Source organism: Dysgonomonas sp. UBA7710 (assembly GCF_002482385.1).
Lineage (GTDB): Bacteria > Bacteroidota > Bacteroidia > Bacteroidales > Dysgonomonadaceae > Dysgonomonas.
This window is the reverse complement of record NZ_DLFW01000002.1, coordinates 230,687-281,364: the sequence shown is the minus strand read 5'-3', so window position 1 is coordinate 281,364 and position 50,678 is coordinate 230,687. Positions and strand designations below refer to the sequence as shown.

At 39.7% G+C, this 50,678-nt stretch carries 40 protein-coding genes (1 of these 40 cut by a window edge); 17 read left to right on the top strand and 23 right to left on the bottom strand.

Translation table 11 applies throughout. The features are described from left to right. Positions 1-247 precede the first annotated feature (247 nt). The 5 genes from B3317_RS01520 to B3317_RS01500 all read left to right on the top strand — a co-directional run bounded on the left by B3317_RS01520 (position 248) and on the right by B3317_RS01500 (position 6,921). Positions 248-802 carry a nucleotide exchange factor GrpE gene (locus B3317_RS01520; RefSeq protein ID WP_291107827.1) on the top strand — a complete coding sequence of 185 codons (555 nt, stop codon included), beginning with the start codon at positions 248-250 and terminating at the stop codon, positions 800-802. A 16-nt stretch (positions 803-818) separates the two neighbouring features. Further along, entirely contained in the window at positions 819-1,964 is a 1,146-nt protein-coding gene (dnaJ, locus tag B3317_RS01515) for a molecular chaperone DnaJ (RefSeq protein ID WP_291107824.1), read from the top strand. 91 nt (positions 1,965-2,055) lie between these two features. Beyond that, positions 2,056-3,150 carry a Nif3-like dinuclear metal center hexameric protein gene (locus tag B3317_RS01510; protein ID WP_414647411.1) on the top strand — a complete coding sequence of 365 codons (1,095 nt, stop codon included), beginning with the start codon at positions 2,056-2,058 and terminating at the stop codon, positions 3,148-3,150. A 124-nt stretch (positions 3,151-3,274) separates the two neighbouring features. Next, positions 3,275-4,030, top strand: coding sequence for a zinc ribbon domain-containing protein (locus tag B3317_RS01505; protein ID WP_291107821.1), 756 nt, complete (start codon positions 3,275-3,277; stop codon positions 4,028-4,030). A gap of 344 nt (positions 4,031-4,374) precedes the next feature. Next, positions 4,375-6,921 (top strand): adenosylcobalamin-dependent ribonucleoside-diphosphate reductase, encoded by a 2,547-nt coding sequence (locus B3317_RS01500; RefSeq protein ID WP_291107817.1) that lies wholly within the window; start codon positions 4,375-4,377, stop codon positions 6,919-6,921. A 91-nt stretch (positions 6,922-7,012) separates the two neighbouring features. On the opposite strand, the gene B3317_RS01495 is transcribed toward B3317_RS01500, so the two are convergent. Then, the gene (locus B3317_RS01495; protein ID WP_291107815.1) at positions 7,013-8,260 is read right to left on the bottom strand and encodes an ABC transporter permease; all 1,248 of its coding nucleotides are present in this window, start codon (positions 8,258-8,260) and stop codon (positions 7,013-7,015) included. A 71-nt stretch (positions 8,261-8,331) separates the two neighbouring features. Next, positions 8,332-9,354 (bottom strand): Holliday junction branch migration DNA helicase RuvB, encoded by a 1,023-nt coding sequence (gene ruvB / locus B3317_RS01490; RefSeq protein WP_006798653.1) that lies wholly within the window; start codon positions 9,352-9,354, stop codon positions 8,332-8,334. Positions 9,355-9,809: 455 nt separating this feature from the next. Between ruvB and B3317_RS01485 the strand changes: the two genes are divergently transcribed. After that, positions 9,810-10,379, top strand: coding sequence for a phosphatase PAP2 family protein (locus B3317_RS01485; protein ID WP_291107810.1), 570 nt, complete (start codon positions 9,810-9,812; stop codon positions 10,377-10,379). Here B3317_RS01485 and B3317_RS01480 read toward each other — a convergent pair. The 4 genes from B3317_RS01480 to B3317_RS01465 all read right to left on the bottom strand — a co-directional run bounded on the left by B3317_RS01480 (position 10,368) and on the right by B3317_RS01465 (position 17,062). After that, positions 10,368-11,141 carry an SDR family NAD(P)-dependent oxidoreductase gene (locus B3317_RS01480; RefSeq protein ID WP_291107807.1) on the bottom strand — a complete coding sequence of 258 codons (774 nt, stop codon included), beginning with the start codon at positions 11,139-11,141 and terminating at the stop codon, positions 10,368-10,370. The two genes, B3317_RS01485 and B3317_RS01480, sit on opposite strands and share 12 nt — an antisense overlap. Before the next feature lie 4 nt (positions 11,142-11,145). After that, a complete protein-coding gene (locus B3317_RS01475; RefSeq protein WP_291107804.1) occupies positions 11,146-12,012 on the bottom strand; it encodes a YitT family protein in 867 nt (288 codons plus the stop codon). Between the two features lie 124 nt (positions 12,013-12,136). Beyond that, on the bottom strand, positions 12,137-15,349 hold the full coding sequence (locus B3317_RS01470) for a leucine--tRNA ligase (protein ID WP_291107802.1): 3,213 nt from the start codon (positions 15,347-15,349) through the stop codon (positions 12,137-12,139). Between the two features lie 453 nt (positions 15,350-15,802). After that, positions 15,803-17,062 (bottom strand): DNA recombination protein RmuC, encoded by a 1,260-nt coding sequence (locus B3317_RS01465; RefSeq protein WP_291107800.1) that lies wholly within the window; start codon positions 17,060-17,062, stop codon positions 15,803-15,805. 115 nt (positions 17,063-17,177) lie between these two features. Here B3317_RS01465 and B3317_RS01460 point away from each other — a divergent pair, with 115 nt between their 5' ends. The 3 genes from B3317_RS01460 (at position 17,178) to B3317_RS01450 (ending at position 19,033) form a co-directional block, all read left to right on the top strand. Beyond that, positions 17,178-17,516: a hypothetical protein gene (locus B3317_RS01460; protein WP_291107797.1), complete on the top strand. Its 339-nt coding sequence runs from the start codon at positions 17,178-17,180 to the stop codon at positions 17,514-17,516. A gap of 2 nt (positions 17,517-17,518) precedes the next feature. Then, a complete protein-coding gene (locus B3317_RS01455; RefSeq protein ID WP_291107794.1) occupies positions 17,519-18,451 on the top strand; it encodes a bifunctional methionine sulfoxide reductase B/A protein in 933 nt (310 codons plus the stop codon). A 144-nt stretch (positions 18,452-18,595) separates the two neighbouring features. Further along, positions 18,596-19,033: a DUF5606 domain-containing protein gene (locus tag B3317_RS01450; protein ID WP_291107792.1), complete on the top strand. Its 438-nt coding sequence runs from the start codon at positions 18,596-18,598 to the stop codon at positions 19,031-19,033. A 236-nt stretch (positions 19,034-19,269) separates the two neighbouring features. Here B3317_RS01450 and B3317_RS01445 read toward each other — a convergent pair whose 3' ends face one another. The 8 genes from B3317_RS01445 to pyrH all read right to left on the bottom strand — a co-directional run bounded on the left by B3317_RS01445 (position 19,270) and on the right by pyrH (position 28,100). Beyond that, positions 19,270-20,424, bottom strand: coding sequence for an OmpA family protein (locus B3317_RS01445; protein WP_291107789.1), 1,155 nt, complete (start codon positions 20,422-20,424; stop codon positions 19,270-19,272). Positions 20,425-20,459: 35 nt separating this feature from the next. Continuing rightward, positions 20,460-21,560: a GDP-L-fucose synthase family protein gene (locus B3317_RS01440; protein ID WP_291107787.1), complete on the bottom strand. Its 1,101-nt coding sequence runs from the start codon at positions 21,558-21,560 to the stop codon at positions 20,460-20,462. Between the two features lie 20 nt (positions 21,561-21,580). Next, complete coding sequence (gene gmd, locus B3317_RS01435; RefSeq protein WP_291107785.1) at positions 21,581-22,735, bottom strand: GDP-mannose 4,6-dehydratase; 1,155 nt, start codon at positions 22,733-22,735, stop codon at positions 21,581-21,583. A gap of 161 nt (positions 22,736-22,896) precedes the next feature. Beyond that, the gene (locus B3317_RS01430) at positions 22,897-23,940 is read right to left on the bottom strand and encodes a peroxiredoxin family protein (protein ID WP_291107782.1); all 1,044 of its coding nucleotides are present in this window, start codon (positions 23,938-23,940) and stop codon (positions 22,897-22,899) included. Between the two features lie 200 nt (positions 23,941-24,140). Beyond that, on the bottom strand, positions 24,141-25,574 hold the full coding sequence (gene cls / locus B3317_RS01425) for a cardiolipin synthase (RefSeq protein ID WP_291108474.1): 1,434 nt from the start codon (positions 25,572-25,574) through the stop codon (positions 24,141-24,143). A gap of 111 nt (positions 25,575-25,685) precedes the next feature. After that, positions 25,686-26,612: a ribosome small subunit-dependent GTPase A gene (gene rsgA, locus B3317_RS01420; protein WP_291107779.1), complete on the bottom strand. Its 927-nt coding sequence runs from the start codon at positions 26,610-26,612 to the stop codon at positions 25,686-25,688. Between the two features lie 101 nt (positions 26,613-26,713). Continuing rightward, a complete protein-coding gene (gene frr, locus B3317_RS01415) occupies positions 26,714-27,274 on the bottom strand; it encodes a ribosome recycling factor (protein ID WP_291107776.1) in 561 nt (186 codons plus the stop codon). 115 nt (positions 27,275-27,389) lie between these two features. Next, positions 27,390-28,100: a UMP kinase gene (pyrH, locus tag B3317_RS01410; protein WP_291107772.1), complete on the bottom strand. Its 711-nt coding sequence runs from the start codon at positions 28,098-28,100 to the stop codon at positions 27,390-27,392. Between the two features lie 709 nt (positions 28,101-28,809). On the opposite strand from pyrH, the gene B3317_RS01405 reads away from it, so the two are divergent. The 8 genes from B3317_RS01405 to B3317_RS01370 all read left to right on the top strand — a co-directional run bounded on the left by B3317_RS01405 (position 28,810) and on the right by B3317_RS01370 (position 39,011). Further along, positions 28,810-29,538, top strand: a complete 729-nt coding sequence (locus B3317_RS01405; protein WP_291107769.1) for a phBC6A51 family helix-turn-helix protein — start codon at positions 28,810-28,812, stop codon at positions 29,536-29,538. 488 nt (positions 29,539-30,026) lie between these two features. Then, positions 30,027-30,731 carry a hypothetical protein gene (locus B3317_RS01400; protein ID WP_291107767.1) on the top strand — a complete coding sequence of 235 codons (705 nt, stop codon included), beginning with the start codon at positions 30,027-30,029 and terminating at the stop codon, positions 30,729-30,731. A gap of 37 nt (positions 30,732-30,768) precedes the next feature. Then, positions 30,769-31,587, top strand: coding sequence for a peptidylprolyl isomerase (locus tag B3317_RS01395; protein WP_414647409.1), 819 nt, complete (start codon positions 30,769-30,771; stop codon positions 31,585-31,587). A 62-nt stretch (positions 31,588-31,649) separates the two neighbouring features. Continuing rightward, positions 31,650-31,985 carry a cupin domain-containing protein gene (locus B3317_RS01390; protein WP_291107764.1) on the top strand — a complete coding sequence of 112 codons (336 nt, stop codon included), beginning with the start codon at positions 31,650-31,652 and terminating at the stop codon, positions 31,983-31,985. A 21-nt stretch (positions 31,986-32,006) separates the two neighbouring features. After that, positions 32,007-32,570: an NUDIX hydrolase gene (locus B3317_RS01385; protein WP_291107762.1), complete on the top strand. Its 564-nt coding sequence runs from the start codon at positions 32,007-32,009 to the stop codon at positions 32,568-32,570. Between the two features lie 506 nt (positions 32,571-33,076). Next, entirely contained in the window at positions 33,077-36,178 is a 3,102-nt protein-coding gene (locus B3317_RS01380) for a SusC/RagA family TonB-linked outer membrane protein (RefSeq protein WP_291107760.1), read from the top strand. Between the two features lie 12 nt (positions 36,179-36,190). Then, a complete protein-coding gene (locus B3317_RS01375) occupies positions 36,191-37,720 on the top strand; it encodes a SusD/RagB family nutrient-binding outer membrane lipoprotein (RefSeq protein ID WP_291107757.1) in 1,530 nt (509 codons plus the stop codon). 397 nt (positions 37,721-38,117) lie between these two features. Continuing rightward, positions 38,118-39,011 (top strand): alkaline phosphatase, encoded by an 894-nt coding sequence (locus B3317_RS01370; protein ID WP_291107754.1) that lies wholly within the window; start codon positions 38,118-38,120, stop codon positions 39,009-39,011. A 429-nt stretch (positions 39,012-39,440) separates the two neighbouring features. On the opposite strand, the gene B3317_RS01365 is transcribed toward B3317_RS01370, so the two are convergent. From B3317_RS01365 to B3317_RS01325, 9 genes are all read right to left on the bottom strand, one after another. Next, entirely contained in the window at positions 39,441-39,944 is a 504-nt protein-coding gene (locus tag B3317_RS01365; protein ID WP_291107751.1) for a pyridoxamine 5'-phosphate oxidase family protein, read from the bottom strand. 66 nt (positions 39,945-40,010) lie between these two features. Beyond that, a complete protein-coding gene (locus B3317_RS01360; protein ID WP_291107748.1) occupies positions 40,011-42,302 on the bottom strand; it encodes an alpha-L-rhamnosidase C-terminal domain-containing protein in 2,292 nt (763 codons plus the stop codon). 668 nt (positions 42,303-42,970) lie between these two features. Beyond that, positions 42,971-44,776 carry a translational GTPase TypA gene (gene typA, locus B3317_RS01355; protein ID WP_291107745.1) on the bottom strand — a complete coding sequence of 602 codons (1,806 nt, stop codon included), beginning with the start codon at positions 44,774-44,776 and terminating at the stop codon, positions 42,971-42,973. Positions 44,777-44,888: 112 nt separating this feature from the next. Next, on the bottom strand, positions 44,889-45,581 hold the full coding sequence (locus tag B3317_RS01350; RefSeq protein ID WP_291108470.1) for an FkbM family methyltransferase: 693 nt from the start codon (positions 45,579-45,581) through the stop codon (positions 44,889-44,891). A 152-nt stretch (positions 45,582-45,733) separates the two neighbouring features. Continuing rightward, entirely contained in the window at positions 45,734-46,519 is a 786-nt protein-coding gene (gene lpxA / locus B3317_RS01345; protein ID WP_291107742.1) for an acyl-ACP--UDP-N-acetylglucosamine O-acyltransferase, read from the bottom strand. A 103-nt stretch (positions 46,520-46,622) separates the two neighbouring features. Continuing rightward, positions 46,623-48,008: a bifunctional UDP-3-O-[3-hydroxymyristoyl] N-acetylglucosamine deacetylase/3-hydroxyacyl-ACP dehydratase gene (locus tag B3317_RS01340; protein ID WP_291107739.1), complete on the bottom strand. Its 1,386-nt coding sequence runs from the start codon at positions 48,006-48,008 to the stop codon at positions 46,623-46,625. Between the two features lie 20 nt (positions 48,009-48,028). Further along, on the bottom strand, positions 48,029-49,069 hold the full coding sequence (gene lpxD, locus B3317_RS01335; protein WP_291108469.1) for a UDP-3-O-(3-hydroxymyristoyl)glucosamine N-acyltransferase: 1,041 nt from the start codon (positions 49,067-49,069) through the stop codon (positions 48,029-48,031). Between the two features lie 124 nt (positions 49,070-49,193). Continuing rightward, a complete protein-coding gene (locus B3317_RS01330) occupies positions 49,194-49,664 on the bottom strand; it encodes a DUF4251 domain-containing protein (protein ID WP_291107736.1) in 471 nt (156 codons plus the stop codon). A gap of 88 nt (positions 49,665-49,752) precedes the next feature. Continuing rightward, positions 49,753-50,678: the 3' portion of a hypothetical protein gene (locus tag B3317_RS01325; protein ID WP_291107733.1), read on the bottom strand. 82 nt of this gene lie beyond the right edge of the window; only the last 926 of its 1,008 coding nucleotides appear in the window; its start codon lies off the right edge, out of view; the stop codon is at positions 49,753-49,755.

The following is a 50,678-nucleotide window of genomic DNA, read 5'->3' as shown; positions in this document are numbered from 1 at the left end:
TGTTAACTGATGACTGTTAACTGTTAACTGATATTTCTGTTACCTTTGTTACTTTTTTATTTAATCCTAATGCATGAAGGAATCGCACGGAGTTTTATAACCCTACATCATCAGTACATTAACTCCTGCAACTTTGGCAAGCCTTTTGCTGTAAATAAAATACATAATTAGACAAAGGCAGATCAAGCGATAAGGATTTGCCGTATATCTTTTTATAATAAACTGTGAATAAAATAGATACTAAAATATGAAAGAGGAATTTACCGAAAAGGAGTTTGATAACGGACAGTCTGCAGAGGCTGATAATATGACAAATAATCAGCCTGAAGAAACGGCAGAAGCAGAAACAAGTGACAATCTGACTGACTGGGAGGCCAAATATAATGAATTGAACGATTCATATTTGCGCCTGAATGCAGAATTCGATAATTACCGTAAACGTACCTTGAAGGAAAAGGCTGAATTATTGAAATCAGGCAGTGAACGCGTATTAATTGACATAATATCCGTTGTGGATGACTTTGAGCGTGCTTTGGAAAATGTATCCAAAACAGAAGATATAGAAGCAGTGAAAGAAGGAGTAGATCTGATTTACAGTAAATTTATCACCTTCCTGACAAGACACGGTGTAAAAGAAATAGAAACAATCGGGCACACTTTCGATACCGACAAACATGAAGCTATTACAACCGTTCCTGCACAGTCGGAAGATGATAAGGACAAGATTGTAGACAGTGTTCAGAGAGGATACACGCTGGATGATAAAGTTATCCGTTATCCGAAAGTAATCGTTGCAAAATAAAAAAGAAGGCATTCCAATGGCAACCACAACAAAAAGAGACTATTACGAAGTACTGGAAGTTACCAAGACCGCAACTTTCGAAGAGATAAAAAAAGCTTACCGCAAAAAAGCAATTCAGTTCCATCCCGATAAAAATCCGGGCAACAGCGAGGCTGAAGAAAAGTTTAAGGAAGCGGCAGAAGCGTATGAGATACTAAGCGACGAGCAAAAACGTGCCAAATACGACAGATACGGGCATGAAGCTCCGGGCGGATTCGGCGGACATTCGGGCGGATTCTCCATGGACGACATTTTCTCTCAGTTCGGCGATATCTTCGGAGGTCATTTTGGTGGAGGTTTTGGAGGCTTTGGAGGACAACGAGGTCCAAGGCAAAACCGTGGTTCGGATTTGCGCGTAAAAGTTAAACTGACATTAAAAGATATAGCCCAGGGGGTTGAGAAAAAAATAAAGGTAAACAAATTCGTTGCCTGCTCACATTGTAGAGGCACAGGTGCGGATGGTGGCACAGCATACGAAACCTGCCCTACCTGTAAAGGTTCGGGAGTAGTAACCCGTGTAATGAACACCATTCTGGGACAGATGCAAACACAAACGACTTGCCCTACCTGTAACGGAGAGGGTAAAAGTATTACCAAAAAGTGTAATCATTGCGCAGGAGAAGGTATTGTTCGCGAAGAAGAAGTAATCTCCATCAATATACCTGCCGGAGTTGCCGAAGGAATGCAACTCTCGATGAGTGGCAAAGGAAACGCAGCACGTCACGGTGGTATAAACGGTGACTTACTGATCCTTGTAGAAGAAGAGCAACATCCGGAACTGTTCCGAGACGACAACGATGTTGTTTATAACCTATTGCTATCCGTGTCTACTGCCGCATTAGGAGGTAATGTAGTAGTACCGACAATAGACGGAAAAGTAAAAGTGACGATAGAGCCGGGAACACAGCCCGGTAAAGTGCTTCGCCTGAAAAATAAAGGATTACCGAGCATCAACAGGTATGGCACAGGAGACCTGCTTATAAACATAAGCATATATATCCCTGAAAACCTTAGTGATAGTGAGAAATCGACATTAAGCGGACTCGAAAACTCTCCAAATTTTCAGCCTAGCAAATCAGTAAAAGAGAAGATATTCAATCATTTCAGAAAGATGTTCGATTGATAAAAAATCTGAAAGCAGTCGATAAGAGACTGCTTTTTTGTTGATAATATCCTGTAAAACTATAACTTTGAGAATCTAAATACGGGAGATCATGAAAATAAAGGAAATCTTACATACCATAGAACAACTCGCCCCGATACCATTGCAAGAAAGCTTTGATAACAGCGGTATCCAAATCGGAGATGTAAATCAGGAGGCCAAAGGTGCCGTAGTATGCATTGATGTAACTGAAGCTGTAATGGATGAAGCCATCGCTCTAGGCTGTAATCTTATTATCTCACACCACCCCCTCGCCTTCCGCAGTTTCAAATCGCTGACAGGAAAAAATTATGTAGAACGTTGTATGATAAAAGCCTGCAAGCACGATATCGTAGTCTACGCGGCACATACCAATCTGGACAATGCTGCACAGGGGATCAACCATTATCTGGCAGAAATGCTTAACCTGCAACACGTGCGGATTCTCGACCCACAAAAAGGCAAGTTACTCAAACTGGTGACTTTCGTACCTCATTCGCATGCCGAACTGGTACGCAATACTTTATTTAATGTAGGGGCAGGAAATATAGGGAATTACGATTCATGCAGTTATAATGTATCAGGAGAAGGAACTTTCAAAGCCGGAGAGAACACCAATCCCTTCACAGGAGAGATAGGAGAACTGCATACCGAGCCGGAAGTAAGAATTGAAATAATCCTTCCCATATATAAGCAATCGGAAGTAAAACGCGCACTGATAGCAGTGCACCCGTATGAAGAGCCTGCATATGATTTCTATTTATTAGAGAATACATGGTCGCAGGCAGGAAGCGGGATAGTAGGCACATTGCCCGAAGAGACAGAAGAGGAAGATTTCCTTTACCTGTTGAAAGATACATTCCACCTGAAGACAATACAGCATTCCGCCTTAAGGGGGAAGCCTGTAAGAGATATAGCCATCTGTAGCGGAAGCGGATCGTTCCTGATACCGAAAGCGATATCGTATAGTGCCGATGTATTTATTACAGGTGAGGCTAAGTATAACGATTATTATGATGTGGAAGATAAGATTCTGCTGGCAACAGTAGGACACTACGAATCCGAAATTTTCACAAAGAATATATTTTTCGATATTATCTCAAAAAAATATCCTACCTTTGCGGTATATATGTCAGGATTTGATGTAAATCCTGTGAACTATTTGTAAATGAGCGGTGATATACTCCTGCTATTTACGGATGATGTAGTAAGAGAATAGCCGGATGCTGTTTGATTACTGCATTTTTTTATGATAATCATCATCAATTATAACTTATATATTATATAAACCTATGGCTAAAAAGCAAGAAAAAGAGATCACTGTAGAGGAAAAGCTAAAGACGCTTTATGCCCTGCAACAGAAATTATCCGAAATAGATAATATAAAGATCCTTCGCGGTGAACTTCCGTTGGAAGTAGCAGACCTCGAAGATGAAATCATCGGTCTGGAAACCCGTATCAAAAAATACGAGACTGAATTGAAAGAAGCAGAGACCGCAGTTTCTTTTCAAAAGCAAAAAGCAAAAGACAGCACACTGAAGATTGAAAAATACAAAGAGCAATTGGACAATGTGCGTAATAACCGCGAATTTGACCACCTGAGCAAAGAAATCGAATTTGAAACACTGGAAATCGAATTATCAGAAAAACGCATTCGTGAATTTACTCAGGATTCCAAGAATCTGACAGAGCAGGTAGAAAAGAGCAAAACTTTCCTACAGGAGCGCTCTGCCGATCTGGGACAGAAGAAAGAAGAACTTGACAATATCGTATCCGAGACTAAACAACAGGAAGAACAACTCCGTGAAGAGGTTAAGGAAATAGAGACAGAAGTTGAACCTCGCCTGTTGCAAGCATTCAAGCGTATTCGTAAAAGTGCACGCAACGGTCTGGCTGTAGTATGTATCGAGCGTGGTGCTTGCGGAGGTTGTTTCAATAAAATACCACCTCAAAAACAAATGGATATTAAGATAGGTAAGAAAATCATCGTATGCGAATATTGCGGACGTATTATGATTGACCCTGAACTAATTGGAGCTGCGGAATAAATACAGGCTATTAAAAATAACTGATATAAACAAAAAATCGGAAAGGTTAAATGTAACTTTTCCGATTTTTTTTATCTATATATTGTGAACTTTGCTTTTTATATCGTGTTATATATTTTATAGTTCAAATTTTAAAACGGAAAACTTTTTCTCAAAACAAAAATATTATATCATTAATAATCAATATATTGAATTTAATTTTGGAAAACTTTTATTTTTGTTTAAAAAATATTGTTACAAAATTTGTTTCATCTTTCTGAATTGAGTAATATTGTACTGTGAAAAATATCGCAGACTTTTCGTCATAAAACAAGGACTGAAATAATCTAAAAAATATAAGACAAATGGCACAAAAGGTTTATACTTTTGATGAGGCATACAACGCCGCATTAAATTATTTTAATGGTGATGAACTCGCTGCAAAAGTATGGGTAAATAAGTATGCATTAAAAGATGCTGCAGGTAATATCTATGAGCAATCGCCTGAAGACATGCACTGGCGCTTGGCGAATGAGATTGGACGCATAGAGGCTAAATATGAAAAGGGTTTGACAAATAAAGAATTGTATGATCTCTTCGATCATTTCAAATACATCGTACCTCAGGGCAGCCCTATGACCGGTATCGGGAATGACTTTCAGATAGCTTCTTTATCAAACTGCTTTGTCATAGGCTTGAACGGCCCTTCGGACTCTTACGGAGCTATTATCCGTATCGATGAAGAGCAGGTGCAACTGATGAAACGCCGTGGAGGTGTAGGCCATGACTTGTCACATATCCGCCCAAAAGGTTCTCCTGTAAAAAACTCGGCTTTGACCTCTACCGGACTAGTGCCATTTATGGAAAGGTATTCAAACTCGACCCGTGAAGTTGCTCAGGATGGACGCCGTGGTGCCCTTATGTTGAGCGTATCAATCAAGCACCCCGATTCGGAATCGTTTATAGATGCCAAAATGACCGAAGGAAAGGTTACAGGAGCAAACGTTTCGGTAAGGATAGATGATGCTTTCATGCAGGCCGTTGTAGACGGATCTAAATATACACAGCAATATCCTATCGACTCATCGAATCCGACTACAGTAAAAGATATTCAGGCTACGGAACTTTGGAGAAAAATAGTACATAATGCATGGAAATCAGCCGAGCCGGGAGTTCTTTTCTGGGATACTATTATTAAAGAGTCTGTCCCTGACTGTTATGCAGACCTCGGATTCAAAACTATTTCGACTAATCCTTGCGGCGAAATACCTCTTTGTCCGTACGACAGTTGCCGCCTCTTAGCTATCAATCTATATTCATATGTGGTGAACCCGTTCAAAGACAATGCCTACTTCGACTTCGAACTATTTTCGAAACACGTTGGACTGGCTCAACGTATTATGGATGATATCATTGACCTCGAAACCGAAAAGATCGACAAAATATTACAGAAAATAGATGACGATCCGGAAACAGACGAAGTAAGATGGCCTGAAAGACATCTTTGGGAGAAAATCCGCACAAAAACCCTTCAGGGACGTCGTACCGGAGTAGGTATCACAGCCGAAGGTGATATGATTGCTGCTATGGGACTCCGCTATGGCACAGAAGAAGCGACTGCTTTTGCTGAAGAAGTGCACCGTGTTCTGGCTGTTGCAGCCTATCGTTCATCTGTAGAACTGGCTAAAGAGCGCGGAGCATTTGAGATATTTGATTTCAAACGTGAAAAAGAAAATCCGTTTATCAACCGTTTGGCAGAAGTTGATCCACAGCTAATCAAAGACATGGAGAAACACGGACGCCGTAATATAGCCTGCCTTACAGTTGCTCCAACCGGAACCACCAGCTTGATGACACAGTCTACATCAGGTATTGAGCCGGTATTTATGCCGGTATATAAACGTCGTCGTAAAGTAAATCCGAATGATAAGGATGTACGTGTTGACTTCGTTGACGAAAATGGCGACTCATGGGAAGAATACATCGTATTCCATCATAAGTTTGTAACATGGATGGAAAGCAAGGGCTATCCTACATCTAAAAAATATACGAATGAAGAGGTGGAGACTATGGTAGCTGAATCGCCGTATTATAAAGCAACCTCAAACGATGTTGACTGGCTGCAAAAGGTGAAAATGCAAGGCCGTATTCAAAGATGGGTCGATCACTCCATTAGTGTAACGATAAATCTTCCATCCGATGTATCGGAAGACCTTGTAAACGATTTATATATCGAAGCATGGAAAAGTGGATGTAAGGGTTGTACCGTTTACCGTGACGGTTCGCGCGCCGGAGTATTGGTTGCTGCTGACAATAAAAAACAAGCAGAAGAGAATTGTGAAGACTGCTACGAACGTCCGGAAATCCTTCAGGAGCGCCCTCGTGAACTTGCTGCTGATGTTATCAAATTCCAGAACAATAAAGAAAAATGGATTGCGTTCATCGGGTTACACAACGGACGCCCATACGAGATATTCACCGGGTTGTCGGATGATGATGAAGGTCTGATGCTACCTAAGAATATTAATCACGGAACCATTATCAAGACATTAAATGATGAAGGAAGCCGTTCTTATGACTTTCAGTTCAAGAATAAGAGAGGATACAAAACCACAATCGAGGGATTGAACGGCAAATTCAACCCTGAGTTTTGGAACTATGCCAAACTTATTTCCGGTGTACTTCGCTATGGTATGCCTATCGATCAGGTTGTGAAACTGGTACAAGGACTGGAACTGAACAGCGAAACAATCAACACATGGAAAAATGGAGTTGAACGTGCCCTCAAGAAATACCTGCCTAGCGAAACCGAAGCTAAAGGCCAGAAATGCCCTGTGTGCGGACTGGAAACTTTAGTATATCAGGAAGGCTGTATGAAATGTACAAACTGTGGTGCATCCAAATGTGGATAAGCAACTCATATGAGATATAACAAAATGCCCTGTTCTCTGAGAGAGCGGGGTATTTTTATATGACGACTCTCCAATACCTTTGAAGGATTTACTATTCGAATCTTAATGATTTAGCCGGATAGATCTTAGCTATCAGATAAGATGGCCCTATCATGGCTACGATGGAAAGGATCAATGTACCGGTATTAATCAATAAGATATATAAGATATTGATATCTACCGGCATTTCGGAGACATAGTATGTCTCAGGATCCAGCTTTATCAGGCCGAAATTCTTCTGAATCACCAATATTACAATAGCAATAACATTCCCCCAAAACATGCCCTTCAGAATGAGGAATGAGGAAACATACAGAAAAGTCTTGCGAATGCTTAGATTACGTGCACCGAGGGTTTTCAGCATACCTATCATATTAGTCCGCTCAAGGATTATAATAAGCAATCCCGATATCATGGTAAAAACTGATATAGCAAACATAAGTATAATGATAACCACGACATTCATATCCAGCAGTTCGAGCCAGTTGAATATCATCGGATTCAATTCCTTGATAGAGCGGGTAAGGAAAGTATTGTCTTTGTGGTCGCGATAGGTCATCATATCTACAAATACACGCTGTTGGATTTCATCCAGCCTATCATAGTCATTTACAAGCAATTCGATGCCACTAACCTCATCATCATCCCAGTCATTCAGCCTTTTGATAAGATTAATATCCGTTACTACAAACAGTTTATCGTAGTCTTCGAAGTTTGTACTATATATACCTGTTATGTAGAACTTGCGGAAACGGACATTCTCCCCTACGAAATAGCAAAGGAAACTGTCTCCGGTCTTCAGATTTAACCTGCTTGCAATATTCTTGGACAGAATTGCCTGATTGGCATGGGCCGTATCATCCGGATTGATTACCGTACCGGCAATCATATTTTGTTTAAAGAAATCCCAATTATAATCTGCACCGACTCCTTTCAAAACCACACCCTGAAAGGCACTATCAGTTTTAATTATACCCGGCTTTGTGGCAAAGACCTCCACATGCTTAACCCCTTCTGTACTTTCAAGCTGGCTTATCAGGTCAGGGCTGACGCATACGGGCTGCGTTTCATAAGTACTGTTATTTGCCAGGTTGGTGATTTGTATATGGGAACCAAAGCCAACAACTTTGTTGCGCACTTCTTTTTTGAAACCCACAACGATAGATAGAGCCAGTATCATAGCCGCCAAACCTATTGCCACTCCGGCAACAGCGATTTTAATGGCAGGAGATGAAGCCCGCTTCTCTCCTTTTTCTCCATTAAAATGGATACGTTTTGCTATAAATAGTTCTAAATTCAAAATCAGTTATCGGTCAACAGTTATCAGTTATCAGCAAGAACCACTTATAACTTATAACTCATAATTCATAATTAAAATAAGAATCCCTGCTCGCTTTCCCTTTTCCGTCCCAAATGCTTGTAGGCTAATTCGGTGACTTCACGCCCGCGGGGTGTACGTTTCATAAATCCTTCTTTGATAAGGAACGGCTCATAGACCTCTTCTATTGTACCACCGTCTTCACCTAAAGCCGTTGCAATAGTAGAGATACCGACAGGCCCTCCCTTAAATTTATCGATAAGGATCAGAAGAATCTTGTTATCTATCTCATCCAACCCGTATTTGTCTATATTAAGAGCTTCCAGCGAATAGGCCGCAATGGCTTTATCTATCTTGCCGGAACCTTTTACCTGCGCAAAATCACGTACCCGGCGCAACAACGCGTTCGCGATACGGGGAGTGCCCCTGCTGCGGGAAGCTATCTCTACCGCGGCTTCTTTAGAGGTAGGTACATCAAGTATATTAGCCGAACGCAGGATAATATTCGTCAGTGTCTCTATATCGTAATACTCCAGATGCATATTGATACCGAAACGGGCGCGCAATGGACTTGTAAGCAAACCGCTCCGCGTAGTGGCGCCAATAAGTGTAAACGGATTCAGATCTATTTGTATAGAGCGCGCGCTAGGACCTTTATCTATCATAATATCGATACGGTAGTCTTCCATCGCGCTATAGAGGTATTCTTCCACAACAGGCGATAAACGGTGTATCTCGTCTATAAAAAGTACGTCGTTTGGCTCAAGAGAAGTCAGTAGTCCTGCTAAATCTCCGGGTTTATCCAATACAGGGCCCGAAGTTATTTTAAACCCCACTCCCAACTCATTTGCTATGATATTCGACAGTGTGGTCTTACCTAGTCCGGGCGGACCATGCAAGAGGGTATGATCCAGTGATTCTCCCCGCATTTTGGCTGCTGTGACAAAAACCTGCAAATTCTCCACTACCTTGCTTTGTCCACTGAAACTATTAAAGGTAAGTGGGCGCAAGGCATTTTCAAACTCCTTTTCGCTGTCGTTTATATTTCCTCGGTGTATGTCGAATGTTTCTTCCATATGTTCGGATGCAAATTTACATCAATATATTTAATTTACACACACTTTTCAGTTAACAGTTAACAATCCATAGCTTGTAAAAACTTCGCGCCTTTGCGTCTTTGCGTGAAATAAAATAGAGTATCTTGTAACCCCTAACTGTTAAAAGGTAACAAAGGCAACAGATATATCAGTTAACAGTTAGCAGTCAACAATATTTCACGCAGAGACGCTAAGGCGCAAAAGGTAACAAAGGTTACACTTTTTTACTTATTACTTTTTACCCTCTCTGTAAGTCCGCATTGGGGGATTGAGGGGGCCATTTCAATATTTCAAAGAGCTAAAAGCTAACAACTAAAAACTATCAGCCATATACATAGATAAACTTTTACAAAAAAACAAAAGAGACAGATATTATTATGGGATATAACCATAATATATTTCCTTTGCAATTAATTCATTATAAATGAACAATTATGTTAGATAAATTACAGTATTGGGATGAAGAACTTTTTCTATTCCTTAATAGCAAACATGCTGACTGGCTCGACCCTATCATGCTCTTTCTCAGTTCCTACACAAACTGGTTTTTGGCCTGTCTGGCCATGTCCGCCCTTATCTACTTCAAAGCGGACGTATGGAAGAAAACAGGAGTATTCTTTTTTCTCCTATCCACCGGAGCCAGTGCGTTGCTTACAAACATAATAAAACTGATTATAGAACGGCCCCGCCCGATACATAACGAATTATGGGAGGGCACAATTCACGCAATAGAAAAGTATAGCAGTAGTTTTAGTTTCTTTTCGTCCCATTCGGCTACCACTTTTACGATGGCTGTATTTTTCCTGCTCTTCTTCCGAAAGAAAAGACTCTATGGTTATATTGCCGTTTTATGGGCAGCGGTGGTTGCATATAGCCGGATTTACGTGGCCAAACATTACCCGTTCGACGTAATGATAGGAATTATATTCGGAATAATGACAGGAATAGCGGGTTACATACTTTTCCAAAGGTTCAAAAAGAAAAAGGAACTATTAAAGCCCTAGCCACTTCCCTGCTTTCTTTCTCTCCAGAAGCGAATATACTTTCAGGCAAAAAGGAAACGCCCTGCCGATGGGATACAATAAACGGAATAAGATGGATGGATAAACATTCTTCTTCCCTTTCTCAATACCTTTTATATACTTCCTTGCAACTGTCTTCGCATCTTGCACAGGAAAGGGAAGAGGTGTACCTTCTTCACCTGTAGCCTTATCAAAAAAGGCTGTGCGGGTAGCTACGGGATAAACCGCAGTCAATTGGAGGTTATCCGCTTTCTCATACCTGTAGGTCTGTACAAAATGATGCAGCGCGGCCTTTGTAGAACAATAGAGCGAATAGGCCGGTAAGGAAACCAATCCCGCCCCAGAAATAGTACAGGCAAAAGCTACGGACCTGTTCTTACTGATAGCGACGAGTTTTTCCAATGAGTAAACCGGAGAGAATACATTCAGATCGTAGATTTTTCTGATATGCTGCCAATCGGGAGCTTCCAGCCTTTCGAGATATGCAAACCCTGCATTGGCTATAAAAATATCAATATGTCCGAATATCTGCTGTGCATAACTAAAAACCTTATCTATACCTTCTGAAGAGCTGACATCGGCAGAAAATGGATATACTACACCTTCTGCCCCGGATATATTATCTATATGACGGGCTACAGCAAGAATCTTCACTCCGTTGTAAGAAGCAAGAATATCAAGCATCTCTCGGCCTATACCGGAAGAAGCTCCTGTAAGTATGATATGTTTGCCTCTGAGGTTCATAAGGTCAGGTCCTTATTTTGTCAAAGCCTTCACCGTAAACACCCCGTACCGTACTTTGGGATATAAATGCTTTTTCATCTATGCTCTTTATCAGGCGGAACATTTCTACAGCCTCAGTTCTTTTAGCCAGTACAATAATCACTTTGGTAGGTTTCTTCGAATACCAGCCTGTGCCATCCAAGACCGTACATCCCCTATTCAATTCCTGATTTATCGCGGTAGCTATTATTTCATACTTTTCAGAAAAGATGAGCACCTGCACCGACTGCCGGAAACCATTGATAACCATATCGATGCAATACGTCATTACACCCATCACTATCAGGGCGTAAACGATCTTCTGGTAATCGTAAAATAGAAAGTATGAAGAAGAGATGATAATAAAGTCGCAAAGGAGCATCCCCCTGCCAAAAGCAATATTCTTATACTTATTTATCAGTGCCACTACAATGTCTGTCCCTCCGGTACTACCGTTAGCGCTGAAAACAAGGCCTATACCCGTTCCGCACATCATTCCCCCTATTACTCCCGACAGAAGAGGCTCATTTTTGACAATAGGTTCGGTTATGTATGTCTGGCAAAGAGTAAGCAGGAATGTAAGCACAATAACTCCATAAATGGTCTTTATCATAAACTTGAAGCCTAAAAGCTTCAAGGCTACCAATAACAGGGCACAGTTTGTGAAGAAATATGTATATTGAAGCGGTATTCCCGATGCATATTCCACAAGAAGGGCTATACCTGTAAGCCCCCCTGTAACAATCCCGACCGGTTTTATAAATCCGATAAGCCCAACTGCATAAAGCGCAAGGCCAAAGAATATAGATACATAATCTTTCCAGTAAAACTCTTTCAAATATCTTTTCGGCATAGCTTCTAAGGTCACGGACCTATTTATTATTTTATTAAGTTTAAATACAACAAGTAATTAGACTAAAAAAACATATCATAAAATGCTTTCTTCTACTTATATTTCTGAAAGCATTCACATGTCTTTATAACACAACGTTAATCATTTTCTTAGGTACAAAAATGATTTTCTTAGGAGTTTTACCCTCAAGCCATTTTTTTGCAAGTTCATGCTTCAATACGGTTTCTTCTACATCAGCCTGAACCGCGTCGGCCGGGAATTCTATATCGAAACGTACTTTACCATTGAACGCCACCCCATAACGGAACGAATCTTCGGCCAGATATTCTTCTTTAAATGCCGGCCATTCGGCATCGAAGATAGTAGTTGTGTTACCTAAAGCACGCCAAAGTTCCTCCGCAACAAACGGTGCAAATGGCGCAAGAACGACAAGAAACTCTTGTAAAACCGCTCTCTTGCTACATTTAGCGGCAGTCAGTTCATTTACACAGATCATAAAGGCGGCAACAGATGTATTGAATGAGAATGTCTCTATATCGCCCGAAACTTTCTTTATCAGCTTATGCAATGATTTTAATTCTTCCTTTGTCGGTTCCCCGTCCGTTACCACAAAATCATCTCCTTTGTAGAACAGGCTCCATGTTTTGCGCAAGAAACGGTGCACCCCGTCAATACCGTTCATATCCCAAGGTTTGGATTGCTCTAATGGCCCCAAAAACATTTCATACATGCGAAGGGTATCCGCACCATATTTTTCAGCAACATCATCCGGATTTACCACATTGTGATATCTTTTTCCCATCTTTTCAATAGTCCATCCGCATATATATTTACCATCTTCAAAGATGAACTCGGCATCTGCATACTCAGGACGCCATGCTCTGAATGCATCTATATCCAGAATATCATTACTTACAATGTTTACATCCACATGGATTTCTGTTGTTTCATACTGATCTTTCAAATTCACGGATACAAATTTATTAGTCCCGTTTATACGATATACAAGACTGCTACGTCCCTGTATCATTCCCTGATTGATAAGCTTTTTGAACGGCTCTTCTTCACACGAAACTTCTATATCATATAGGAACTTATCCCAGAAACGGCTGTATATAAGGTGGCCTGTAGCATGCTCGGTTCCCCCGATATACAAGTCGACATTGCGCCAGTATTCATCTTTTTCTTTCGATACCAATTCCGTCGGATTATACGGGTCCATATATTGCAGATAATAGGCGGACGAACCGGCAAAGCCCGGCATGGTATTCAACTCAAGCGGGAATATAGTCTTATTATCTATTTTCGATGTTTCTACCACCACATTGTTTACTGTATCCCAAGCCCATTTTGTTGCGCGTCCTAACGGTGGTTCACCCGTTTCGGTCGGCAGATACTTATCCACTTCCGGCAATTCCAAAGGCAACTTATCTATTGGAAGCATGTATGGCAAGCCGTTTTTATAATAAACAGGGAATGGTTCCCCCCAATAACGCTGACGTGAGAAAATAGCATCGCGTAAACGATAATTTACTTTTATACGTCCCAGCTTATGTTCTTTGATATATTCACGGGCTTTTTCGATAGCATCTTTTACAGTCAGGCCATCCAGGAAACCGGAATTCATCATGATACCCTCTTTGGCATCGAAACTTTCTTCCGATACATCACAACCTTCTATCAACGGAATGATAGGTAATCCAAAATGCTTCGCAAAAGCATGGTCACGGCTATCGTGTCCGGGTACTGCCATAATAGCGCCCGTTCCGTATCCGGCAAGTACATAATCCGATATCCAGATAGGAATTTCTTTGCCGTTCAGCGGATTTATAGCATATGATCCAGTAAATACGCCGGATACCTTTTTATCCATCAGGCGGTCACGTTCTGTACGGCGTTTTGTAGCCTGAATATAAGCGTCAACTTCTGCTTTTTGTTCCGGCTTTGTGACTTGAGATACATAATCGCTCTCAGGAGCAAGCACCATAAAGGTAACCCCGAAGATCGTATCGGCACGGGTGGTGAAGATGGCCACCTCCCCTAAATCCCCTCCAAAAGAGGGGACTTGGGCGTCGCAATACGATTTTATTTTCTGCAAAACTTCTTCGATATTACCAATAACTTCTTCATTAGAGAAGCGAAGAACTTCATATCCAAGACTTTTCAAAATATCGCTTCTTTGCTGGTCAGCCTGCATTTGTTCATCACTTTCATGATATTTCCCATCTACTTCTACGATTACAGATTTTTCGAAACAAACAAAATCTACAATAAAGCGGTCTATGAGATGCTGTCTTCTAAATTTATATCCGATGTTTTTATTCCGCAACATCTGCCATAAGGCATTTTCAGCCACTGTAGACTCTTTACGGTTTTTACGCGCATTATCTATATTTGTATTCCAATCCAATTTATTTGTAGTGTAATTGGGTGGTGTAGCGCTCCCCCCTCTTTTGGAGGGGGCCAGGGGGAGGTGGATCTCTGCTCCTTCGCTCCGTCCAATCCAGTTGCGCTGGGTTTCCTTGATGGATTCACTCCAGTCTATCTTGTCCAAACCATCAAGCAGGCGTTGAGCATAAGCCGATACACGCAAGCTCCACTGGCGCATCAATCGCTGTTCGACAGGATATCCGCCACGCTCCGACAATCCGTTGATGACCTCATCGTTAGCCAATACGGTACCTAAAGCCTGACACCAGTTCACTTTGGTTTCGCTGCGATACGCTATGCGGTAGTTAAGTAATATTTCTTGTTTTTTCTCGTCGGAATATGCTTTCCATTCATCCGCGGTAAATTGCAATTCTTCACTGCAAGCTATGTTCAGACCGTTCGTGCCCACTTGCTCAAAGGCAGCGATCAGTTCAGCGATCGGACGGGCCTGATCTTCATCATAGCAATAATAGCTGTTGAACATCTGGATAAATGCCCATTGCGTCCATTTATAATATCTGGGATCGCATGTCTGAATTTCACGGCTCCAGTCGAAGGAGAAGCCTATCTTATCCAGTTGTTCCCGATAGCGGTTTATATTCTGCGCTGTGGTAACAGCCGGATGCTGACCTGTCTGGATGGCATATTGCTCGGCAGGAAGCCCATAGGCATCATAGCCCATCGGATGAAGGACATTGAAGCCTTTCAAACGTTTATATCGGGAGAAAATATCAGAGGCGATATAGCCCAGTGGATGGCCGACATGCAAGCCTGCTCCTGACGGATAAGGAAACATATCGAGTACATAATATTTTGGTTTGTTCTTATCTTCCGTTACTTTGTAAGTTTTGTGGTCGATCCAATACTGGTGCCAACGTTTTTCAATCTCTTTAAAATTGTATTCCATAACCGGGTTTTTATTGCGATTTTTATTGGCGCAAAGATAGTTATTTCTTTACATTAATACGAATTAAGGACTGCGCTTTCTTGCACATGCCAATCCATTTACTATCCGGAATTATGGATACATCCTATAAAATACGGACAGTTATTATTTTCGGAATTCTTTATCTATATATCAAAGGTTCTTTGACATCTAATTACAGAATCTAAAATGATTTGGGAAAAGATAACAGATAAAAAAGAGTAAAAAGTGTCAGGTTTGTCAACTTTTCACTTATAAGCAATTTGCAGATAGATTTAGGAACTTCTATAAAAAAGAAAAGGTTGTCATCACGACAACCAATCTTCATTGTTAACCTTAAATCTAATACCATGAAAAACACAGTACAAAGATAATCGATTTTTATGTTATAAAACATGTTTTGATGTTTTTCTTTCAAAAATTAGCAATATTTAACTATACATTACTATCCGGAAGTTCTTTTTGAGCCTTAACTCCCAATTCTTTAAGCATTTCTGCCTGGCGCATCAGATTTCCATTACCTTCTTTTAACTGGGAAAAAGCTTTATCGTACGATTTTTGGGAACGCTCTATATTCTTACCTACATCCTGAAGGGTATCCACAAAGCCTGCAAATTTATCATAGAGAGCAGCGCCCCGCTTGGCAATTTCAATGGCATTACGGCTCTGATACTCCCGTTTCCACAAATCGGAAACGACCTTCAATGACGCAATCAGATTAGTCGGGCTAATCAGCAGGATACGCTTGCGGTAGGCATAATCCCAAAGAGTAGAATCGAGCTGCATTGCCAGGATATATGCAGGTTCGTTAGGAATAAACATCATTACAAAATCGAGTGACTCTACATAGTCCTGATAAGATTTCTGGCTCAGTTCGTCTATATGTTGCTTAATGGATATCACATGCTCTTTTTCCGCTACCAGCTTAATGTCGTCGGACCCTGCCTCCACATACTTGACATAAGCGCTCAGGGACACCTTTGAATCTATAATTATCTTCCGTCCTCCCGGATACACCACAACAACATCAGGTTGCATATACTTGTCCTGTGCATTTCGGACGCGGCTACCATTCTCATCCACAATGAATTCCTGGGTAAAATACTCTTCTCCTTTTTTCAGTCCGGACTTTTCAAGAATAGATTCGAGAATCATCTCACCCCAGTTTCCCTGTATTTTGTTATTACCCTTCAAGGCCTTAGTCAGATTATTGGCGTCTTCACTTATCTGATTGTTAAGGGCGACAAGTTCCCGGATACGCTCTTCCAGAGAAAAACGTTGCTTGGATTCTTTATCATAGGTTTCCTCTACTTTCACTCTAAACTCTACAAGCTTTTCATTCAGAGGCTTCAGGATAGCTTCCATATTCGACCTGTTCATATCCGTAAAGCGAAGCGTTTTCTCTTCCAGTATCTGATTGGCCAGTATCTGGAAATCCTTATTGAGTTGAGCACGGGTATTGAGAAGCTCTTCCTGTTGAAGCCGCAGCTGTTCATCCTTCGATTGTAACAAAACCCTTGTTTCGGCTATTTCGCGGATTTTCTCCATTTGCTCTTTTTGTATGGCATCTTTATCTGCCGACAAACGGTTGATCTCATTCTTCAATTCCTGTTCACGCTGCTTATTTCCTTTCTGCATAAAAAGGATAAGTACAATCGCCAATACTAGTATAATAGAGGCATAAACTAATTCCATACTGATTTGTTTTAAAGAGAGCGAAAGTTATTCAAAATATAGCCTTTAACAAAATTTGCCTCAAAAAACTTGTGAACATTTGCTTTCGAAGATATTTTTGTTGGACAAAACCAAGATGAGAATAATATATAGTAAACGTTTTCCACCAAAAGACTTCGGCGCAATTAATCTGTTCGGGTTAATTATTGTACGCGAGGACTATGGTCCACTGAGTGAGGCAGAAAAGAATCATGAACGGATTCACACCCGGCAAATGCTGGAGATGCTGATCTTTTTATTTTATCTATGCTATATACTTGAATGGCTCATCAGATTGATACAATATAAAAACAGGTTAAGAGCATATGAAAATATTTCATTCGAACGGGAAGCTTATTCCCAGATGTATGATCTATCGTATTTGAAAAGAAGAAAGCTATTTGCTTTCCGTAGTTATTATAAAAAGAAAGAATAGATATGAAACGGTTGATATACTTATTATGCATAGCCCTGATGGGGATATCATGCGTCCGGAGCCAAAACAAAATAAATAATAAAAATATGAATTACAATAAACTAACAGCCGAGGAAGAACGTGTAATTCTCCACAAAGGGACTGAAGCACCCTATACAGGTGAATATATAAATAATAAACGGAAAGGCGTATATGTCTGCAAAAGATGTAATACCCCATTATATAATTCATCAGATAAGTTCGATTCGCATTGCGGATGGCCTTCTTTCGATGACGAAATAAAAGGGGCGGTAAAACGTGTACCTGATGCTGACGGGATGCGTACCGAGATTATATGCAATAATTGCGGGGCACATCTCGGTCATGTATTCCTCAATGAGGGATTCACAGCCAAAGAAACAAGACATTGCGTTAATTCTATTTCTCTAAAATTTATCCCGGAAGAAAATAAAATGATTAAGAAGGCTTATTTCGCCTCAGGTTGTTTTTGGGGCACAGAGTATTATTTTATGAAGGCCAAAGGTGTAGCACATACATCTGTGGGCTTTATGGGGGGGCATGTAGACCACCCGAGTTATGAGCAGGTTTGCCAGAAGAATACAGGACATCTGGAGACGACCGAAGTGGAATATGACACGTCTAAAACCACTTATGAAGACTTGGTGAAGTTATTCTTCGAAACGCATGACTTTACCCAAACAAATGGCCAGGGTCCCGACATAGGTCCGCAATATCTCTCTTGCATATTCTATACGGACGAGAATGAAAAAGAAATAGCGGAGAAGTATATAGAAATACTGGAGGGTAAAGGATATAAGGTTGCCACTATGCTAAAACCACTGTCTACATTCTGGAAAGCAGAGGATTATCATCAGCAATATTATGAGCATAAGGGGACAAAGCCTTATTGCCATGTATATAAAAAAATATTCTGAAAGTAAATACCCTGTATTTTAATATTTTAAGAAATACTTTGATATTTTTCCATATAGTAAATATGGATATTAATAGCTTTAGCATTATTTTTGTCGCTTAACTGAAAAGAATAGAACTATAATATTAAACTAAACTAAATTGTTATGTTAAAGACAATCTTATCCGTTTCCGGTAAACCGGGGTTGTATAAACTTATTTCGAGTGCAAAGAATATGGTCATTGTCGAGTCATTGGTAGATGGCAAGAAAATGCCGATTCATGCACGGGACAAAGTTGTATCCCTTGGAGATATATCTATCTATACCGAAACTGATGACGCCCCGTTAAAAGGCATTCTGGCATCCATCAAACAAAAGGAAAACGGAGAGAAAGCTTCTATCAACACCAGTGCAAAACCGGAGGAATTGAAGAAATACTTTCTTGAGATACTTCCTGACTTTGACAGGGACCGTGTGTATCCAACCGATATCAAGAAGATAATAGGATGGTATAATATCCTTATTAATGCAAATATCGACTTCGAGAAAGAGGAGGAAGTAGTAGAGGAGAAAGCAGATACTGAAACCGAGACTGTAAAATAAAAAGATAAGATTTATCTTTAATTATAGAAATAATAAGACCCGGCTAATATTATAGTCCGGGTCTTATTATTTTCTGCAGATAGAGAAATGACGAGACTGTCTGTATATATAACTTAACAGACAGTCTCCTATTTATAGGAGGCATCGTTTCGCCTTTAATTATTCTATATCAGAAAAGACATAACAAAAAAAGAGAGTAGGAATCCTACTCTCTTTTTCTATATTTCTGACTCAGATTATTGAGCTACGAAAATTGCAACACGGTTCCATGCATTTTCAGCATATGGTTGTACTGTGTCACCTTTCCATTCTACAGTTACACGGTTGCTATCGATGTTGTATTTCTTAATCAACTCGTTTGCTACATTCTTAGCACGTTTTTCAGAAAGTTTTTCATTGATAGAAGGAGTACCTGTTTTCTTGTCTGCATAACCTACAACTTTAACTTTAGCGCTAGGATTATCTTGAAGATATTTAGCTGTGTTAAAGATGCTAACTTCTTGGTTCTTGTCGATATTAGCGCTACCCAGACGGAAGAACACTACGTTAGACACGAATGAACCTTTAGTTGCTTCCGGACATTTAGGGCAATCCTTAACAACTTCTTTGATAACTTCTTTCGCAGGTTGGTTACGAAGTCTGTCGTTTTCCTGACGAAGTTTGTTGATCTGACCATTCAAGTCATCGATAAGACCTTGATCCATCAATAAAGCTTCAGAGAAATCAGTTTTCTTACCTACTTTGAATACCAAGCTGGCAGAAGCAGCCACCAAACCATCATAAGAGTTTGAACCTCCGTGGTTGAAAGCTTCTTTAAGCAACATAGCAGACAAATCGATATCCAAAGCTACTCTGTTAGAGAATTTGAATTTGTTGATGATACCACCGTTGATAGTGAAGTTTCTTTGTTTTCCACCCGGGTGAGTGTTACCATCCAATTTGTAGTCCCAACCGATAGCACCACCGATACCTACATAAGGGATAAGGCTATAAACACGTTTTTCGTTGTACTTTCCTAAATAGTTAGTAACATCCCACATAACATCAGCTTCTACACCGAAATATTTGTTATGGATCATGTCAGTAGCATTGTTTTGGAAATTGTGCAAAGAACCTCCCTGGAATTTCAAACGGCCTCCAATATAAGGGTTGTACCATTTACCAACCTGAATAGTTGGAGCAACTGTAAGACGATTCAGAAAATCTGCATCTTTGTTGTTATCGCCTTGTACAAAATTAGCTCCAGCACCAAGTCCAATAAACCAATTGTCCCAAAAACCGTTACGCGCAAAAGTTGCTTTACGGCCAGCTTTTGTGCTAAATCCACTCTCTTGAGCAGAAATAGTAATAGCCGCAAAAACTAAAACTAAAAGTAAACTTACTTTTTTCATAATCAATCTTTTAAATTATAATTAAACACTATTTATTAATCTACTATATATTTATTGTACCACGAATACATCCGGTTTAAACCTTCTTTTATTTCAACCTTATGTTTCCATCCCAATGAATTCAACTTAGAGACATCTGACAATTTTCTCATAGTTCCATCAGGTTTTTCTGTATTAAACCACAGCTTTCCTGAAAAATCCACTATTTCTTTTATAATATTCGCGACATCTTTTATCGATATTTCAACTCCTGTTCCTACATTAATATGTGTATTTCGGATTTCTTTACCTTCTATAACACTAATTAAGTCTAAAAAGTTTACAGATTCCATTACAAAAACAGTAGCATCAGCCATTTCATCACTCCACAGAAATTCCCGCATTGGTTTTCCTGACCCCCATAACTCAACTTGAACATCATCACCAACTTTCTTAATACCATATTTACTCATAATATTAAGAATCTCTTTTTCTGAAGACTGTCCTGTTATACCTTCTATAGGACGTACGTCAAAATCTTTCCTTATAATATCCCAGGCATTTGCTTCGAGACACTTCCCTAAGTGAATCTTGCGAATCATAGCAGGTAGTACATGTGATGTTTCCAAATTAAAGTTATCATTCGGTCCGTACAGATTTGTAGGCATTACAGCTATAAAATTTGTATTGTACTGAATATTATAACTCTCACACATTTTCAACCCGGCGATTTTCGCTATAGCATATGGTTCGTTTGTATATTCCAAAGGGCCTGTCAGCAGAGCGTTTTCAGACATCGGCTGAAATGCTTCTTTCGGATAAATACAAGAACTGCCCAAAAATACTAATTTTTTCACATTATTTACATATGATTGATGAATAACATTATTCTGGATCATCAAATTTTCATATATAAATTGTCCGCGATATGTATTATTAGCCACTATACCTCCCACTTTAGCCGCTGCTAAAAAGACGTATTCAGGTTTTTCTTTTGTAAAAAAATCGGCAACCGCCGTTTGATTTGTCAGATCAAGTTCTGCATGGGTTTTTAATATAAAATTATTATACCCCTTTTCTTTCAGATTCCTGAGGATGGCAGAACCGACTAAGCCTCTATGTCCGGCTATATATATTTTAGCGTTTTTTTCTATCATTTATTATCCAATCTTTCTCCTTACTCAAAGTAATTCAAAATCCGATATCCTCCATTTTTCAGAAATTCTTCTTTCTTCATCAACTCAATGTCATGCTTTACCATATCCTTACAGAGAGCTCTGAGATCATAAGTTGGCTCCCATCCTAACTTAGTCCTGGCTTTAGTATTATCTCCAATTAATAATTCAACTTCTGTTGGGCGAAAATATGCAGGGTCAACTCCGACAACAGTATCTCCTATTCTTTTCTTAAAAGAAGACAGATACTCTTCACCAACTACTTTAGAAAAAGTGTCATCATTAACATTTACGATATACCCCTCTTCTGCTTCATTCTCTCCTCTAAAATCTACCTCAACCCCTAATTCCGAGAACGACATTTTTATAAAGTCACGGATTGTTGTTGTTACTCCTGTAGAAATTACATAATCATCCGGAGTATCCTGTTGAAGGATAAGGTACATTGCTTTTATATAATCTTTGGCATGCCCCCAATCCCTTTTACTGGACAAGTTCCCCATATAAACTTTCTTTTGGAGCCCTAAGGCGATGCGGGAAACGGCACGGGTAACTTTTCGCGTAACAAAAGTCTCCCCCCTCAATGGAGATTCATGATTAAATAAAATACCATTACTTGCATGCATTCCATAGGCTTCCCGATAGTTTACGGTAATCCAGTAACCATACAACTTGGCAACAGCATAAGGACTTCTTGGATAGAATGGGGTTGTTTCTTTTTGTGGCACTTCTTGTACCAATCCATATAATTCGGATGTTGATGCCTGATATATCCTCGTTTTATCAGTTAAGTTTAACAAACGAACGGCTTCTAACACACGAAGAGTACCAATACCATCCGCATTTGCTGTATATTCCGGGGTATCAAAGCTAACCTTTACATGGCTCATTGCCGCAAGGTTGTATATTTCATCTGGTTGGACATCTCCGATAATACGAGTAAGATTCATACTATCTGTCATGTCTCCGTAATGAAGAATCATATTCCGATTTTCATCATGAGGATCTTGATACAAATGATCTATACGGTCTGTATTAAACAAAGACGACCGTCTTTTAATACCATGGACTGTATACCCCTTTTTTATCAAATATTCAGATAGATATGCTCCATCCTGTCCTGTAACGCCTGTGATGAGTGCAACTTTTTTGCTCATAAAAATTACTTAATAAATACCTTATTAAGATTTACTTTTCAATAATTATTCTTTAACTCTATAAATCTAAGTCTGGTTTCCCAAACAGAACACACAAGCCACAAAGATATAGTTTTTTTAACTAATACAAATAAAAATATCTTTATTTTGGTGAAAAAACTTCATTTTTCTTCTTTCAGGCTAGTACTGAAATCAATATCTGTAATTAAAGCATAGCGTTTTATTACCGCTCCCTTCTCATCTAACAAAAAGAATGTCGGGGTACTCATTATCCCATATCTGACAAAGTTAATACCGGCAAAGCCCTTATAATCACACAGCTTATCAGAATCAGGCCATGGAAAACGCTTTACATCTCCGGCAAATACATCCTTATTGGTATCTGAGGATATAGAAACTATGCGTATGTTTTGTTCCTTTAGTTTTGGATAATCATTTATCAATCGATCAATTTGAGTATGGCAGTTCTCACAATCGGGCTGATAGAAAACTAATAGAGTCCGGCTATACCCGGCTTCTATCAACGACGGCGACAAACCATCCAAAGCCGGAGCGAGCGTTCCTTTGCGAACCTTTGCTAATGCAAATGCATCAAAGATCCTGCCTTGCGGAACAGCTATCCTGCCTGATTCTTCTATATAAGGTACTATAACATCGAATGCATCATCCCATCCGTATTGCTCGGTAATGAGAATTAAATTATTAGCGAGATGCTCAAAAACCTCTTGCGATTTTATCCGTTTCATTAGACGTACCATATCTTCGGCCATCAATTGTCGATCGGGCGTCAATTTAGTTAATCCATCTACAACATTATACCATATACCGCTGGTGTAGAGCTTATCCATATCGAGTTGATTTAACGCATACAAACGGGCATTAGCTTTTTCCATAAGGCTTCCACCCTGAGAGGCCAGCCTGTTCAATTGCTGCATATAACGGACTAATCCAATAAAAGATGAAGCATAGAGAGTTGTATCCTGAGCCGGCCGCGCTCCTTCTTGTATAACAGAATATAAATATTCATTTTCCCGGGAATTTTTGAATATATATTTTTGATCCGGGCCTTGCTCTACGCTAAAGTCTTCATGATTAACAATTATATTTAATGGTCTGACATCTTTTATCTGTAGTGATCCCATACCCTCATAATATTTTTCTTTTTCAGGTATGTTAATTATCACATCACCGGCAAAAGAAAGCATACCTTTTTGGATAGTATCCTGCTTTATACCTTTACTTAAAATAAATGTATATTCCTTATTTGACTGTTCTGGCAGCGATATACTTATTTTTTGAGCACTTAGCACAAAAGGAATTAGATAGCTTAAACACAATATAAATAGCTTTTTCTTCATTATATTTTCATAAAACCAGATCAGACAATATAAGCCCTTATTTATATTTATAATAGTGGGGAGAACAGGCGCATAACCGATTCTTTAAACTTCTCGAATCTCGATCTTTTCTCCCATTCTTCGGCGGACAACAGAGAGGATTGCTCCATGTCCCTGAAGAATATATCCTTTGCTGCATCACAAGTATTTTCATTGTATATAAACGCGTCTATTTCAAAATTATGTTCGAAACTCCGCACATCCATATTCGCTGAACCTGTTATCGTAAGGGAACCGTCAATAACCATTAGTTTCGAATGCAAAAATCCGGCTTCATAGAAAAAGACACTTACTTTTGCGTCCAGTACATCTTTAAGATACGACATAGAGGCAATATGCACGAATGTCGTATCCGAATGCCGGGGAAGCATCAACCTTACATCCACCCCACGCATCGAAGCCATCTGAAGAGCAAGCAATAATGCATCGGTGGGTACAAAATAAGGAGTTTGAATATAAATACATTCCTTAGCGGTGGATATTGCCTGCAAAATACCGAGATGTATATCTTTAAACGGACCTACCGGTCCACTGGTAACAAGTTGTATCAGGTTATCACCTTTACTTTCCAGAACAGGATAATATGTATCGGAGGCCAGAAATTCTTTACGGGAAGAGTACCAGTCTATAAGGAAAGATGTTTGTAATCCGGCTACAGCTTTTCCTTCTATCTTTATATGGCTATCTCGCCAAGTCCCGAAACTTACTCCGTTAATATATCTGTCGGCAATATTCATTCCTCCCACAAATCCTATTTTACCGTCTATAACTACAATTTTTCTGTGATTACGGTAATTTACCCGGCTGGTTAAGAACTTAAATGCTACTTTCAGGAACGGCTGAACTTCAATGCCCTGCCCCTGCATTTCCTTAAAGAAGCGACGCTTGGCCTTCCACGACCCTACATCGTCATATATAAGACGCACCTCTACTCCTTCTGCTGCTTTACGAACAAGGATATCACAGGTTTTTCGGCCTATTTCATCGTCAAGGAAAATATAGTATTGGATATGAATATGTTTCTTCGCTTTTTCCAGTTCCTCGAAGAGAGCGTAAAATTTCGCTATTCCATCCGAATAAAAGGTAACATTGCTACCACCATATAAAGGTGCGCCTTTGAGCCTGTTCAGGAGATTTACCAATCCTCTATGCTCGGCAGGCGGATTCAATGTCTCGAGCAGCTCTTTGCGACCGATAGAACGGCGATTAAGTTTCTTATACATCTTATGGGAGATAAGACGTTGTTTCCGGCTATCCTCCCCGAAGAAATAATAGATAATGAGCCCAACCAACGGTAACAACAACAGAATAAGCACCCACGAAATAGTTTTCAAAGGATTCCTGTTTTCCGAAATGACAATGATCATCGTTCCCAATGCTGTAACAACATACAGGATTTGAAAAATAAGGATCAGATTATCTGCGGCTTCCATTGATTCCATTGGCATACAAATAGCTTATAACACCAAAGTTATAATAAAATATGAGTTTTAGGCATTAACTATTTAAATTTAATCGTTATTGTCAGGGCGCAGATTCAATAATATGCAAGGTTATTTTCTATATTTCCCGTCAGCCTCCTCTTCCATCATATTCAGATATGACTTGTATCGGCTCTCGCTTATGTAATGTTTTTCTACAGCAGCCCTCACCGCACAATCGGGCTCATTGATATGGATACAATTGTGAAAACGGCAGTCTTTCGAAAACCTGAAGATATCGGGGAAGAAATGAAAAATCTCTTCCTTTTCCATATCCACCGTGCCAAAGCCTTTGATACCGGGAGTATCTATGATAAAACCTCCCTGAGATAATTCTATCATTTCGGAAAAAGTGGTCGTATGCATTCCTTTTCCATGATAACCTGATATTGCTCCCGTCTTTAGTCCCGTATCAGGAATGAGGGTATTAATAAGGGTAGATTTACCAACACCCGAGTGCCCAGAAAACAATGTTATTTTCCCTTTTATCTTTTCTTGTAAAGTTTCTATTCCATCTTTTTCTAAAGCCGAGATTCTGAGGCTCGGATAACCTATGTGGTTGTACAGGCCGATCAGAGCTTCCATGTACCCGGTTTCTTCTTCCGTATAAATATCCGTTTTATTGAATATAAGATTCACAGGAACACGGTATGCCTCTGCCGATGCAAGAAAACGGTCGATAAAAACAGTGGATGTCACCGGATGGTTAATGGTAACGATAAGAAAGCACAGGTCGATATTCGCTGCCAAAATATGGGACTGCTTCGACAAATTGGAAGATCGGCGGATAATATAATTCTTCCGGTCTCCGATTTCGGTTATCAGGGCTGTACCTTCGTTGTTTTCAACAATGCTGACCCTGTCCCCTACTGCGATAGGATTGGTACTGCGTATACCTTTAAGACGAAAGTTCCCTTTTATCTTACATTCGATATTCTTCCCGTCGTCAGTGCGAACCAGATACCAGCTACCCGTATTCTTTATTACAAGACCATTCATATACTTAATGTGCCAATGAATTAATATGCCAATGTGCCAATGATGAATAATTGCAGAACTTCATCGGCACATTGGCATATTAGATAATCAGATCATCAGCTTTATACTGTCAATATTTCTTTTTCTTTCAGAGCAAATACATCATCGATTTTCTTAATGTATTTATCGTGAAGTTTCTGCATATCATTTTCCGCATCCTTTGCCATATCTTCTGCAACTCCGTCTTTTACCGACTTTTTGATTGAATCGATAGCATCGCGGCGCGCATTACGGATACTTACTTTTGCTTCCTCTGCCTCTTGTTTGGCTTGTTTTACCAGTTGTTTACGCCGCTCTTCGGTCAAAGGAGGGATAGACAGGCGGATAATCTCCCCGTTATTATCAGGAGTAATACCCACGTCGGAGTTAAGAATAGCTTTCTCAACCTCTTTCAACATTTGTTTTTCCCATGGCTGAATAACGATGGTCCGCGCATCCGGTGTATTAATTGCCGCTACGCCGCTAAGCGGAGTAAGCGAACCATAATATTCAAGTTTTATCCCGTCGAGGATATGAGGATTTGCCTTTCCCGCACGTATACGGGATAGAGTTTCATCAAGAAACTCTACAGAAGCCTGCATTTTATCTTCTGCTTTTTTTCCGATTTGTTTTAGGTCTGTCATAATTTATTTCAAGATTTCAAGATTTCAAGATCAAAGACTTTTGTAACTCGTAACTGTCCGGCAGGGCGAAAGAATAACATTCGCCGAAACGAAAGCGAGGCAAACTTGCTACTAACTACGCATGCACATAAGTGCCTATATTCTCGCCGTTCATCAACCGCTCCAGATTACCCGGAGTATCCATATCGAAGACAACGACAGGCAGGTTATTTTCTTTACACATCACAGTAGCTGTCATATCCATCACTTTCAGCCCGCGAGAATAAACTTCGTCATATGAAATACTTTCGAATTTAACGGCTGACGGGTCTTTCTCCGGATCTGCCGTATATACACCGTCTACGCGCGTCCCCTTGAGCATAACATCGGCTTCAATTTCTATCCCACGCAACGATGAGCCTGTATCAGTGGTAAAGAACGGATTTCCCGTACCACATGATAAAATAACAACTTCGCCGTTTTCCATAGACTCTATTGCTTTCCATTTGCTGTAAATCTCACCGATAGGTTCCATTCGGATAGCGGTCAGCACTCTGGCTTTCTGGCCGATAGCGACCAAAGCCGAGCTTAACGCCAGGCTATTAATGACTGTTGCAAGCATGCCCATCTGGTCGCCTTTCACTCTGTCATAACCTTTCGAAGCCCCACTCAGTCCGCGGAATATATTTCCTCCTCCTATAACAATGCTGATTTGGACACCCATATCAGCGACAGACTTTATCTGCTCTGCATATGAGTTCAACCTGTTAACATCTATACCATATTGCTGGTCTCCCATCAGGGATTCACCACTTAACTTCAGGAGTATTCTTCCGTATTTTGCCATATTTTATTCTTTGTATATGCAAATCTAGCACAATTTACCAAATTATGCGAATCAGTAGTTATATTTTAATGTTTGTTTTTTTCAGCTACGCGCAATCGAAGATTGCTTGTATTACTTTTTTCCTAAGCAAAAAAAGTAATCAAAAATGCTTTAGCGCCGTGCGTCAGCCTTCGCGCATTAGTGACGCAGGTGGGGCACCCAATCCGTTTTGGGTCACCGAGGAGCGAAGCGCTAGCCTTTTGGTTCGTTTTGGGCAATGCCAAAATGAACATTCTGACGAAACGAAGCGTAGTCAATAAAAATAGAACAATTTTATACTACAATATCACTTCAACAACTGATTGGCATAAACTATGAAAAACAAAATCTGCTATTCGGATTTTATTCTTTCAAAACATCAGGACAAACGCACGAGATTTTATCTTTTTTGAGGAAGTTTATCTATAGTATAAAGCTGTTAGAGATTAGCTTTTTTAAATGGTATATTAACAAACAATACCCTCTTTGTAGGCTCCCCTGTGGGGCAGGGCTGTTAAGTTCTCTACTTTGTTCTGTTATTTTCTGCTGTCATCCTGAGTGAAACGAAGGATCCCGACCCTGAGAAACGAGATGTTTCACTCCGTTCAACATGACACAGAGGGTATAAAAAATTAGAACTTAACAGCCCTGCCCTGTGTGGAGGACGAGAGGGGCCAAAACCTTTAACATTATGAAATATAACGACAAAACCGCCGAACGTATCGCAGAAATGATCGAGCAAGACCTTCACGGAGTATCCGAAATCTGCAAAATATTGCAGATAAGCCGTCAAACCTTCTACGAATGGAAAAAGACTAAACCCGAATTTAAGGAAGCAGTGGAAGAAGCATTTATCCGCCGTGATGAAGCACTGGTAGCCAATGCCCGCATCGGGCTGAAACAATTACTGGAAGGGTATGTAACCAAAGAGGAGAAAATTATTTATATGGTCCATCCGGTGACGGGTGAAATGGCAGAAAAATCGCGGATTGTAAAGAAAAAATATTGCCCGCCCTGCCTGCGGGCTATAAAGATGGTATTGGAGAAGGAAGAAAAAAGGAGAGAGCAGCAGCAGTTGGAAAGCAGGGAGAAACGTCCGCTGGTTATCGAGGTACAGGACGGGGAAACCAGACGGCAACTGATGATATTAAAGGAGAACGGTTTCCGTTCGGGCGGCGCGCTCAATCCGGAGATAGTGACTGCCGTGGATAAAGAGTTGGAAGAGGAGAAAAAAGTGAAAAGTGAAGAACGAAAAACGGAAAGTGAAGAACGAAAAGTGAAAAGTGAGCAGGTAGACAAACAGGATAAAGCGGAGGAACAGTCGCCTGTTGTGCAACCGCCTGCCACTCCGGTAGAAAAACCCAAGCCGAAGAATCTTTATCCGTTTCTGCCGCCGGGATATACATCAAGAACGGATTGATTTTTAAGATACAAGTAGACGAGTAAACAAGATACGAAATACAAGTTATTAACTGATGACTGTTGACTGTAAAGTCACTTATGCGATAGCCTAAGCTAACGGCTGATAGCTATCAGCTAAAAGCTGAAATATGTGTTACCTTTTAACAGTTAGGGGTTACAAGATACTCTATTTTGTTTCACGTAAAGACGCAAAGGCGCGAAGTTTTTACAAGCTATGGATTGTTAACTAATGACTGTTAACTGTAAAAGCTGTTAACTGAAAAGTGTCAGATTTGTCAGGTTTTAACAAGTAGTAAGTTTTAAGTAATAAGTTGATAGCTATAAGAGATACGGGTAGACAAGTAAACAAGATACGAGGTGTTAACTGTTAACTGATGACTGTTAACTGAAAAGCCATTTGCCTTGTTCAAAATATGCTGATTTGATAATATTTAGCTATTTTTGTTTTCAAGAATACCTGAAATGCGAATAAAAAAAATATGAATTATGGTTATAAAAGGTTTGATTCTTCTGGTTATTACTCTTTTGTCAGGTTTGTTTATGATAGTGGCTATATTCTGGGCCATCGTAAAATGGAGTAATAAAAAAAGCCGTGACACGGGCTGCCTGTTGGCTATTCTTTTCTTTATACTTGCTGTTTTCTGCGGAGTATATCTGGTATATAAAGGGGTTAATACCGTCGTTGAGAAGGTACCCGAAATAAAAGAACAGGCCATAGAATCTATTGCCGATGCATATACAATGTATTACGGTGATTCTCCTTATATGAACAGCCTGAAAGCGATGCAGCCTGCGGATTCTATCATCCCCGAAACATATTTTACCTATGCCGGATTCAGGGATAGCTATCGTATTCCGCTGATATATCCTTATTCTATAAATGCCATAGATGATATGGAATACGGGACTCTGGATGATGAAAGCGGTATAAAAAATATAGTCAAAGAAACAAACAAGGCTAAAAATGTACTTTCCAACATCACGTTTTTTGCTTTTGATAAGAATATGCTGCTGGCAAAAACAGTATCGTATTCTAAGACTGAAATAAAATATGTCATATTCCATTTTGCGACAAAACAGGCTGAAGTATTCGATAATGAAGTGGATATGAAGAGGAAAGCGGAAGAGGCCGGTTTTGATATGACAAAATCCATGGAAAGGATGAGCACATATTATTATAACTTGTTTTGAGAATGAGTACATTTGCATCTACTTTAAAGAAACCGATATGAAAAAACTTTGGTTTATACCTATAATCCTATCAACAATAACTATGTGCAGTAACAAACCGAAAGAACCAGTGGTACTATTACAGACCAGCTATGGCAATATAAAAATCAAGCTGTACAATGAAACTCCTGTACATCGTGATAATTTTCTTAAACTGGCTGAGGAAGGTTTCTATAAAGACCTGACATTTCACCGGGTAATAAAGGATTTTATGATTCAGGGAGGAGATCCCAAAACCCGGAATATAGCCGATGGCGATACCATCCCCGAAGATAAAACAATGGGAGATACTATCCCTTCCGAAATAAAATTTCCTCTACATTATCATAAACGGGGAGCCTTGGGCGCAGCCCGCTGGGGTGACGCCGAAAACCCGACAAAAGCTTCTGATGCTTCACAGTTTTATATCGTCACCGGGGAACTTGCTTTCGACAATAAACTGAACGAACTGGAAAAAGTACGGTTCGAACGGCTGAAACAAAGTATTTATAATGGCATCCAGTCTGCCAACATGGATACAATAAAGGCTCTGTATAAGGAAGGAAACCGTTCTGCTATAACAGAATTAAGAAGTAAGATGCTCTCTGAAGCAGAAGAACAGGCAAATGCCCGGAAACCGGAAACAGTATACACCGACGAGCAGCGCGAATATTATAAAACCAGAGGAGGAGCGCCGCATCTGGATAATGCATATACCGTCTTTGGTGAAGTGATCGAAGGTATGGATGTAGTGGACAAAATACAAAATGTGAAAACAAATGAGAAGGATAAACCTCTGAAAGGTATCCTTATGAATGTCATAGTATTGGAAAAATAAAGCTGTTGGCCTTGTTGGCTTAACAACTCAACATATAGCTAAACATTGGAGATTACCTGAACATGAAAGAAAGCAAAGAGTTTATTCTTCAAAGAGATATAATCACCGAAACCGTAGGTGAAGGTGTTACCAGGCAAATACTGGGATATAATGACGAACTGATGCTGGTCAAAGTATCTTTCGAAAAAGGAAGCATTGGCGATATGCATAGCCATCCGCATGTACAATCATCATATATAGAAAGTGGCAGATTTGAAGTCACCATAGATGGGAAAAAGCAGGAACTGGTGAAGGGTGACGGCTTTTATGTGCCTTCGGGAGCAGTACACGGACTTATCTGTCAGGAAAAAGGTGCGGTCATAGATGCATTTTCTCCCGTGAGAAAAGATTTTATATAAGATAATCTACAAACTACGATAATGAACAATAAAACTGATGACAAAGCCTGGAAAGTATTAAATAGTGAATATCTTTTTCAGGAACCTTGGCTTACAGTCCGGCGCGAGCATATACAACTGCCGAACGGAAATGAAATCCCCGATTACTACCTGCTCGACTACCCTGATTGGGTAAACATTATAGCCATCACAAAGGACAAGGAATTTATTCTTGTACGCCAATACAGGCACGGACTCGGATACACGTCTATGGAATTATGCGCGGGAGTAGCTGAAAAGTATGACCCTTCCTTTGAGGTTTCTGCGCAACGGGAGTTGCTTGAAGAAACAGGATATGGTAAGGGTAACTGGACGAAATATATGGAAATATCAGTCAATCCGGGAACGCATACCAATATGACTCATTGTTTTCTTGCTACCGATGTAGAAAAGATTTCGGAGCAGAATCTGGAAGCTACCGAGGATATATCTGTACATTTGCTATCTGCAGATGAACTTGTATCGTTATTAAAAAAGGATGGTATCAAGCAGTCTGTCCAGGCTGCGCCGCTATGGAGATATATAGCTGAAAATCATTTGATTTGAAGTAATACACTTCTCCGTAATAAAAGTCGAAAGCACAAATATCGGGGTCTTCAAAATTGTCGAATCCAGAATGAAGCATTCTAAATTCGTCCCCAAATCTATACCGCACAGTGTCATGAAGAAAATCGAAGAATTGGATAGAAAACAGTTCTTCCGAATAGAGAACTTCCATATCGACCTCTTTTTATTCAGTTATTTCACAGGAGAGATTGCAATATAGGTATCCCGTATCCTTATTGTGATAACTAGATGATTATAGATGATTTACCAATTAGTAAAAACAGTGATAAATCACTATTTTACTATGGTCTTTTTTACCATATATTTACATTTCTATTCCATTAAGTAATTTAAAACATGTATTGTCGCATTATTGTATTTCAGGTTACTGAGTGTTCCAGTTATTATAATTAATACAAACCATTGTTAATCTTAAATTTAAACACATGAAATTAAAAACCAAAACAAAGAATGGAAGACAAAAAAAGTGTCTTCCCGTGAGACTCATGAAAGTTTGTTTAACATTCTTCATCACTGGTTTTATGGCTGCATGGCCTTCCGCGGTACTACCGGCCGAAGGGACAGGTCTGACTTCAGTGAAAGATGTACGTCAAAACCCGGTTACGGCCTCCGGAACCATAAAGGATTCCAGTGGTGAACCCCTGCCGGGGGTATCCATTAAAGAAAAAGGGACTACAAACGGAACGATAGCCGATACAGATGGAACGTTTTTCTTAAAAGTAACTGCCGACGCCATATTGGAAATCTCCTTCATGGGCTTTGTAAAACAGGATATTAAAGCCGGTATAGGTTTGAATATCATTCTGGAAGAACAGGACAATATCCTTGATGATGTCGTGGTTACGGCTCTCGGAATCAAACGTTCGGAAAAAGCTCTTGGGTATTCGGCGCAAAATATCAAAGGGGATGAATTGACAGCGGTAAAAGGAGCAAATATCGCGACCTCTCTTAGTGGAAAAATCGCTGGCGTAACCATACTCAACAAAAATGAATTCAACTCGGCGCCGGCCATACTTTTACGCGGAGAGAAGCCTTTGATCGTTATCGATGGTATCCCTTTCGAAAATACAGGTCTGGGAGAATTATCCGCCGATGATATCGAATCATTAACGGTTTTGAAGGGTGCGACAGCATCGGCTCTCTATGGAGAAAAAGGAGCTTCCGGCGCTATTATGGTAACGACTAAAAGAGGAAGTAAAGAAGGGCTTAGTGTCAATGTAAACAGCAACACCATGTTTAATCTGGGATATTTGGTTATTCCCGAGGTACAATCCTCTTATAGCAGCGGATCAGGAGGTAAATACCTGCAAGGAAAGAGTGAATACATCTGGGGTGACAAACTGGATATAGGAAGAACTGCTGTCCAGTACAATCCGCAAACTTATCAATGGGAAGAAATGCCCTTGGTATCGAAGGGGAAAGATAATTTCAAAAACTTCCTCGAAACATCTTTTATAACCAATAATAATATAAATGTCGCTTACAAAGCAAAAAATGGAAGCGTAAGAACTTCATTCACACACATCTATAATAAAGGCCAGTTTCCCGGTAACAAGATAAATAAATTCAACTATTCCGTAGCCGGGGATATGAAAGCGGGTAAGTTTTCATTAGACGCGTCCATCACCTATAACGGAAGCTACACTCCTCAATATTTAGGTTCGGGCTACAGCGGTCAGGGGTATATGTATAACCTAGTCGTATGGACAGGTACAGATTTCGACCTGCGTGAATTCAAAAATTACTGGAAGAAAGGCAAGGAAAATATAGAGCAAAACTGGCTTTACGATGCCGACTACAACAATCCATATTTATTAGCCAATGAAGTTGTCCGCTCCGAAATGGAAAATAAAGCTAACGGGCAACTAACAGCTAACTACCAATTTACCGATTGGTTAAAAGCTACAGCCAGAATCGGGTCTGACTTCTATACGGAGAAGTTTGAAGCAAAAACACCCCTTGATGTCCGGAACAGTTGGAAAGGAGCATATAGCGTGAATAACAACAGAGGATATAGTGTAACAGGTGACGGAATGCTGCTTGCCGATAAAACTTTTGCGGATTTTAATGTAGGAGGGCTTATAGGAACAGGTATAAACTATTATCACAAGGACTGGGCTTCGAGCAATACCAATGGCGGTTTGATTGTTCCGGGATTCTATTCGCTCAAGTCATCCAAAGATCTTCCCGGAACCAGCAGCTCTATACAAAAAAAACAGGTAAACAGCTTATACGGAAAAATAGATATGTCATGGAAAAGTATTCTGTTCCTCGAAGTAACAGGCCGGAATGACTGGGTTTCGACATTGGAAGAGTCCGAACGCTCGTATTTTTACCCATCTGTTTCAGGAAGTGCAATTTTATCCGAACTGATCAAATTGCCGGAATGGTTCAGCTTTCTAAAACTGAGAAGCTCCTGGACTGTAAGCAAGAAACCGGCAAGTGTGTATGCAATCAATAAAGTGTATAATATTAACCAAAATACGTGGGACGGACAAAGCTCGGCTTACTATCCTACCACCATACGGGATGTTGCTCTCCGTCCCGAAACTAAAAAAACATTCGAAGTAGGTACCATACTCCACTTCTTTAAAAACCGGTTGAAATTCGATCTGGCTTATTACAGACAATTACAATACGATATACAACGCAGCGCAACCCTTAGTTATGCTTCGGGTTTTAACAGTACACTGATTAATTACGGTGAAGAACGCGAGAAAAAGGGATGGGAATTAACTCTATCGGGAGACGTGATCGACAGTAAAAACCTGAAGTGGACCGCAACAGCCAATTGGGGACGCGACCGTTATTTCTATCATAAGATTGATGATACTTATTCGACAGACAGGCCATGGGTTGAATCCGGACAACGTTGGGACTGGTTCGAAGTATATGACTGGGAAAGGGACCCCGAAGGTAATATCATTCATAGCGGAGGTATGCCGGTCTTGAGTAAATATCCGACAAATGCAGGATTCGAACGTGCCGACTGGGTCTGGGGTTTTAACAACCATATCAGTTACAAGAACTTCACTCTCGACTTCTCTATTGACGGGCGTGTGGGAGGTAAGGCCTATAACCGTTTGGAACAGTCCATGTGGAACTCGGGAACACATCCCGGCAGTGATAACCAATGGAGATACGATGAAGTTGTTAACGGAAAAACAAACTACATAGGACAAGGTGTAAAAGTCGTTTCAGGATCGGTGAAGTATGATTCATATGGAAATATACTGGAAGACAACCGTGTTTTTGCCCCAAATGATATAGAAGTATCGTACGAAGCTTATACCAAGCAGTATCATCCGTGGAACGGCAGTACAAGAAGTCAGAACATTCAGGATCTCACATTCCTCAAACTGCGTGAAATAGCTGTCGGATATAAGATACCGAATTCTGTCCTGAGCAAGACCGGACTCAAGAATGCGCATATTTCTTTGGTAGGGCAAAACCTTTTTTTCTGGGCGAAAGAATTTAAGTACGCTGATCCTGACGGTATTTATGAAAACGGGTATAATTACGAAAAGGAAGCTCTCAATGCACCAGCTATGCGTTATGTCGGTTTTAATTTGAAGTTTGATTTTTAAAATATTAAAACAATGAAACAAGTAAAAATATATATATCTGTTATTTTATCAGTTATACTGTTAAATGCATGTTCCGACTTTGATGAAATCAATGAAAACCCTGATACACCAACAACAGTTCCCGCATCTATGCTGGCTACTTATATCGTAAAAAGTATGGTTGAAAAAGGAGGGAATAAAACCTTTATCAATGACGGAGTGCTCATTAAGCAGATTACCTGGAACGAAGGAGTGTCGGACCTGCAATATAATAATCTGGGCAGATGGGGACTGGACAATTTTACGATTATTGTAAACTGTAACGATATGGTATCGAAAACTCCTGAAAATAAACTGAAAGGATACGAGGGACTGGCTCATTTTGCCAAAGCATATACGTTGTATTATGCGTCTCTCAATTTAGGGGATATTCCATATGCCGGAGTCGGATTTGGTGAAATTGGTAATGTAAAGCCCAAATATGATATGCAAAAAGATGTTATGCTGGCGATACTCGACGATTTGGACAAGGCTTATACCTCTTTTTCGGAAGCAGAGAAAACAGCTTTCGACGGCGATATCATATTCAAAGGAGATAAAGAGAGCTGGAAGAAGGTGATTACGGCTTTTCATCTGAAGGTATTGATAAACCTTTCGAAAAAAGAAAGTGATACTGATCTCAACATTAAATCACGTTTTGCCGACATTGTTAAGAACAAATCTCTGATGCAGTCGAATAAAGATAATTTTCAGCTGACTTACAAAGATCAGTCGGGTATGCGTTATCCATTTAACGATTTAACGACCAATCAATGTAAATATGCTATGCTGTCGTCCGTTCTTGTCGATATACTGAAAAAGTATGAAGATTACCGGTTGTTCTATTTTGGTGAACCTTCGGCTGCTAAGATAAAAGAGGGCATTACGAGCGACAATTACGATGCATATATAGGGGTGGATCCTTCCATTCCTTTCGGCGAAGTATCAAAAGCTCACGGAGCTAAACTCTATTGCTCCCCTAACCTGCGTTATACATCTACCGAACATCCGGTAGGGGAACCTATGGTAAAAATAGGATATGGGGAGCAGCAATTGATTCTGGCGGAGGCTTGCCTTCGCGGATGGATTACGGGGAATGTTTCGGATTACTTTAAAGAAGGTATCAAAGCCAATATGGGTTTTGTACGCGATATTACTCCCGAAAAATATGCGCATAACCGGGTTATTACCGATACTTATATTTCATCCTATATAGATAATCCCGAACTTCAATTATCCGGAAGTTTTGATTCTAAGCTCAACAAGATAATTGAACAAAAATATGTAGCATACTTTTTACAACATGCTTATGAGGCTTACTATGATTACAGGAGAACGGGTTATCCTGTATTACCCATAAATCCCGGAACAAGTATGAATTCGACTGCGCCGGATAAAATTCCCGTCCGATACAGATATTCGGCCGATGAATATTCATATAACAGGGAAAATCTGGAAGAAGCCATCAAACGTCAGTATAATGACAATGACAATAACAATGAGTTAATGTGGATTCTTAAATAGGAATATTCCGGAGATACCGTTTGAGTAATTCAAACACTATATGGATATTCTCTCTTTTTTCCTGATTAAAAACTTTATACTTTGATTTTAGTGTGAAGAGAGAAAAAACAAATAATAAATTGGAGCAGAGATGAAGTAAGGCTGATATGCGTATTCAAATTCGCAGAAAACCGTTGAGAATTTTGTAGCCGGTTTGCAGGTGAAGATTAGATTCCTTTACAGGTCGGCACGACAACGTACCTGCTCTACATTATACAACAAGAAGCTTTGCCCGCAACCCCGGATGATTGATTGGGGATATCAGGCGGGAAACCGTTGCGACTGTCGAGAAAGAAAAAGAATAATAAATAAGCTGAATTGAAATTAAATAAAAAATAATCAAACGTTTTAATAGAAAATGAAAAAACTGTTATTGTATATATTTCTTATAGCCTGTTCATTGCAATTAAATGCCGGGACAAAGGTTAAAGGTATCAGGCATGTCGTTGTCATCGGCTGTGACGGCTTCGGTGGATATGCCTACGGAAAAGCGGATATGCCCAACCTGAAAAAACTGGCAGCAGCCGGTGCTTGGACTGCAAAAGCCAGATCGGTATTGCCGTCTTCAAGTGCCGTCAACTGGGCTTCCATATTAATGGGCGCCGGGCCTACCTTGCACGGATATACGGAATGGGGCAGCAAAACACCGGAGATACCATCCGTAGTAACCGGCAAATACGGTAAGTTCCCTTCAATCTGCACTTTGGTAAAAGAGCAGATGAAAAAAAACAAAACAGCGGCCATATTCAGCTGGGGAGGTATCGAATTCCTGCTTGAAAAGGAAACTGTGGATATAATGGTACCTACCCGCTCGAACGAAGACCTGACGGCAGATACGGCAGCCTGTATCATAAAAGCTGAAAAACCGGTGTTTACATTTATCCATTTTGACGAGCCTGACCATACGGGCCACGCGCTGGGACATGATACCCCCGAATATTATTCAGCTTTGGAAAAGGTGGATATCCGTATAGGAAAGATAATACAGGCTGTCAAGGATGCCGGGATAGAAAAAGAAACAGTAATAATGGTTGTTGCAGACCATGGAGGTATACAGAAAGGCCATGGGGGGAAATCTTTGCAGGAAGTGGAGATCCCCTTTGTTATATACGGACCGGGCATAAAGAAAGGTTATGAGATAAAAGGAGCCGTTATTGACTACGATTATGCCCCGACGATAGCGAAAATACTCGGTCTTAAATGCCCGCAGGCTTGGAGGGGAGTACCTGTGGACGAAGTATTTGACGAATAAATGCCAACCTCTGTAATTATTTTGACATGCATATATAAAAGATTGTTGTATATATTTCAGTATGTTATCCTTTGCCTCTATAAAAGGCATATTCACGACCGGATAATTTCATATTCGTTATGTTTTAGCTTTGGATGAGTAAATGTTTAGTCTTTTATCTTCTATAAGTGTACTAATCGGTGCAACACTTTAGATTTAGGGAAATAGCTTTATTGAGAATCAGTTATTTACATACTGTATATATAAAAAAGAAAAGGTTGTCATCCCGACAACCAATCTTCATTGTTAACCTTAAATCTAATACCATGAAAAACACAGTACAAAGATAATTGATTTTTATGTTATAAAACATGTTTTGATGTTTTTCTTATGTTTGTTAACTTATTTTAAGCATATTAATTATCCTTTGCTAAACAAAATGTAAATGATCTAAAACTCCGGCTTATCTTTATAGTTACGTGAGTTCGGATGTGGTACGCCAAAAACCTTCGTAGAAACACTTTCGATTTCGATCTTCCATATCCGAACATTATTTATAGATGGTATGGAATATGTAAATTTTCTTTCGGTATACTGCTGCATTATAATATCCAATGCCTTAATCTTTTCTTCATAATTCTCTTCGAAAACGACACGACCGCGACATATTACACTACTACCTTTTACCCTGTAACTACAGGCTACTTCCTTATTCTGATATGTTAATACAGGCTCTGTACAGAATGTTATGCATACATTCGGATTTTTCGCCAAAGCCTTGATACTGCCTCCCTCTTGAGCTGAATGCAGATAAATAATATCGTCCTGATATCCGAAGTTCATCGGTATGACATATGGCATGCCATCGCTATCAATCATACCGACATAACATATTTGGTTCTTTAGAATAATTTCATTTATCAGAGTACGTTCCTCAACAGTCACAGTCATCATAGCATGCCAAACTTTATTTTGAAGTAAAGATAGCAAGAATATATTTTCGGAGAAAGGAGCTTATTCCTAATTCTTCACAGACAATATATAATCACCTGCCGGAAAAGCCAGAGTATGCTTTGTCTTATGATTATAAATCTCCTTTGGTTCATATTGTTCACGGGCGAGTTTCTTTCCGTTTACTGTAATTGTTTTGTCCCGGCTTTCCGGCAAATAAACCACAGCCTCGGTTCCATGAGGTACAGAGAATTTCAGTAAAAATTCATTGACTGTGTTTACAAACCCTGATTTTATTTTGCCAGCTACGGATGGGATCGTAATGGATGCATCGGAGAACGACGCCGGATTTGGTTCTATCTTAAAGACCTTATATGCAGGCTCTAACGGATAAACGCCACAAACATATTGGGCTAACACGTTCAAAGCACCTCCACTCCATGCATGATTTACGCTGCCACCCCCATATCCGCCTGCATCCCAGCCTTCAAACAAAGTAGTATAACCCTTGTGATTCACCATATTGGAGAAACGGGTTTTGGTTCTCTCCAGAGCATACTTGCCTTCTCCCATTATAAACAAAGCCTCTATTACATACTTCTCCATATAAGGGCTTGCATAAAACTGCGTATTAAGAAGCTTTATTATATCGGGATATTTAGTCCTATCAGCAATACCGGCTATAACAGCCAGTGCCTGTACACGGTCATCTGCACTGCCTTTATAATCAGGATGTTTGTATGCCAGTCCGTTCCAGCAGGAATTATAACCATTCTTTACTCTATTCATAATAGCTTTGTATTCCTCAGCATCATCAACATATCCCAGTTCATTAGCCATTAGGGCGGCTCCTTTCAGTGCCAGGTAATGCCAGCCTGCAAAGATCAATCGGATATCCTTGCTATCGCCCCAGTCACCCCAGGTCCAACCTCCTGCACGGAAAGCCGTTAAGCCGGTATTGTCCAATGTCCATAATGAAAGATATTTTTTCACTGCAGGATAAACCTCTTTTATTGTTTCTTTGTCGCCGGTATTCATATAGTAATTCCAAAAACCATAATACCCTATACTTGCCAGCATTTGTCCGGGAAGCTCTTTATCGTAATTTCCTGCCGGAACAGGCGAAAAAAGGGTTCCATCACTTTTCTGCCACGCAGCAAGTTCTTTTATAGCTTTACTCATCAATGAATGCGTAGAAGAAGAATATGTATAGAAACTCTGCTCCATAAGCACTACTACATCTCCCCACCATTGGGCACGTTCCCTGTCCGGGCAATCGAAATATGTATCCCGCATATTTACGTAAAGTGTGCGAACTGCTTTATCCCAAAAACGCATATAAAAGGCATCGCTACACGAAAAGGTTCCTTCTATTTCTGTATTATAGCCGGTTTCCCGGTATTTTATATCATTAATTTTTACGTCTGATGGTACTGTTACATATATCTTTTGTCCATTGAGCCAACCTAAAGATTCATAGAGCTGGTCTCCTTTCTTTGTTATATATTCAGCTCTCAGGTTTATATCTCCGCCAGCTTCCGTATGATCCGTAGAAATAGAGATCAAATTGCCTCCGTCTTTATCAGAAATATCAACGATAGGTGTCATCTGCATATTGTAAGGGAGAGTAGCTACAATAGTATCATTTATTCTACCTTTTATCCGTTGCAATTTAGTCGCTTTCTTAATACCGAAATCCTTCCAGAACGGAATTGGTCTTTTTATCAGGCTATTCCAGGGAGTATCCCCCCAATTCCCCAGTTCAACGGCGTTTCCAAAGCCATATAAACTTTGACAATCAGCCGTCTGCCAATCATTAATATCCTCGCGCGCATCGAAACGGATATTTGATTCTGGCAGACGATAATTAGGAAAAGGCTCTCCCGTGTTGCCATAAGCAGGATGTATTTTGCATAACCACGAAGCATCACTTATCAAGTTCTGAGTTCCCAACTTTGCATCAAAAATGATTCCTGCTTTACCACTACTCTTATGAGAAAATCCCTCTTTGCCAAAATACCATAAAAGAATGGCTATTTTATTATCTCCGTTTTTGAGAAAAGGGGCTATATCCACTTCATCATAGTATGTGTCCCGCGGATTAGGGCCACGTTTAAGTCCTCCTTCAAAAACAACCATTTTTCCATTAATCCAAAGCCAATATTTACTATCAACGGCAATTCTGGCTATTACTGCGGCAGGTACTTTTTCAACTGATACGTCTTTACGGTAAGCAATCCATGTATTCGGTTCGTTTACTTTTTCATCTGTCGATGTTATCCATCTGGATTGGGCATTTGTAATTTGAAAGCTAGTTAAATAACAAGCAAGTAATAAGAAAATGTTAATGATATTTTTCATGTTCCATAAATTAGTGAAGCATATACAAGTTTAGTTCCGGGTTTTATCTAAGGGCATTAATTTAGAGTAACAAACGATTGATTCAAGTTATTATTTAAACCTGACTAACAGGCTTTTGTCTATTTAATTGATTATACACTTGTACAAATTTATTTATCAATTTTGTAGATTTTTTGAATTTTTGTGATTGAGGCATATTTATTGAAATAATAGGTAACAGGCTGTAATTTAAGTTAATTATGGGTGATATCTGGAATAAGAGAAGCGGGCATATTATTTACATCTCCCAACCTCTGATATCTTAGGGCATATCTGCAATACCACGGTGATAATAAAAATATTCATTTCTTTGTGGTCCTCCTTATACAGAACTCATCAATATATCTATGATATTTTTATTCTCGGAAGTATTTCTCTTTAGTACTCTTATTAATTCTTCTGTTATTACATCCATAAGACTTAATCTAAGGTATAATTGGGCAATTTTATTAGTACATCTAAATTACTATGTTTTGGTTAGACAGCAAAATTAAAATCCCAAAAATTCTGAGAAAATTAACACTCCATGCACCAGAGCCTTTGTAGACCGGAAATAAAAATCCCTCCGGTCTATAACCATAGCGGAGGGACTCATATATAAATCTATTTTATAGAATTAAAAGAATATCTCAGTTGCTGCTTTTAGAGACGCGCTTACGGTCGTTTTCATCCAGATATATCTTTCTCAAACGGATAGAATTAGGAGTAACTTCCACATATTCATCCTCCTTGATATATTCCAAAGCATCTTCCAGACTGAAAATAATGGCTGGAGCCAATCGTACCTTATCATCTGTCCCTGATGCACGCACATTTGTTAATTTCTTGGATTTTGTAAGATTCACGACCAAATCTCCATCCTTATTGTGTTCGCCGACAATTTGCCCCATATAAATATCTGTTTGAGGCTCAACGAAGAATCGTCCCCGATCTTGTAACTTATCTATAGCGTAAGCAAAAGCGTTACCCGATTCGCTGGCAATGATAGACCCGTTTGCGCGTTTTTCTATATCACCCTTCCATGGTTGGAATTCAAGAAAACGATGTGCTATAACAGCTTCTCCTGCCGATAGCGTAAGAGCTGTATTATTCAATCCTATTATACCTCTCGACGGTATGGTAAACTCAAGATAAACACGGTCTTTTTTACTGCCCATCATTGTCAGTTCACCCCGGCGGCGTGTTACCAGATCGATAATCTTACTGGAATATTCCTCCGGCAGGTTAATAGTCAATTCTTCTACCGGCTCATGCTTTATGCCGTTTATTTCTTTTATAATTACTTTTGGTTGTCCTACCTGTAACTCATACCCCTCGCGACGCATTGTCTCTATCAGGATAGACAAGTGAAGGATACCACGTCCGAATACCAGCCAGCTGTCTGCACTTGCAGTAGATTCTACGCGCAAAGCCAGATTACGGTCAAGCTCCCTCATCAGACGGTCATGTATGTGGCGTGATGTCACAAACTTACCATCCTTTCCAAAGAAAGGTGAATCATTGATCGTGAAAAGCATTGACATTGTAGGCTCATCTATATCAATAGTCGGTAACGGTTCAGGATTTTCTATGCTAGCAATCGAATCGCCAATTTCGAAACCTTCGATTCCTACCAGGGCACATATATCTCCACATTGAACTACAGGGACTTTAGTACGCCCCAGTCCTTCAAATGTATTTATTTCTTTTATCTTAGTCTTAATTATACTCCCATCCCTTTTGCAAAGAGAGACATCCATATTCTCCTTCAATTCACCGCGATGGACACGACCTACGGCTATACGTCCTACATATTTGGAGTAATCAAGCGATGTGATCAGCATTTGTGGAGTACCTTCCAAAATTTCAGGGGCAGGAATATACTTTACAATGGCATCGAGAAGCGGGGTAATATCTTCGGTGGGTTTTCGCCAATCATCAGACATCCAACCTTGCTTAGCCGAACCGTATATGGTTGGGAAATCTAACTGTTCCTCTGATGCATCCAGACTGAACATAAGGTCGAAAACCATTTCATGTACTTCGTCTGGACGGCAATTCGGCTTATCTACTTTATTGATAACCACGATAGGCTTCAGTCCCATCTGAATAGCTTTCTGCAAGACAAAACGCGTTTGCGGCATAGGTCCCTCAAACGCATCAACTAATAGCAAACAACCGTCAGCCATATTTAACACCCGTTCTACCTCACCTCCAAAGTCGGCATGTCCGGGAGTATCTATTATATTGATCTTTGTTCCTTTATAATTGATGGAAACGTTCTTGGACAAGATGGTGATTCCACGTTCACGCTCCAAGTCGTTATTGTCGAGAATAAGTTCTCCTGTTGATTGATTCCCTCTGAAAAGTTGTCCGGCAAGCAGCATCTTATCTACAAGGGTAGTCTTACCGTGGTCTACGTGCGCGATAATCGCAATATTTCTAATATTTTGCATATATATGATTTGAGGGTGCAAAGGTACTACTTTTTAATAACATACAATCAAAAAGAGCCTTAAAAGAGAAATGGCTTTTCCAATAAAACAGGATATCATTTACCTGCTATATTCAGGAGTATAACCCGGATAAGTTTTTACTATCTGTGTGTATAAACAGAAAATCACCGGGTAATTTTTTCAGAGCCTCTTCATCAAAGGTCAGGTTTCCGTTATATAATTTATGAGGGATATAGCCCAGCCTCTTAAATAAGTTTTTTATAGGCTCTTCATTTTCGCCCCATACCTCTACCTGAACAATAGGCTTAAACTCATCTATGATATTTTCCATATCGGATAAGACAATATATTCAAATCCTTCGATATCACATTTTATATAGTCAAGTCTTTCTATGGATGAAAACAACTTTGACGGAACTTTCATTTTAGCGTCAAATGTAAATTCCTGAGCCTGGATATCCCCGTCTTTCCGGGAATCATATACATGTGGTAAGCCCGTCCTTAAATATCCGACATTCGGAGAACATACCAGTGTTACATCTTTTTCTTCTTTTCCTAATGCATAGGGATACAATACAATATTCTTTCTTTTGCGGGCTTTTTCATTAAATATCTTATTGTACAAAGCAATAGGCTCCACCGAATATACCATCCCGGACTTTCCTACCCACGAAGATATCAATATAGAGTAATAGCCAAGATTAGCCCCGATGTCTATTACCACATCTCCTTCGTGAATAAGATTTCTTATATAATAATGGTATCCGTATTCCTTCTTATTCTTTAGTAATCCCCATCTGTACATCAAAAAAAATAATCTTTGTAACAGCCGTAAGTAGTTTTCAATACTCAGGTAGCGAAAGATTATTTTTTGTATGCTATTTTTCATATGTCACGCAGATTCGATTACTTACAAGACTTTATCCACAAAGCCTTTTATAATCAAAAAGGGATTAGTTATCCCATGTACCCTCTAACGATTCCGCGAGGTGAGTTTTTCACAAAATCGACGATTAATCTCATTTCGGGAGTTTCTTCAAATTCTTTCTCTATTTTGCTTATGGCATCAGAGAAGTTGAAACCCGACTGATAGATCATACGGTATATCTCTTGTATTTCGTTTATTTTCTCATTGGAGTATCCATTTCTTCTTAATCCGACCAGATTTACACCGGAATAACAAACAGGCTCACGTCCCGCAATAATATATGGAGGAATATCCTTTCCTAAACGTGTACCTCCCTGTATCATTACATGGGCTCCGATACGTGTAAACTGATGCACCAGGGTACCGCCGCTCAGGATGGCATGATGATCGACCTCCACCTCTCCGGCCAGTTGCGTTGCATTTCCAACTATTGCATAATCGTTTATCACGCAGTCGTGCGCAATATGGCTATATGCCATTAATAAACAATTGCTGCCAACTTTAGTATATCCCTTCGATGCTGTTCCACGGTTTACGGTAACACACTCTCTAATGGTAGTATTATCCCCTACAATAGCCAGGCTGTCCTCTCCTCTGAATTTGAGGTCTTGAGGAAGGCCTCCTATCACAGCTCCCGGAAATATGCGACAACTTTTCCCTACACGGGCTCCATAGCGTATATTAGCGCCGGACATGACTAACGTGCCATCTCCTATTTCTACATTTTTATCAACAAAAGCGAATGGCTCTACTACTACATTCTCTCCTAATATTGCCTCAGGATGTACATATGCCTGATGAGATATATTTGACATGATATACTAAATTAGGGTCTTAGACCTATTTTATTACTTTTGTATCTACAGCAGCTATAGTCGATTACATTCGAATAATGGTGCATTAAATACTTTATTTTACTTATTTGTTTTTTACAATTTGAGCTGTAAACTCTGCTTCCGACACAAGCTTATCGCCGATAAAAGCATATCCTTTCATATTCGCTATACCTCTGCGGATTTCAGACATCATATTGAGCCTGAAAATAAGCGTATCACCGGGTACAGCTTTACTCCTGAATTTAACATTATCTATTTTCAGGAAATAGGTAGAATATCTTTCCGGTTCATCAACCTGCGAAAGCACCAGCAATCCTCCTATCTGTGCCATAGCTTCTATCTGAAGTACTCCCGGCATAACAGGTTCCTGAGGAAAGTGACCTTGAAAAAACTGCTCGTTCACACTAAGATTCTTAATGCCGACAATATATTTCTGGCCTATTTCTATCACTTTATCCACCATTAAAAAAGGATAACGGTGAGGCAAAAGCTCTTTTATTCTGTTTATATCAAATACCGGCTCTTTGTTTGGCTCGTATACAGGTGGTTGCACTTCGTTCAGCTTAATTTGTTTACGAACTAAACGTGCCAATTTGTTATTTATTTTATGCCCCGGACGGGTTGCTATTATCCGTCCTTTTATAGGCCTGCCTATCAGAGCCATATCCCCAATGATATCGAGGAGTTTATGTCTGGCCGGTTCATTAGGATACTGGATTTGCTTGTTGTTGAGATAACCAAGTTCCGAAGCGTTCTTATGTGGCACACCCAGTAAATCGGCAAGGCTATCCAGATCCTGTTGAGATATCTGACGTTCATAAATTACTATCGCATTATCTAAGTCGCCACCCTTTATCAGTCCGGCATCGCGAAGTTTCTGTACTTCACGGACGAACACAAAAGTGCGGGCGCTCGCGATCTCTTTCGTAAAATCTTCCAGATTGTCAAGAGACGCGGATTGATTCGGTATATATTTCGATTCGAATTCTATAAATGAGTTTATACAGAAACGGTCGTCCGGCAACAAAGTCAACTTCGAGCCTGTTTCCTCGTCTACTACTTCCATTTTCTGACGAACAACAAAATAATCTCTTTCTTCAGTTTGCTCTACTGTCCCTACGCCATATATTGCCTGAACATATTGTATGGAGCTTCCATCCAGAATCGGAAATTCAGGAGCATTTACTTCAATAAGACAATTATCTATTCTCAAAGCGTACAAAGCAGCCATAGCATGCTCTATAGTGCTTATCTGCACCCCGTCTTTTACGAGTACTGTTCCACGTTGAGTATTACCAACATTTTCGGCCAGAGCGTCTATTACAGGCTGATTTTCCAGATCTACTCTTTTAATTTTGTATCCGTGGTTCTCAGGAGCCGGATTAAATGTTATCGTAATTGGTAGTCCTGTATGTAAACCTTTTCCCTGTAAAGTGAAACTGCCTTTCAGCGTATGTTGCTTGCTCATTATTAATTAATAAATGGTTCTTATTTGTTTTGGTTAGATTTCAATTCTTCTACTTCCTTCTGTAGCTGGGCCAATTGACGATACATATCGGGCAACTTAGGAAATACCACACTCGATTTAAAGAAATTCTTGACAGGTATGGCCGGAGATCCTAAGATTTTTGAATCCGCTTCAATATTGCTTATAATTCCGGATTGGGCACCCACACTGGAATTATCTCCGATAGTAATATGTCCTCCGAGTCCTACTTGTCCTCCAAAGACACAATGCTTCCCTATTTTTGTAGAGCCGGATACACCGACCTGGGCAGCCATTACCGTATTTTCGCCTATTTCCACATTGTGGGCTATCTGGATAAGGTTATCCAGCTTAACGCCTCTGTGTATTACAGTAGCATCCATAACGGCACGGTCGATAGTTGTATTTGCCCCTATCTCAACATCATCTTCGATGATTACAATACCCATCTGCGGGATCTTCTTATAGATTCCATCTTCAGGGGCAAAACCAAAGCCATCGCTACCGATTACAGCTCCTGCATGAATTATACAATCATTACCGATGGTACATCCCGGATACACCTTTGCGCCGGGGTATATGATAGTATTGTCCCCGATAGTAACATTTTCTCCAATGTATACCTGAGGATATATTTTAGTGTTATTTCCTATTTCTACATTTTCTGCAATATAAGCAAATGCACCCACGTATATATTCTCTCCGTATTTAACATCCGGAGCTATATATGACATGCCCTCTATCCCTGTTTTCTGAGGTTTCGTTTTTTCTACCATATCTAACAGGATTGCCAACGCCGCATATGCATTAAAACAACGGATAAGAGTCGCCTTAACAGGCTGATCGGCTACAAAGTCATTATTTACCAAGACAATGCTGGCATCTGTACTATATATATAGTGCGTATATTTGGGATTCGCTAGAAAAGTCAGCGTTCCCGGTTTACCGTCTTCTATTCTGGAAAAATTATTCACCACAACTGAAGAATCACCTTCAATTGTACCATTTAATACTGTAGCAATTTGCTCTGCAGTGAAGGATATTTGCATAAATAAATATTCAAAAGTATTTGGCGTCCCTTTAAGAGATGCGAAATAAATAATAATTTTCCAAATATATGACTTTTATACTTAAAAAAACAGTTGGTGAAGGTGAAATATTATATATTTATTCTATCTTTCCATAAAAACTTATGCTCTGCCGATTCGTATCCTGCACAGTCAGAGTGGCATATCCGGTATTCCCGATTTGTAATGTGAGCGTATATCTTTTCGCATTATCCCGCGGTTTTATCACGACCTCCCACGTATCTTTTTTTCCTTCGGTCAGCTTATATTCAAAATCTGTACAGACAAACTTTATACCTCCTTCATCCGTCGACATCGGAGCCACATATGCCCGGCCAAAATAAGGCAAAAATGAATCTACCGTATCTTTGGAAACACTTAACGAATATGAGTAATTAAGATTTATCGATTTGCCGGATGTAGGCAGAGCTGTAGTAGGAACAAATTTATAATTCTGACTTTCTACTTTATCCGTAATCTGTGATATAGTTTCTTGTTTAGACAGGCTTTCTCCCGATCTACAACTAATCATGAATAATGCAATGAGTGCAGTTGTTATGAGTGTTTTCATGCTGAAATTCCTCCTTTATTAGTTTATGTTTAAATTTGCGAATCCAATTCACTAAATAGAAACGTGTAAAAGATTACAAATGTTTTATTTATAAGGATAAAAAAGGTAAAAAACACACAAGAATATAAAAAAACATCGAAACATAAAAGAGAATAACACTTCCTCTTTTCTCGGCCAAAGCGAAAAAATGTGATAGCAAAAAGGCTCCGGCAACTAAAGCTATAAATAAATATACAATAAAATCAATATTCAGAAAGAGATAGGCCAATATGCAAATCACGGCTGTATAAGTGAGCAGCCTCAGATAAGCCCGTATTCTTATCTTATCCTTATGGCGATTGATATAGTTATCGCTCACGATCACGGCTAATAATATGATAGAAAAGCCAAGAATAATCCAGTTTCCTACATTTAATTGATAGAATGAGAAATCTGCCAGTTGCTGCATATTCACAGATACGAAAGGTATCAGGAATGTATCCAGACTATCGGTCAGGAAATAATAGGAAAATGCCGGAAAGTATAATATAAATATACCAAGAAAAGACGCTAACAGTGATTTGAAATTAAAGCAGCGCATTATCCCCAGAACAACCCACAGGACAGGCAGGCATACCAGTAGTGCAGGCGTAAACAGGCTGCCCAGAGCCAGTATAAAACTTACCCTGAATGCGTATATTTGTTTACTCGTACTGTTATAAGCCCCAAATAGTATATATATTATAACAAGAAAAAGCATCGTACTTATACATTCGGCAGACATCAGCATAAACCGGGGATGGCAACTGAATAATAAGATAACAACAGCCGGCAGCAATACGGTTTTTCTACGGATAAATACATATGTTGTATTTATATTTGCCGCCAAAATAGCCATACCTGCAATAAACAGGCTGCTGCATATAAAAGAAACCAGATGATTAGTAAATATCGTTGATAAAGGCTTCCACAGATAACCGTTTGCCGACCCGCTATGGACAAAATCAAAATATAGAAAATAGACAAGGCGGATGA

Bases quoted from the DNA above. Each gene is read 5' to 3' on its own strand.
- B3317_RS01440 (WP_291107787.1), bottom strand. From the start codon at position 21,560: ATGATAGAAAAAAACGCTAAAATATATATAGCCGGACATAGAGGCTTA.
- lpxA (WP_291107742.1), bottom strand. From the start codon at position 46,519: ATGTCAAATATATCTCATCAGGCATATGTACATCCTGAGGCAATATTA.
- B3317_RS01405 (WP_291107769.1), top strand. From the start codon at position 28,810: ATGAAATATAACGACAAAACCGCCGAACGTATCGCAGAAATGATCGAG.
- B3317_RS01390 (WP_291107764.1), top strand. From the start codon at position 31,650: ATGAAAGAAAGCAAAGAGTTTATTCTTCAAAGAGATATAATCACCGAA.
- frr (WP_291107776.1), bottom strand. From the start codon at position 27,274: ATGACAGACCTAAAACAAATCGGAAAAAAAGCAGAAGATAAAATGCAG.
- B3317_RS01350 (WP_291108470.1), bottom strand. From the start codon at position 45,581: ATGTACAGATGGGGATTACTAAAGAATAAGAAGGAATACGGATACCAT.
- B3317_RS01465 (WP_291107800.1), bottom strand. From the start codon at position 17,062: ATGGAATTAGTTTATGCCTCTATTATACTAGTATTGGCGATTGTACTT.
- B3317_RS01450 (WP_291107792.1), top strand. From the start codon at position 18,596: ATGTTAAAGACAATCTTATCCGTTTCCGGTAAACCGGGGTTGTATAAA.
- B3317_RS01500 (WP_291107817.1), top strand. From the start codon at position 4,375: ATGGCACAAAAGGTTTATACTTTTGATGAGGCATACAACGCCGCATTA.
- B3317_RS01430 (WP_291107782.1), bottom strand. From the start codon at position 23,940: ATGCTTTCTTTTGCCGGTGATGTGATAATTAACATACCTGAAAAAGAA.
- dnaJ (WP_291107824.1), top strand. From the start codon at position 819: ATGGCAACCACAACAAAAAGAGACTATTACGAAGTACTGGAAGTTACC.
- B3317_RS01400 (WP_291107767.1), top strand. From the start codon at position 30,027: ATGGTTATAAAAGGTTTGATTCTTCTGGTTATTACTCTTTTGTCAGGT.
- B3317_RS01460 (WP_291107797.1), top strand. From the start codon at position 17,178: ATGAGAATAATATATAGTAAACGTTTTCCACCAAAAGACTTCGGCGCA.
- B3317_RS01395 (WP_414647409.1), top strand. From the start codon at position 30,769: ATGAAAAAACTTTGGTTTATACCTATAATCCTATCAACAATAACTATG.
- cls (WP_291108474.1), bottom strand. From the start codon at position 25,574: ATGGAATCAATGGAAGCCGCAGATAATCTGATCCTTATTTTTCAAATC.
- typA (WP_291107745.1), bottom strand. From the start codon at position 44,776: ATGCAAAATATTAGAAATATTGCGATTATCGCGCACGTAGACCACGGT.
- B3317_RS01470 (WP_291107802.1), bottom strand. From the start codon at position 15,349: ATGGAATACAATTTTAAAGAGATTGAAAAACGTTGGCACCAGTATTGG.
- B3317_RS01510 (WP_414647411.1), top strand. From the start codon at position 2,056: ATGAAAATAAAGGAAATCTTACATACCATAGAACAACTCGCCCCGATA.
- B3317_RS01380 (WP_291107760.1), top strand. From the start codon at position 33,077: ATGAAAGTTTGTTTAACATTCTTCATCACTGGTTTTATGGCTGCATGG.
- B3317_RS01365 (WP_291107751.1), bottom strand. From the start codon at position 39,944: ATGATGACTGTGACTGTTGAGGAACGTACTCTGATAAATGAAATTATT.
- B3317_RS01375 (WP_291107757.1), top strand. From the start codon at position 36,191: ATGAAACAAGTAAAAATATATATATCTGTTATTTTATCAGTTATACTG.
- B3317_RS01370 (WP_291107754.1), top strand. From the start codon at position 38,118: ATGAAAAAACTGTTATTGTATATATTTCTTATAGCCTGTTCATTGCAA.
- B3317_RS01360 (WP_291107748.1), bottom strand. From the start codon at position 42,302: ATGAAAAATATCATTAACATTTTCTTATTACTTGCTTGTTATTTAACT.
- B3317_RS01385 (WP_291107762.1), top strand. From the start codon at position 32,007: ATGAACAATAAAACTGATGACAAAGCCTGGAAAGTATTAAATAGTGAA.
- B3317_RS01505 (WP_291107821.1), top strand. From the start codon at position 3,275: ATGGCTAAAAAGCAAGAAAAAGAGATCACTGTAGAGGAAAAGCTAAAG.
- B3317_RS01340 (WP_291107739.1), bottom strand. From the start codon at position 48,008: ATGAGCAAGCAACATACGCTGAAAGGCAGTTTCACTTTACAGGGAAAA.
- B3317_RS01330 (WP_291107736.1), bottom strand. From the start codon at position 49,664: ATGAAAACACTCATAACAACTGCACTCATTGCATTATTCATGATTAGT.
- B3317_RS01475 (WP_291107804.1), bottom strand. From the start codon at position 12,012: ATGCCGAAAAGATATTTGAAAGAGTTTTACTGGAAAGATTATGTATCT.
- B3317_RS01445 (WP_291107789.1), bottom strand. From the start codon at position 20,424: ATGAAAAAAGTAAGTTTACTTTTAGTTTTAGTTTTTGCGGCTATTACT.
- B3317_RS01455 (WP_291107794.1), top strand. From the start codon at position 17,519: ATGAAACGGTTGATATACTTATTATGCATAGCCCTGATGGGGATATCA.
- B3317_RS01520 (WP_291107827.1), top strand. From the start codon at position 248: ATGAAAGAGGAATTTACCGAAAAGGAGTTTGATAACGGACAGTCTGCA.
- B3317_RS01480 (WP_291107807.1), bottom strand. From the start codon at position 11,141: ATGAACCTCAGAGGCAAACATATCATACTTACAGGAGCTTCTTCCGGT.
- rsgA (WP_291107779.1), bottom strand. From the start codon at position 26,612: ATGAATGGTCTTGTAATAAAGAATACGGGTAGCTGGTATCTGGTTCGC.
- gmd (WP_291107785.1), bottom strand. From the start codon at position 22,735: ATGAGCAAAAAAGTTGCACTCATCACAGGCGTTACAGGACAGGATGGA.
- ruvB (WP_006798653.1), bottom strand. From the start codon at position 9,354: ATGGAAGAAACATTCGACATACACCGAGGAAATATAAACGACAGCGAA.
- B3317_RS01485 (WP_291107810.1), top strand. From the start codon at position 9,810: ATGTTAGATAAATTACAGTATTGGGATGAAGAACTTTTTCTATTCCTT.
- pyrH (WP_291107772.1), bottom strand. From the start codon at position 28,100: ATGGCAAAATACGGAAGAATACTCCTGAAGTTAAGTGGTGAATCCCTG.